This is a genomic window from Kribbella sp. NPDC054772 (assembly GCF_053611945.1).
In genome coordinates this window covers 208,090-253,508 of sequence record NZ_JBSHBJ010000007.1, presented here as the reverse complement: position 1 = coordinate 253,508, position 45,419 = coordinate 208,090, and the positions used below count along the sequence as shown (strand labels likewise).

At 68.5% G+C, this 45,419-nt stretch carries 44 protein-coding genes and 1 tRNA gene; 18 read left to right on the top strand and 27 right to left on the bottom strand.

Going from position 1 to position 45,419, the window contains the following annotated elements:
• Positions 1 to 134: 134 nt before the first annotated feature.
• From ACWGID_RS15030 to proS, 3 genes are all read left to right on the top strand, one after another.
• Complete coding sequence (locus tag ACWGID_RS15030; protein ID WP_452197041.1) at positions 135 to 797, top strand: pentapeptide repeat-containing protein; 663 nt, start codon at positions 135 to 137, stop codon at positions 795 to 797.
• Positions 798 to 864: 67 nt separating this feature from the next.
• On the top strand, positions 865 to 3,081 hold the full coding sequence (locus ACWGID_RS15025) for an NADP-dependent isocitrate dehydrogenase (protein WP_452197040.1): 2,217 nt from the start codon (positions 865 to 867) through the stop codon (positions 3,079 to 3,081).
• Between the two features lie 93 nt (positions 3,082 to 3,174).
• On the top strand, positions 3,175 to 4,587 hold the full coding sequence (gene proS / locus ACWGID_RS15020) for a proline--tRNA ligase (RefSeq protein ID WP_452197039.1): 1,413 nt from the start codon (positions 3,175 to 3,177) through the stop codon (positions 4,585 to 4,587).
• Positions 4,588 to 4,600: 13 nt separating this feature from the next.
• Here the strand turns inward: proS and ACWGID_RS15015 are convergent, their stop codons facing one another.
• Together ACWGID_RS15015 and ACWGID_RS15010 are read right to left on the bottom strand one after the other, a co-directional pair.
• On the bottom strand, positions 4,601 to 5,584 hold the full coding sequence (locus tag ACWGID_RS15015) for a helix-turn-helix transcriptional regulator (RefSeq protein ID WP_452197038.1): 984 nt from the start codon (positions 5,582 to 5,584) through the stop codon (positions 4,601 to 4,603).
• Between the two features lie 378 nt (positions 5,585 to 5,962).
• Positions 5,963 to 7,399: a GuaB1 family IMP dehydrogenase-related protein gene (locus tag ACWGID_RS15010; protein WP_452197037.1), complete on the bottom strand. Its 1,437-nt coding sequence runs from the start codon at positions 7,397 to 7,399 to the stop codon at positions 5,963 to 5,965.
• A gap of 149 nt (positions 7,400 to 7,548) precedes the next feature.
• Between ACWGID_RS15010 and ACWGID_RS15005 the strand changes: the two genes are divergently transcribed.
• Positions 7,549 to 8,196: a hypothetical protein gene (locus ACWGID_RS15005; RefSeq protein ID WP_452197036.1), complete on the top strand. Its 648-nt coding sequence runs from the start codon at positions 7,549 to 7,551 to the stop codon at positions 8,194 to 8,196.
• A gap of 3 nt (positions 8,197 to 8,199) precedes the next feature.
• The gene (locus ACWGID_RS15000) at positions 8,200 to 9,246 is read left to right on the top strand and encodes a hypothetical protein (protein WP_452197035.1); all 1,047 of its coding nucleotides are present in this window, start codon (positions 8,200 to 8,202) and stop codon (positions 9,244 to 9,246) included.
• A 1-nt stretch (position 9,247) separates the two neighbouring features.
• Here ACWGID_RS15000 and ACWGID_RS14995 read toward each other — a convergent pair whose 3' ends face one another.
• From ACWGID_RS14995 to ACWGID_RS14970, 6 genes are all read right to left on the bottom strand, one after another.
• Entirely contained in the window at positions 9,248 to 11,557 is a 2,310-nt protein-coding gene (locus ACWGID_RS14995; RefSeq protein ID WP_452197034.1) for a hypothetical protein, read from the bottom strand.
• Positions 11,554 to 13,878 (bottom strand): hypothetical protein, encoded by a 2,325-nt coding sequence (locus ACWGID_RS14990; protein WP_452197033.1) that lies wholly within the window; start codon positions 13,876 to 13,878, stop codon positions 11,554 to 11,556. Before ACWGID_RS14990 ends, ACWGID_RS14995 begins: the two co-directional genes overlap by 4 nt.
• Positions 13,878 to 14,759 carry a carbohydrate ABC transporter permease gene (locus ACWGID_RS14985; protein ID WP_452197032.1) on the bottom strand — a complete coding sequence of 294 codons (882 nt, stop codon included), beginning with the start codon at positions 14,757 to 14,759 and terminating at the stop codon, positions 13,878 to 13,880. Before ACWGID_RS14985 ends, ACWGID_RS14990 begins: the two co-directional genes overlap by 1 nt.
• On the bottom strand, positions 14,756 to 15,694 hold the full coding sequence (locus ACWGID_RS14980; protein ID WP_452197031.1) for a carbohydrate ABC transporter permease: 939 nt from the start codon (positions 15,692 to 15,694) through the stop codon (positions 14,756 to 14,758). Before ACWGID_RS14980 ends, ACWGID_RS14985 begins: the two co-directional genes overlap by 4 nt.
• Positions 15,691 to 17,085 (bottom strand): ABC transporter substrate-binding protein, encoded by a 1,395-nt coding sequence (locus tag ACWGID_RS14975; RefSeq protein WP_452197030.1) that lies wholly within the window; start codon positions 17,083 to 17,085, stop codon positions 15,691 to 15,693. The genes ACWGID_RS14980 and ACWGID_RS14975 overlap by 4 nt, the downstream gene beginning before the upstream one ends.
• Positions 17,086 to 17,151: 66 nt before the next feature.
• The gene (locus ACWGID_RS14970) at positions 17,152 to 18,126 is read right to left on the bottom strand and encodes a LacI family DNA-binding transcriptional regulator (protein ID WP_452197029.1); all 975 of its coding nucleotides are present in this window, start codon (positions 18,124 to 18,126) and stop codon (positions 17,152 to 17,154) included.
• A gap of 147 nt (positions 18,127 to 18,273) precedes the next feature.
• On the opposite strand from ACWGID_RS14970, the gene ACWGID_RS14965 reads away from it, so the two are divergent.
• The 4 genes from ACWGID_RS14965 to ACWGID_RS14950 all read left to right on the top strand — a co-directional run bounded on the left by ACWGID_RS14965 (position 18,274) and on the right by ACWGID_RS14950 (position 21,639).
• Positions 18,274 to 19,413 carry a mandelate racemase/muconate lactonizing enzyme family protein gene (locus ACWGID_RS14965; protein ID WP_452197028.1) on the top strand — a complete coding sequence of 380 codons (1,140 nt, stop codon included), beginning with the start codon at positions 18,274 to 18,276 and terminating at the stop codon, positions 19,411 to 19,413.
• A 112-nt stretch (positions 19,414 to 19,525) separates the two neighbouring features.
• Positions 19,526 to 20,098: a hypothetical protein gene (locus ACWGID_RS14960; protein ID WP_452197027.1), complete on the top strand. Its 573-nt coding sequence runs from the start codon at positions 19,526 to 19,528 to the stop codon at positions 20,096 to 20,098.
• Complete coding sequence (locus ACWGID_RS14955) at positions 20,092 to 21,084, top strand: hypothetical protein (RefSeq protein ID WP_452197026.1); 993 nt, start codon at positions 20,092 to 20,094, stop codon at positions 21,082 to 21,084. The genes ACWGID_RS14960 and ACWGID_RS14955 overlap by 7 nt, the downstream gene beginning before the upstream one ends.
• Before the next feature lie 63 nt (positions 21,085 to 21,147).
• A complete protein-coding gene (locus ACWGID_RS14950) occupies positions 21,148 to 21,639 on the top strand; it encodes a hypothetical protein (RefSeq protein WP_452197025.1) in 492 nt (163 codons plus the stop codon).
• A gap of 617 nt (positions 21,640 to 22,256) precedes the next feature.
• Here ACWGID_RS14950 and ACWGID_RS14945 read toward each other — a convergent pair.
• The 6 genes from ACWGID_RS14945 to ACWGID_RS14920 all read right to left on the bottom strand — a co-directional run bounded on the left by ACWGID_RS14945 (position 22,257) and on the right by ACWGID_RS14920 (position 28,790).
• Positions 22,257 to 23,021 (bottom strand): hypothetical protein, encoded by a 765-nt coding sequence (locus tag ACWGID_RS14945; protein WP_452197024.1) that lies wholly within the window; start codon positions 23,019 to 23,021, stop codon positions 22,257 to 22,259.
• Positions 23,018 to 23,437 carry a hypothetical protein gene (locus ACWGID_RS14940; protein WP_452197023.1) on the bottom strand — a complete coding sequence of 140 codons (420 nt, stop codon included), beginning with the start codon at positions 23,435 to 23,437 and terminating at the stop codon, positions 23,018 to 23,020. The genes ACWGID_RS14945 and ACWGID_RS14940 overlap by 4 nt, the downstream gene beginning before the upstream one ends.
• A 32-nt stretch (positions 23,438 to 23,469) precedes the next feature.
• On the bottom strand, positions 23,470 to 24,987 hold the full coding sequence (locus ACWGID_RS14935) for a B12-binding domain-containing radical SAM protein (protein ID WP_452197022.1): 1,518 nt from the start codon (positions 24,985 to 24,987) through the stop codon (positions 23,470 to 23,472).
• Positions 24,988 to 25,161: 174 nt separating this feature from the next.
• Positions 25,162 to 27,372, bottom strand: a complete 2,211-nt coding sequence (gene katG / locus ACWGID_RS14930) for a catalase/peroxidase HPI (protein ID WP_452197021.1) — start codon at positions 27,370 to 27,372, stop codon at positions 25,162 to 25,164.
• Positions 27,373 to 27,410: 38 nt separating this feature from the next.
• On the bottom strand, positions 27,411 to 27,827 hold the full coding sequence (locus ACWGID_RS14925; protein WP_452197020.1) for a Fur family transcriptional regulator: 417 nt from the start codon (positions 27,825 to 27,827) through the stop codon (positions 27,411 to 27,413).
• 81 nt (positions 27,828 to 27,908) lie between these two features.
• Entirely contained in the window at positions 27,909 to 28,790 is an 882-nt protein-coding gene (locus tag ACWGID_RS14920; protein ID WP_452197019.1) for an SDR family oxidoreductase, read from the bottom strand.
• Positions 28,791 to 28,875: 85 nt separating this feature from the next.
• Here ACWGID_RS14920 and ACWGID_RS14915 point away from each other — a divergent pair, with 85 nt between their 5' ends.
• On the top strand, positions 28,876 to 29,451 hold the full coding sequence (locus ACWGID_RS14915) for a TetR/AcrR family transcriptional regulator (RefSeq protein WP_452197018.1): 576 nt from the start codon (positions 28,876 to 28,878) through the stop codon (positions 29,449 to 29,451).
• 176 nt (positions 29,452 to 29,627) lie between these two features.
• Here ACWGID_RS14915 and ACWGID_RS14910 read toward each other — a convergent pair.
• The 8 genes from ACWGID_RS14910 to ACWGID_RS14875 all read right to left on the bottom strand — a co-directional run bounded on the left by ACWGID_RS14910 (position 29,628) and on the right by ACWGID_RS14875 (position 35,486).
• A tRNA-Ala gene (locus ACWGID_RS14910) sits at positions 29,628 to 29,700 on the bottom strand.
• A 72-nt stretch (positions 29,701 to 29,772) separates the two neighbouring features.
• Complete coding sequence (sepX, locus tag ACWGID_RS14905; RefSeq protein WP_452197017.1) at positions 29,773 to 30,567, bottom strand: divisome protein SepX/GlpR; 795 nt, start codon at positions 30,565 to 30,567, stop codon at positions 29,773 to 29,775.
• Positions 30,568 to 30,664: 97 nt separating this feature from the next.
• Positions 30,665 to 31,282: a GNAT family N-acetyltransferase gene (locus ACWGID_RS14900; protein ID WP_452197016.1), complete on the bottom strand. Its 618-nt coding sequence runs from the start codon at positions 31,280 to 31,282 to the stop codon at positions 30,665 to 30,667.
• Complete coding sequence (locus tag ACWGID_RS14895) at positions 31,282 to 31,770, bottom strand: MogA/MoaB family molybdenum cofactor biosynthesis protein (RefSeq protein ID WP_452197015.1); 489 nt, start codon at positions 31,768 to 31,770, stop codon at positions 31,282 to 31,284. Before ACWGID_RS14895 ends, ACWGID_RS14900 begins: the two co-directional genes overlap by 1 nt.
• Positions 31,767 to 32,249 carry a cyclic pyranopterin monophosphate synthase MoaC gene (moaC, locus tag ACWGID_RS14890; protein ID WP_452197014.1) on the bottom strand — a complete coding sequence of 161 codons (483 nt, stop codon included), beginning with the start codon at positions 32,247 to 32,249 and terminating at the stop codon, positions 31,767 to 31,769. Before moaC ends, ACWGID_RS14895 begins: the two co-directional genes overlap by 4 nt.
• Before the next feature lie 34 nt (positions 32,250 to 32,283).
• Entirely contained in the window at positions 32,284 to 33,504 is a 1,221-nt protein-coding gene (gene glp, locus ACWGID_RS14885) for a molybdotransferase-like divisome protein Glp (protein WP_452197013.1), read from the bottom strand.
• Between the two features lie 99 nt (positions 33,505 to 33,603).
• Positions 33,604 to 34,083: an N-acetyltransferase family protein gene (locus ACWGID_RS14880; RefSeq protein ID WP_452197012.1), complete on the bottom strand. Its 480-nt coding sequence runs from the start codon at positions 34,081 to 34,083 to the stop codon at positions 33,604 to 33,606.
• A gap of 17 nt (positions 34,084 to 34,100) precedes the next feature.
• A complete protein-coding gene (locus ACWGID_RS14875) occupies positions 34,101 to 35,486 on the bottom strand; it encodes a UTP--glucose-1-phosphate uridylyltransferase (protein ID WP_452197011.1) in 1,386 nt (461 codons plus the stop codon).
• A 65-nt stretch (positions 35,487 to 35,551) separates the two neighbouring features.
• Between ACWGID_RS14875 and ACWGID_RS14870 the strand changes: the two genes are divergently transcribed.
• The 3 genes from ACWGID_RS14870 to ACWGID_RS14860 are packed head-to-tail and all read left to right on the top strand — an operon-like array spanning position 35,552 to position 38,071.
• Positions 35,552 to 36,112 carry a 5-formyltetrahydrofolate cyclo-ligase gene (locus ACWGID_RS14870; protein ID WP_452197010.1) on the top strand — a complete coding sequence of 187 codons (561 nt, stop codon included), beginning with the start codon at positions 35,552 to 35,554 and terminating at the stop codon, positions 36,110 to 36,112.
• The gene (locus tag ACWGID_RS14865) at positions 36,105 to 37,013 is read left to right on the top strand and encodes a phosphotransferase (protein ID WP_452197009.1); all 909 of its coding nucleotides are present in this window, start codon (positions 36,105 to 36,107) and stop codon (positions 37,011 to 37,013) included. Before ACWGID_RS14870 ends, ACWGID_RS14865 begins: the two co-directional genes overlap by 8 nt.
• Complete coding sequence (locus ACWGID_RS14860) at positions 37,013 to 38,071, top strand: serine hydrolase domain-containing protein (RefSeq protein WP_452197008.1); 1,059 nt, start codon at positions 37,013 to 37,015, stop codon at positions 38,069 to 38,071. The genes ACWGID_RS14865 and ACWGID_RS14860 overlap by 1 nt, the downstream gene beginning before the upstream one ends.
• Position 38,072: 1 nt before the next feature.
• On the opposite strand, the gene ACWGID_RS14855 is transcribed toward ACWGID_RS14860, so the two are convergent.
• Positions 38,073 to 40,613 (bottom strand): penicillin acylase family protein, encoded by a 2,541-nt coding sequence (locus ACWGID_RS14855; RefSeq protein WP_452197007.1) that lies wholly within the window; start codon positions 40,611 to 40,613, stop codon positions 38,073 to 38,075.
• A gap of 78 nt (positions 40,614 to 40,691) precedes the next feature.
• Between ACWGID_RS14855 and ACWGID_RS14850 the strand changes: the two genes are divergently transcribed.
• The 4 genes from ACWGID_RS14850 (at position 40,692) to mscL (ending at position 42,815) form a co-directional block, all read left to right on the top strand.
• The gene (locus ACWGID_RS14850; protein WP_452197006.1) at positions 40,692 to 41,168 is read left to right on the top strand and encodes a DUF1203 domain-containing protein; all 477 of its coding nucleotides are present in this window, start codon (positions 40,692 to 40,694) and stop codon (positions 41,166 to 41,168) included.
• A gap of 77 nt (positions 41,169 to 41,245) precedes the next feature.
• A complete protein-coding gene (locus ACWGID_RS14845; RefSeq protein ID WP_452197005.1) occupies positions 41,246 to 41,617 on the top strand; it encodes an FmdB family zinc ribbon protein in 372 nt (123 codons plus the stop codon).
• A 60-nt stretch (positions 41,618 to 41,677) separates the two neighbouring features.
• Complete coding sequence (locus tag ACWGID_RS14840; protein ID WP_452197004.1) at positions 41,678 to 42,295, top strand: SAF domain-containing protein; 618 nt, start codon at positions 41,678 to 41,680, stop codon at positions 42,293 to 42,295.
• A gap of 121 nt (positions 42,296 to 42,416) precedes the next feature.
• Positions 42,417 to 42,815, top strand: a complete 399-nt coding sequence (mscL, locus tag ACWGID_RS14835; protein ID WP_452197003.1) for a large conductance mechanosensitive channel protein MscL — start codon at positions 42,417 to 42,419, stop codon at positions 42,813 to 42,815.
• A gap of 33 nt (positions 42,816 to 42,848) precedes the next feature.
• On the opposite strand, the gene ACWGID_RS14830 is transcribed toward mscL, so the two are convergent.
• The 4 genes from ACWGID_RS14830 to ACWGID_RS14815 are packed head-to-tail and all read right to left on the bottom strand — an operon-like array spanning position 42,849 to position 44,471.
• Positions 42,849 to 43,355 (bottom strand): GNAT family N-acetyltransferase, encoded by a 507-nt coding sequence (locus ACWGID_RS14830; RefSeq protein ID WP_452197002.1) that lies wholly within the window; start codon positions 43,353 to 43,355, stop codon positions 42,849 to 42,851.
• A gap of 10 nt (positions 43,356 to 43,365) precedes the next feature.
• Entirely contained in the window at positions 43,366 to 43,602 is a 237-nt protein-coding gene (locus ACWGID_RS14825; protein WP_452197001.1) for a hypothetical protein, read from the bottom strand.
• Positions 43,603 to 43,623: 21 nt separating this feature from the next.
• Entirely contained in the window at positions 43,624 to 43,767 is a 144-nt protein-coding gene (locus tag ACWGID_RS14820; protein ID WP_452197000.1) for a hypothetical protein, read from the bottom strand.
• Positions 43,764 to 44,471, bottom strand: a complete 708-nt coding sequence (locus ACWGID_RS14815; protein ID WP_452196999.1) for a hypothetical protein — start codon at positions 44,469 to 44,471, stop codon at positions 43,764 to 43,766. The genes ACWGID_RS14820 and ACWGID_RS14815 overlap by 4 nt, the downstream gene beginning before the upstream one ends.
• A gap of 208 nt (positions 44,472 to 44,679) precedes the next feature.
• Here ACWGID_RS14815 and ACWGID_RS14810 point away from each other — a divergent pair, with 208 nt between their 5' ends.
• A complete protein-coding gene (locus tag ACWGID_RS14810; protein ID WP_452196998.1) occupies positions 44,680 to 45,276 on the top strand; it encodes a hypothetical protein in 597 nt (198 codons plus the stop codon).
• Positions 45,277 to 45,419: the final 143 nt, after the last annotated feature.

The window sequence follows — 45,419 nt, the reverse complement described above, 5'->3', positions numbered from 1 at the left end:
CCGCTTTTGCGGCCCACCCCCAACAACACCAACCCCCACACCCCCCCCCCCCCCGCGCGGGTGTGCGGCGGCCCCGCTTTTGGTTTGCCTGGCCGATCCGCCTTCTGTCCACGTCGCCCGCTACGGTCGGTGGCGTGAAGATCGCCGTACCGCGCCTGCGGGCCCAGCTCGAGACCGCTCTCCCGGACGAGATCGAGGACGAGGAGCGGTTGCTCGACCTCGGGCTCGACGACGTGGACCTGAGCGATCTGGAGGCCGAGCACGTCGAGGTGAGCGGGTGCCGGCTGACCCGCTGCAAGCTGGCCGGGTCCGACCTGGAGAAGCTGATCGTGGTCGACACCGAGCTGGCCCAGTGCGATATCGCGAACGCTCGCTGGTCGGACGCGGCGCTCACCCGGGTCGCGATCACGGCGTCCCGGATGATCGGGTTCGCCGGATCCGGGGCGACGTTCCAGCACGTGACGGTCCGCGACACCGTGCTCGACTTCGGCTCGTTCCGGTTCGCGAAGTTCCACAAGGTCGAGCTCACCGACTGCCGGTTGCAGAACGCCGACTTCGTCTCCGCCGATCTGACCGGGGCGGTGTTCCGGCGCTGCGACCTGTCCGGAGTCGAGTTCTCCCAGGTCAAGGCCACCAAGGCGGTGTTCGTGGACTGCACCTGGGACGGCGCGAAGGGACTGGCCTCGCTGGCCGGCGCGACCGTCGCGGCGGCCTCCCCGATCGACACGCTGGCCTTCACCAGCGCGGTCACCGTCGCGACCGGGATCACGCTCGCGCACCCGGACGATCTCGCCTGACGAGCGCTGGGCGTGAGCCTGCCCACGCCGAAGCCGGCCCGGCCGGATCGCCCATTAGGGTGGGGCTGTGACTGACTCGACGATCATCTACACGCACACCGACGAGGCTCCGGCGCTCGCCACGTACTCGTTCCTGCCTGTCATCCAGGCGTACGCCGGTCAGGCCGGTGTCGGCGTGGAGACCCGGGACATCTCACTGGCCGGCCGGATCCTCGCGGTCTTCCCGGAATACCTCAAGGACGACCAGCGGATCGCGGACGCGCTGACCGAGCTCGGTGAGCTGGCCAAGACGCCCGCGGCCAACATCATCAAGCTGCCGAACGTCTCGGCCTCGATCCCGCAGCTGAAGGCCGCGGTCGCCGAGCTGCAGTCCCAGGGCTACGCGCTGCCGGAGTACCCGGACGAGCCGAAGATCGACGAGGAGCGGGAGATCCAGGCCCGCTACGACAAGGTCAAGGGCTCCGCGGTGAACCCGGTGTTGCGCGAGGGCAACTCGGACCGCCGCGCCCCCGCCTCGGTGAAGAACTACGCGAAGACCCACCCGCACCGGATGGGCGCCTGGACCGCCGAGTCCAAGACCAACGTCGCGACGATGGACAACGACGACTTCCGCGCCACCGAGAAGTCCACCGTGATCGCCGCCGACGACTCGCTGCGGATCGAGCTGGCCGGCGACGACGGCAGCACCACGGTGCTGCGCGAGTCCGTCCCGGTGCTCGCCGGTGAGGTCGTCGACGCCTCCGTGCTGCACGTGGCCGCGCTCCGCGAGTTCCTCACCGCGCAGGTCGCGCGGGCGAAGGCCGAGGACGTGCTGTTCTCGATCCACCTCAAGGCCACCATGATGAAGGTCTCCGACCCGATCGTCTTCGGCCACGTCGTCCGGGCGTTCTTCCCGGAGACCTTCGCGCGGTACGGCGACGTCCTCGCCAAGGCCGGCCTGACCCCGAACGACGGTCTCGGCGGCATCCTGAACGGGATCGCCGCGCTGCCCGAGGGCGCCGAGATCAAGGCCTCCTTCGACGCCGAGCTGGCGGCCGGCCCGAAGCTCGCGATGGTCGACTCGGACAAGGGCATCACCAACCTGCACGTCCCGTCGGACGTGATCGTCGACGCGTCGATGCCGGCCATGATCCGTTCGTCGGGGCACATGTGGGGCCCGGACGGCGCGGAGGCCGACACCCTCGCCGTACTGCCGGACCACAGCTACTCCGGGATCTACCAGGCCGTTCTCGACGACTGCCGCGCCAACGGTGCGTTCGACCCGTCGACGATGGGCTCGGTGCCGAACGTCGGCCTGATGGCGCAGAAGGCCGAGGAGTACGGCTCGCACGACAAGACCTTCGAGATCCAGACCACCGGCTCGGTGCGACTGGTGAACCAGGCCGGCGACGTCGTCCTCGAGCAAGCGGTCTCGGCCGGTGACATCTTCCGGGCCTGCCAGACCAAGGACGCCCCGATCCAGGACTGGGTCAAGCTGGCCGTCAACCGGGCCCGCGCCACCGGCGACCCGGCGGTTTTCTGGCTGGACGAGACCCGCGCGCACGACGCGCAGATCATCGCGAAGGTCCAGGAGTACCTGTTCCACCACGACACCGAGGGTCTGGACATCCGGATCCTGGCGCCGGTGGACGCGATCACGTTCTCGCTGGAGCGGATCCGCCGCGGCGAGGACACCATCTCGGTGACCGGCAACGTGCTGCGTGACTACCTGACCGACCTGTTCCCGATCCTCGAGCTCGGGACCAGCGCGAAGATGCTGTCGATCGTGCCGCTGATGGCCGGTGGCGGTCTGTTCGAGACCGGCGCGGGTGGGTCGGCGCCGAAGCACGTGCAGCAGCTGGTCAAGGAGAACTACCTGCGCTGGGACAGCCTGGGTGAGTTCTTCGCGCTGGCCGCGAGCTTCGAGCACCTGGCGCAGGCGACCGGCAACGCGCGGGCGCAGATCCTCGCCGACACGCTCGACCGGGCGACCGCGACGTTCCTGAACGAGGACAAGTCGCCGACCCGGCGCGTCGGCGGGATCGACAACCGCGGCAGCCACTTCTACCTGTCGCTGTACTGGGCGCAGGAGCTGGCCAAGCAGACCGACGACGCCGAGCTCGCGAAGGCCTTCGCCCCGCTCGCCGAGACCCTGGCGAGCAACGAGCAGACCATCGTCGACGAACTCCTCGCCGTCCAGGGCAACCCCGCCGACCTCGGCGGCTACTACCAGCCCGACCCCGCCAAGGCCGCAGCCATCATGCGCCCCTCCAAAACCTGGAACAACGCCTTGGCCTCGCTGTAGAACGTAGTACCCAACGCCCGGTGGTCCTCGTGACCACCGGGCGTTCTTTTATTCAGAAGCACATCGTGGAACCGGCTCCTACACTCGGGGAGCATGAAGACGACCCGTTCCCCGCTCGCCGATCAGGCGACGGACTTTCCCCGTTGGTACCAGGATGTGATTGCCAAAGCCGAGCTCGCCGACAACGGGCCGGTCCGGGGGACGATGGTCGTACGACCGTACGGGTACGGGATCTGGGAACTGTTGCAGGAGGCAATGAACCGCCGGATCAAGGCGACCGGCGCGGCGAACGCCTACTTCCCGTTGCTGATCCCCGAGAGCTACCTGCAGCGCGAGGCCGAGCACGTCGAGGGGTTCAGCCCCGAGCTGGCCGTGGTGACGCATGCCGGCGGCAAGCAACTCGAGGAACCCGCTGTGATCCGGCCGACGTCGGAGACGATGATCGGCGAGTACATGGCGAAATGGGTCCAGAGCTACCGCGACCTCCCGCTGCTGCTGAACCAGTGGGCCAACGCCGTCCGCTGGGAGCTCCGGCCGCGACTGTTCCTGCGCACCACCGAGTTCCTCTGGCAGGAGGGTCACACCGCGCACGCCTCCGAAGCGGACGCCCGCGCCTACGCGACGAAGATCCTGTACGATGCCTATCGCGAGGTCATGGTCGACGTACTCGCGATCCCGGTCGTCGTCGGCCGCAAGACGCGGCGTGAGCGGTTCGCCGGCGCCATCAATACGATGACGCTGGAGGCGATGACCGGCGACGGCAAGGCCCTGCAGATGGGCACGTCCCACGAGCTCGGTCAGAACTTCGCGCGCGCGTTCGACATCGGGTACCTGTCGCGGGACGGGCAGCGCGAGCTCGCCTGGACCACGTCGTGGGGCAGCACGACCCGGATGGTCGGCGGCCTGATCATGGTGCACGGCGACCAGGCCGGTCTCCGGGTCCCGCCCACGGTCGCGCCGGTCCAAGTCGTCGTACTCGCGATCAAGGAGGAGACCGTCGCGGCGGCCCGACGGATCGCGGCAGATCTGGAGTCTGCCGGACTGCGGGTAACGGTCGACGACCGTACCGATCAGCCGTTCGGTCGGCGCGCGGTGAACTGGGAGCTGAAAGGCGTCCCGGTCCGGATCGAGCTCGGTCCGCGTGATCTGGCCGACGACAGCGCAACCGTCGTACGCCGGCTGCGGGGCTCGGCCAAGTCCGCGGTGCGGCTGGCAGAGCTGACGTCGACCGTCACGGCGGCAATCGAGGACGACCAGGCGCACCTGCTGGCCGAGGCAGCCGCTCGCCAAGCTTCCCGGATCACCGCGGTGGCGACAGTCGAGGAGGCCGTGGAAGCGGCGGCCGCGGGCTGGGCGAGCCTGCCGTACGACGCCGTCGGCGAGGCGGGCGAGGATCGCCTGGCCGAGGCCGGCATGACCGTCCGTTGCCTGCAGCGCCAGGACGGTTCATTGCCCATTGGAGACAATGAACCCCACCTGACCGCGTACGTGGCCCGCTCCTACTGAACGTCGTACAGGGTCAGCGGGCCAGGTAGCGGCGGACGTCGTCGGCGGCTTGGGCTCGGTTGCGGAGGCCGTATTTGCGGAGGATCGCGCTCAGGTGGGTCTTGACCGTGTTCAGGCTGACGCCGAGTTCCGCGGCGAGCTGGTCGTTGTCGAGGCCGTCGGCGAGCAGTACGGCGACCCCCTGCTGCGCCTTGGTGAGACTGCTGAACCGGCGCTCCGGCCCCTCGTCGGTCTCCATCAGCATCTCGATCAGCTCGGACTGGATGTGCTCGGTGGCGTTCATGATCCGTTCCAGATGCGTGTGGACGCCCGCGCTCACGTCGGGCTCCTGCAACGCCTCGGCCGCGATCTCCCGGATCGACGCCACCCGGTGCGTCAGGTACTCCATCACGTGGTCCGACGTCAGCAGGTTCGGCCCGATGTCCCCGGCCGGCAGCCGGCGCAGCGCCTGCCGGTCCTCGCCCTCACGGGTCAGGACGCGCTCCACCACCTCGCACAACCACTCGAACGCCCGGATCGCGTTGTCGTCGTACGCCTTGGGTGTGTAGCTCTGCATCGACAGCAGCCCGAACAGCTGGTCGGGCCCGTCCTTCGCCGCCCGGAAGATCGGCACCGTCACCGCGTCCTCGGACCGCCGTCCGACCGGCCCCACCGGTACGCCGGCATGCAGCGCGGACCCGTTGTCGTAGGCAAACCGGTACGTCTGCCGGTGCTTCACCAGCCAGGCGGTCTGACCGTTCGGACCGAAGATATGGGTGTCCGGAGTGACGTAGTGGCCGTCGTCGTACCCGTACGGGTAGCGGACCCGGCTGGCGCCCTGCAGGAACCCGACGAAGAACGCGTCGACGGGCGCGACCTTCCCGGCCACCACCCGGACATAGTCGTACAGGCCGTAGTGGTCGGATCGGAAGAGCGCCTCGATCTTGTGGTACGCCTCGCGCAGGATGATCGCGGTCTCCGCGTCAACCCGTAGCGGGGCACCCTTGTCTGCGTCCACGCCCCGGCTCCCCATACCCGTGCAGCATCGATCCCTCGACTATGCCGCCGTACCCGGCGACTTGCCAAGCAGATCGGTGGACTGCCCGGATCAAGGCAGCAGTCGCGGGCGGTGGAACGAGCTCCCGAGTCGCCCTCCCAAGCCTCGGCCGAACTCTTCAACACCGCCCACGACCACGAGTAGGGCACCGGTAACAGTGAGACCCCCGCGTCGATCGGTCCCGTGCCCCCACGAGATCTCCGACCCCCCGACGGATCGCCCGATGCCCTCCCTCCCCCTTGTCACAACACCGTGCCACCGAAGGCGACCGGTGACCATCGCCCGGCGCATGAACTTGGGGAGTCGCGAACCTCACCCGGCGGGTGAGACAGGCGACGGCTACCAACTGGTGTTGAGCGGCTTGCCCTCGGAGTACCCGGCGGCGGTCTGGAGCCCGACGACGGCACGGTCGTGGTACTCGGCGAGGGTCGCGGCCCCGACGTACGTGCAGGAGCTGCGGATGCCGGAGACGATCGAGTCCAGCAGGTCTTCCACGCTCGGGCGCTCCGGGTCGAGGTACATCCGGGCGGTCGAGATGCCCTCCTCGAAGATGCTCTTCCGGGCCCGCTGGAACGGCGAGTCCTCGGCGGTCCGGGACCGGACCGCGCGGGCCGAGGCCATCCCGAAGCTCTCCTTGTAGATCCGCCCCTGGCTGTCCCGGTGCGGGTCGCCGGGTGACTCGTACGTCCCGGCGAACCAGGACCCGATCATCACGCTCGACGCACCCGCGGCGAGGGCCAGCGCGACGTCACGAGGATGCCGTACGCCGCCGTCCGCCCAGACGTGTTTGCCGAGCTCCCGCGCCCGGGTCGCGCACTCGAGGACCGCGGAGAACTGTGGCCGGCCGACTGCGGTCTGCATCCGGGTCGTACACATCGCGCCGGGACCGACGCCGACCTTCACGATGTCTGCGCCCGCGTTCACCAGATCGGTGACGCCCTCGGCGGTGACGACGTTGCCAGCCACGATCGGCACCTTCGGGCCGAGGGCGCGAACACGTTCGACCACCTCCAGCATCCGCTCCTGGTGACCATGCGCGGTGTCGATGACCAGTACGTCGACGCCGACGTCGAGCAGCGCCTTGGCCTTCTGCTCGGCGTCACCGTTGATCCCGATCGCGGCGGCCACGCGCAGCTTGCCGTTCGCGTCCAGGGCGGGGTCGTAGAGCGTGGCGCGGAGGGCGCGCTGGCGGGTGAGGATGCCGACGATCTGCCCGCCCGCGTCCACCACGGGCGCGAGCCGGTGCCGGCCTTCGTGGAGCTGGTTGAACGCGGCCTCGGGGTCGATCCCTTCGGGCACCGTCAGCAACTCGCGCGACATGATCGCGTCCAGCTGGGTGAACCGGTCGGCACCCGCACAGTCCGCCTCGGTCACCACCCCGACCGGCCGGCCGTGGTCGACAACGACGACCGCGCCGTGGTTCCGCTTCGGCAGCAGGTTGAGCGCCTCCCCCACCGTCCCGGTCGGCGGCAGCGTCAGCGCGGTGTCGTGCACAGGGTCCCGTTGCTTGATCCAGGCAACCACCTCGGCCACCACGTCCACCGGGATGTCCTGCGGAATCACCGCCAGCCCACCACACCGGGCGATCGTCTCGGCCATCCGCCGCCCCGACACGGCGGTCATGTTCGCCGCCACCACCGGAATCGAGGCCCCGGTCCCGTCACTCGTCGACAGATCGACGTCCAGCCGCGACGTCACCCGGGACCGATTCGGCACCAGGAACACATCACTGAACGTCAGGTCCCCGTCCGGCTCCCGATCCTGATGAAACCGCATAGCAGACCCCTTCCGCCCGAGTACAAACCTGACCAGCCTGCCAGACCCACCAGACCCGAACAAGGCCGGTGACAGCTGGCCCGAGTAGGTATGGCAGCAAGCTGCAGACACGCGAACTGACAGTCCCCATGCCAGTACAGTCAGTTCGCATGGATGAGGCTGACGATGCGATCCAGGTGGCGCGGACGACTGTGGCGATAGCTGTCAGGCGCCTGCGTGGGTACGGCTACGGATTCGGCAGCCGGCCCGTTCGGTCCGAGTCAGAGCAATTTGCAGCCGACCGGTTCGAGCTCGAGGTCGTCATGCGGCAAGTCGAGGCCGAGGTTCAGCCGATCCTGGAGCAGTTGGCCGGTCTGGCTGCTCAGGATCCGGAGGACTCATCTGATCTGCGTGTCGCCCTCGGCGCAATCCTGCAGGCGCGCGAGACCGCGCGCCTCCCGTTCACCCGGGATGTCCGGAGCGAGTCCACCGAGTTGCTCGGACTTGCCCACGAGTACCTCGACGCCTATGTTCGGCAACGCGTCGAGCGGCCTGACCGACCCGCGAACGACACCACGGCCGAGGCGCAGGATCTTTCGGATCGGATCGGGGCCCGTCCACCAGGTCCTTGGTTCTTGGAAACCGACAAGCTCAGCGCGCGTGGCAGTGCCTTCGCCGAGTCCGTCGCCGCGCAGCAGCGCGATGGGGAGGTACCGGCCGGGCGCGCCGACGAGATCCCCGGCCCGTACGACAACCTGCGTGAACCGTGGTTTCGCGCGGCACTGCGCCGAGTACGCCGTTCTGCGCGAAACGGCTAGCCGATGACCGGCATCCTCCAGGGCGCCCTCAGCAGCGGACGGGCGTTGCTGGTCGGGTGGATCCTACCCAGCCTGATCAACGTGCTGATCTTCGGATTCGTGGCCGCGCCGGCGCTGGTCGGATTCGGCACGACCGGCACCGACGCCGCCCGGGCAGCGATTGCCGGACTGGTCACCACCACCGTGTTGGGCCTCGTCCTGGCCGCGGTACAGACTCCGCTGTACCGCGTCCTGGAGGGCTATCTCGGCTGGCCCAAACGGCTGTCCCAAGCTGGGCTCCGACGGCAGCTAACCACCAAGCACCTACTGCGGAACCGCGTTGACGCCGCGGTGCTAGCTCGACAGGAACGAGCGGGCCAACTGACCGGCGACGCACCCAAACTGGCCGCCTTCCGCGCGCACCCGGTCGTCGGCCGGTACGCCGACGAGGATGTCCGGCGGGGCTCGGTCTGGCTCGGTGTGCTCAGGGAGCGGCTGCATCGCTATCCCCTGGACGATCGGCAGGTCGCCCCGACCCGACTGGGCAACGCGATCCGGCGCTTCGAGGAGTACGGGCACAACCGGTACCGCCTCGATTCCCAGGTGCTCTGGCACGAGCTCAACGCCGCCGTCCCGGAGGCGGCACGCAAGCAGACCGACGACGCCCGGATGACTGTCGACTTCTTCATCTGCCTGCTCTACGGCCACCTGCTCGTGGTCGTCGCGCTGGTCGTGACCCTCGCGGTCGGCGTCGCCGCGCGCCCCTGGGTGACTGGCGCGACGGTTCTTGGTCTCCTGCTGCTGACCACGATCTGGTACCGCCTCGCCATCGAGGCCACCGACGAATGGGCCGGCGCGGTCCGTGCCATGGTGAACCTGGGTCGACGGCCCCTGGCGGAGGCGCTCGGGCTCAGGATCCCCTACGGCATCGAGGAGGAACGCGCCATGTGGCTGTTGGTCAGTGACCTCGTTACCTCCGACTTCTACCCCGGGCTGTCGGCCCTGGACACCTACCGTGCCGCTCCTGAAGGACCGACGGCACCTGTCGACAGCCCGGTGGCGGAGAGCTGATTCACGCGAGCCGGAGCTGCTGTTCGGGACGCGCAGACAGGCCGCGGTACAGCCGAGGGGAGCCGTCGAGCGTGAGCTTGATCCGCGATCCGGTCAGCGTGCGGTGCCGACCGATGCAGTCGATCTCGACCAGGTCGCCACCGGGTACGACGACGTTCGTCTTGGTCGGCCAGTCGTCCTCCCAGACCTCGGGGTGCGGGTAGTACGGCTTGCCCTCCTCGTGCTTCACGTTCAGCAGGTATCCGTCCTTGCGGCTCCAGAGCATCGACAGCGGACCCTCGGGCGTCATGAACAGCAGCCCCTGCAGGTGCTTGTCGAGCTTCGAGAAGTCCAGCCAGCGCACGAACTCCGCCTCCTCCAGCACCCGGGTCCCGGTCGCGAACGCGAGCAGCGACGGCTTCGCCGAGAGGTCCCGGTTCATCAGGCCGAAGTGGTACTCCGGGTTCGCCGGGTCGGCCTCCTGCGGGTGATAGATCGTGGTGTCGTGCAACTGGTACCAGTTCACGCCGTCCACACCTTCGGCCTTCGCCAGCGCCATCGTCAGCAGGACGTTCTCGGCCGCCTGACGCATGGTGTCGTTCCACCACTGGTTCGGCCGCGTGCAGGCGTAGGCCTCGGTCAGCCACAGTTCCTTGTGGCCGTACTCGCGGATCCGGCGCTTGGCCTCGCGAACGCCGCCGAGGAAGTTCCAGTACGACCCGTTCGAGCCGGTCACCCATTCGTCCGGCGTCGGCGCGTAGTCCGGCGTGAAGTTGCCGCGGCCGGGGTGGAACGCGAACACGTCGATCAGGTCCCAGCCGCCGTGCGCGTGGAAACTGTCGACCCAGTTGACGTCCATCCCGCCGAGACCGTTGTTCATCACCTTCACGTCGGACCCGACCTCAGCGAGCCGGTCGACCACAGGCTTCAAACCGTCGCGGATGTACTTGTCGGCGTACAGGCCGGACATCCACGGCTGGTTGCGTTCGTTGTCGACCTCGAAGTACCGCGCGCGGGCGTCGACGACGACGTCGACCAACTCGGCCGCCCACGCCTTGGCCTGTTCGGGCGTCGAGTCGAAGACGACGTCACCGTGCTGGATGTTCGGCATGATGCCCATCGCCTCGAGCTCGGCGGGCGGGATCCCGGGTGCGCCGGTGTACGCGATCCGCACCGAGGCGACGCCGATCTTCTGCAGCAGCGTGGCGACATCGGCCTTGCTCGGCTTCAGCAACCACGGGTAGTTCGCGATACCGAACATCCCACCGCCGCGGTACGCGTACGACGGCAGTACGGCGAGCGTGGTCCGCGCAAAGGCCTCCACCCCACCGGTCGACGCCTTCACCTCCACGAACGCCACGCCCTGCTGCTTCAGCGCCGGTACGACGACCCGCTGGTCGGTGCTCTGGCCCGGCCCCAGCGTCAGTACGGTCGATCCGCTTGCGAGCGTCGTACCGTCGAAGTCACGGGCGAACCAGCTCAGCGTCACTGGCGCGCTGACCGTGCTGCCGGCCACGACCTGCACGTTGAGCGGCATCGGCCGGCCGGTCTCGTACCAGAGGTTGAACGGCTGATCGGTCCAGATGTCGACGCCGACCGGACGCCCGACGGCAGCCGCGTTCGCGGCGACCTCGCGCAGGTTGCCGAGCACGAGATCCGCCTCGTGCCGCAGGACCCCGAGCGCGTCGTACGTGCCGACGATGTGCATCCAGGACGCGGTCGTCCAGTCCGGGCGGCTGGAGGCGAGCCGGAAGTATGCCCGGGTATCCGCCCAGGTCTCGGTGTAGACCATGCCGTCGTTGGTCTCGTACGGCACGCCACCGCCCGCGTCGCGGTTCCACCGGGTGACCGCGGTCGGGTACTCGGCGGCGGTCGGGTTCACGGCGGTCCGGCTGAACTGCGAGTTCAGGTACATCTGGTTCGAACTGGTCGCGTCCCAGCGCATGTGCAGCCGCCGCGCGGTGACGTCGAAGGTCCCGGTCACCGTGATGGTCTTCGCGGCCGCGCCCATCGTGTAGTCCACGCGGATCGCCTGCCGCCCGTCGGGCAGCGTCACCAGCGACGGCTTGCCGCCGAACGATCGCTGCCCGCCGAGCACGGTGTCCTTGACCTGGAAGTGCCCGATCCGGATCCGCTCGGTCCCGTCGCCGACCACGATGGTGCCGTCGGTCTCGGCCGTGACCGTGATGCCGTCCGCGCTGAGCGTGTACGCCGTCGCGGCCCGCGCGCTGCCCGTCGGGAGGATTCCGCCGGCCACTCCGGCGGCGACCATCGATCCGGCCACGAACGTTCGCCGGGTCGGCCTGGACTGGATGGATTCTTGTTCTGTCATGGCGTTCCTCCGGTGGTCAGGGGCAGGGCTAGACCGATGAAGATGCGCGGCGAGCCGTCCAGGGTGACGGTGACCTGCGCGTTGACTGCTTGGTGTGTGGCGACGTCCATGCCGAGGCAGTTCAGCTCGCGGACGCTGGTGCTCGAGGCCGGGGTCGGGACGGTGACGTTCGTCTTGGTGGGCCACAGGTCCTCCCACGGTTCGGGAGTGCGGTAGTACGCGGTGCTGCTCGCGATCCGCCGGTTCGGGTCGTCGTTCAGGACGTAGCCGTCCTTGCGGGACCACAGCAGGTTGACCTTGCCGGTCGGTGTCGAGAAGACCAGACCGAACAGGTCCGGATCACCGAGGTCGGCCCAACCGAGCCAAGTCGATTGGTCGAGCCAACGAGCGGCGGTCGCGAACGCCAGCAGTGAGGGCTTCGCGCCGAGGTCACGGTGCAGCAGGCCGTGGTGGTATTCGACGCTGTCCGGGTCGGCCTCCATCGGCTGCTGCTGGATCGAGTCGTTCAGGGTGTACCACGTGACGCCCCGGACTCCGTGCACCTTGGCCAGGGCCAGCTGCAGCAGGACGTTCTCCGCGGCGTTGCGATAGGTGTCGGTCCACCAGCGGTTCGGCAGCGTTCCGGCGTACGCCTCGGTGAGCCAGAGTTCCTTGTTGCCGGCGGCATCGGCTTGGGCGCGGGCCTTCTTCAGGGTGCCGAGGAAGTTCCAGCGGGTCTCGTTCGACCACGGCTCGGATGGTTCGTAGTCGGCGGTGTAGTTGCCGCGGCCCGGGTGGTACGCGAGTACGTCGACGTGATTCCACCCGCCGGCGGCGCCGAAGTCCTGGATCCACTGCTCGGGATATCCGGCCAGCCCGCAGGTCATCACCTTGAACGTCGCGCCCTTGCTGGTCATTGCTGTCCGCAACGGTTGCAGGACGTCGGCGACGTACTGCGCCGGCGTTTTGTCGGCCGCGGTGAGGTTCAGTTCGTTGGCGCACTCGTAGTAGCGGGCGCCGGAGTACATCGCGCGACCGACCATGTCGTCGGCCCACGCGGCAGACGTCGTACCGCCCCAGGGGAGGTCCCGTGCGAGTTGCAGGTTGTGCAGGAATCCGTCTTGGTCCAGTGCGTCCACGGTCGGCCCGGGCGAGGCGACGTACCCGTTGTAGGCGCGGTAGGCGGTGCGGATCCATTTCATGCCGACGAGTTGCAGCAGCCCGAGTACGTCGCTGCTCGACGGCTCCTCCAGGTAGGCGAAGTTCCCCATCCCGAACGTGCTCTGCTCGGTGTCGCCGTAGGTGTACGTCGACAGCACGGACAGCGTCGTCCGGGCGAACGCGGCCTCCGTCGTGCCGTCGTACACGACCGCCTCGACGAAGCGGATGTCGCGGGCGCCGAGGGTGACCGCGAAGTTCGCGTTCCAGACGCCGCGGGCGCCGACCGAGCCGCTCGTCGTACCGGAGGTCGTCCCGCCGTTCCAGTCTCGCGCTACCCAGTCGACGCGCACCGTTCGACTGGTCAGGGCCGCGTTGACGACCTGGAGGTTGACGGTCCGGGATCCGCCGGTGTTCCACAGGTTGAACGGTTGGTCGGTCCACAGGTCGATGCCGAGGTCGCCGTCGCGGGCGATCACGCCGGCCGAGTGCGGCCGCATCACACCGAGGACGATCGTGCTCTCGACGAAGCCGGCCGCGTCACCGACCGCATGCAGGTAACCACCGGTGCTGAAGGCAACAGTGCTCTGCGGGACGCGGATGACCGCACGGGCGTCCGACCAGGTGTAGGAGTAGCAGACACCGTTGGTCGTCTCGAACGGTACGCCGCCGCGCAGCGCACCCGTGGAGGGATCGCGGTCGCGGTTCCACAACGCCACCGGGTCGTAGTGCTCGGTCGCCGTACCCGTGACGACGCGGGCGATGCGGAAACTGTCGGTGCGCAGGTTCGTCACACTGCTGACATCCCAACGGATACGGGCCTTCCGCAACCCGACGGTGAACGTGCCGACGACCTGACCGATCGGTGCCGTGTAGGTGATGACGAACTGGGTCGCGCTCGTGGACTCGATCGACGTGATGCCGGTGGTCCGCTGGACGATCTTGTCCGTGCCGGACATGTACGCGTACTCGAAGGTGGTCAAATCGAAACGCTGCACCCCACCGCCGTCGAGCACCTTCACGTGCCCCGGCACACCGCCCGCGTCAGCGACGGCGACCAGGACGATCGTCGGACTCGTCGCCGAGTCGGCGATCTGTACGTCGGCCGCGTACGCCGGACTCGTCGTCGTACCGATGACGGTCGCGGCGACGGCGCCACCGAGGACGGTTCGTCTGCGAATCATCAGCCCTTCACCCCCGTGAAGCCGAGGCCGGCCACGACGTACCGCTGCAGGACGAGGAAGACGAGCACCGGCGGCGCGAGCGCCATCGCCATCGCGGCGATCAGCTCGTCCAGCGGCGCGGAGTCGACCAGGTTGGCCAGCGCGACGCTGATCGGCTGCAGCTTCGGGTCGGAGATCACGACGAGCGGCCAGATGAACTCCTTCCAGGAGTGCATGATCGCCAGCAGGCTGATCACCGCGATCACCGGCCGGCTCATCGGCAGCACGATCTTGGTCAGGAGTTGCCAGGTGCTCGCGCCGTCGACCTTCGCGGCGTCGTACAGCTCTTGTGGGAGGGCTTCGAAGAACCGGGTCGCCAGCAGCACGTTGAAGGCGTTCGCGCCGGCCGGCAGCCAGATCGCCCAGTATGTATCGAGCAGGTTCAGGTGCAGCAGCGGGACGTCCAGGACGGTGAGGAACAGGCTGACCAGCGACACGGTGTACGGCACGAACATGGTCGCGAGAATGGCGCCGTACACGTAGCGGCCGATCCGCGGGCGGATCACCGCGAACGCGAACCCGGCGGTCATCGCCACCACCAACTGCACGGCCCAGGAACCGATCACGACCTGGACGGTGTTGGCCAGGTAATGACCGACGCCGAGCTCGGTGAAGGCGCGGGCGAAGTTGTCCAGCTCCGCCTCGGCCGGCCACAGCCGGAGCGGATGCGTGATCATCTCGGTGGGCGGCGACACCGCACCCTTCACGGTCCAGAACAGCGGTCCCACCCCGATGGCCACCAGGCCCAGCAGGGTGAGCACCTGGATGGCCCGCAGCGCGAACGCCGTACCCGGTCGGCGCAGGTCGTTGCTCGACGTGAACGTCGTCATCGGCTCGCTCACTTGGTGCTCCAGCTTCTGGTCAGGCGGAGGTAGACCGCGGACAGCACAGCGAGAACGATCGCGAGCAGCACCGACAACGCGGCGGCCTGCCCGTACCGGCCGTCCTGGAACGCGTACCGGAAGATCAGCAGCAGGACGGTGAGCGTGGCGTCGTCCGGACCGCCCTGGGTGAAGATGTACGGCTCGGTGAACACCTGGATCGTGCCGATCAGCTGCAACAGCAGGAGCAGCCCGATCACCGGTCGCAGCTGCGGCAGCAGCACGTGCCAGATCCGTCGCCAGATCCCGGCGCCGTCACTCTCGGCCGCTTCGTAGAGCTCCGTCGGTACGCCGGTCATCGCGGCGAGGTAGATGAGTGCGGCACCGCCCATTCCCGCCCACGTTGCCTCGAGCACCAGACTCAGCATCGCCGTCTGCGGCGACTGCAACCACGGGTACGGGCCGAGGCCGACGAGACCGAGCAGCTGGTTGAACAGGCCGGATCCCGGGTCGTAGAACCACTTCCACAACAGGATCGCGACGACGGGCGGTACGACGACCGGCAGGTACACGACGACGCGGTAGAGGCCGGCGAAACGACGTACCGTCGACATCACCGCCGCGAGGACGATCGGGGCAGGAAAGCCGATGACGAGGCCGAGTCCGACGAACAGCAAGGTGTTCGTCAGCGCCTTGCCGACCAGCGGATCGGACAGGACCGTCTGGAAGTTCTCCAGCCCTACCCAGACCGCGGGGTCGACCAGATTGGTTTCCTGGAAGGAGATCAGCAGGCCGCGCAGGATCGGCCACCACGAGAACAGGCCGAACACCAGCAGCGCGGGCGCGAGGAAGACCAGGCCGAGCAGCTCCCGGCGCAGTCCCGCCCGGCGCCGGGACGCCGCCGCCACCGTGGGTTTGGTGGGGGCAGCCTCCCGGCGCTCCAGCAGAGTGGTCACTTCTGCTCCGCGGCGAGCATCTTGTCCGCGTCGGCCTGCGCCTTGGTGAGCAACGCGTCCACGTTGGCGTCGCGCTTGGTGAGGACGGACTGCACCACTGTGTCGAGGATCGTGTAGAGCTTCTGCGCGGCGACCGGCGGCTCGGGCTTGAGCGCGAGCTTCGGCGTACCGTCCAGCCAGGGCTTGAAGTGTTCGAGCTCGACGTTCACCGACGGCTTGATCGCCGCGTTGATCTTGTCCTGCTGCGCCGTGCTGAACATCGGCAGCGTCGGTACGCCGACCGCGGCCTTCGGATCCTTCGCGAGTTCCTTCGCCCGCTCGGCGGCGATCGCCGGGTCGTACTGCGGCTCGGCCTGCGCGAACAGCAGCCACTTCACCGCGGCGTCGACCTTCTCCTTCGGCACCGACGCGGGCACCATGAACACCTCGGCACCACCGAGCGTCGCGTTCCCGCCGGCCTGCGGCAGCGACGTGACGCCGTAGTCGGCAGTGTCCTTCATCCCGAACTTGGTCTTGGCCAGCTTGTACGTGCCCGGCGTACCCATGAACATGCCGACCTGGCCGGCCGCGAACTGCTTGACCACGTCGTCCTGGTCCATCAGCTGGTTCTGGCCCATCGAGTTGTCCGTCCAGCGCATCGCCTTCAGCAACTCGAGCGACGCCTTGGTCGGCTGGTCGTTGACCGTGGCAACGAACTTGCCGTCCCGCTCGGTCTGCATCGGGCCGCCGTGGGTGTAGGCGAGCATGGTCAGCTGCCAGCCGCCGGTGTTGCCCTTGGACTCGTGCACGAACCCGGCCTTGCCGGTCTTCGCCGCGATCACCTTCGCGGCCGCGCGGACCTCGTCCCACGTCGCCGGCGGCTTGTCCGGGTCCAGACCCGCCTGGGTGAAGAGCTTCCGGTTGTACACCAGGCCCTGCGCGAACGGCGCCTGCGGAATCCCGTACACCTGTCCCGCGCTGTCGCTCAACGGCTGCAGCACCTGCGGGTTGAACTCCTGGTAGTGACTCCACTGCTTCAGCTGATCGGTGATCGGCTGGACGTGCTTGCGGGCGATCAGACCCTGCGGCTCGGTCAGCGGGACCTGGATGACGTCCTCGATCGTCTTACCGGCCAGCTTGGCGGAGAACGTCAGCGGGTCCCACCGGTTCTCGGTGCCCTCGATCGTGATCCCGGGGTTCTTCGCCTGGAAGTCCTGCACGAGCCGCTTGAACTGCGCCAGCGCGGCCGCGTCAGTCGGCGCGGGCATCCCTTGCACCCGCAGTACGACGTCCTGCCCGTCCTGCCCGCTTGTGGTCTCGTTCTTAGCTGGGGTCATGCCCGCGCAGCCGGTCAGAACGAGACCGGTCGCCGCCGCCACCAGGGCAGCACGAACACGCAACGGTGTAGCCATCTGAATGTCTCCATGAAGGATCGGTACGGCGAGGAACCTCGCCGTACTACCGGGTCGTGCGGTGGGTCAGGCGCCGAGCGGCGCGGGACCGGTTGAAGCTCGGGGGATCAGCCGGGAGCCGACCTCGACGGACCGTGGTCCCGAGCCGGTGATCGTCTCGACGATCAGATCGGTGGCATGGGTGGCCACCGTCTGCGGCGAGATCCGGATCGTGGTGAGGGCAGGGATCGACAGACCGGCCAGCAAGGTGTCGTCGATGCCGATCACGCTGACCTGGCCGGGCACGTCCACCCCGGCGCCGGCCAACCGGTGCAGGACACCGATCGCCACCAGGTCGTTGTGCGCCAGGATGGCGGTCGCGCCGTTCGCGATCGCCAGCGTGGCCGCGTGCAGGCCGGTCTCGAAGCGTGGTTCGTAGGGGCCGAGCTCGACGACCGAGAGCCCCTGCGCGTCGAAGGATTCTCTTATCGTCTTACCCCGCAGGTGTTCCGGCCGCGAGCAGTTCACGAACACACAGCTCGTGTGACCGAGCGCGCGCAGGTGCTCGGCGGCCTGGCTGATCCCCGACGCCAGCGAGATCTGCAGCTCCGGGATGCCCGGGACGTGCCGGTTCACCAGCACCAGCGGGATCTCGGCGGCCAGCTCGAGCAGCCGGCCGTCCGACAAGGTCGATGCCCAGAGCACCAGACCGTCGACCTTCTTCACGATCGCGTCGATCGTCTCCAGCTCGTCGGCCTCGCGCTCGTCGCAGTCCGCGACCAGCAGCGTGTACCCGTGGTTGCGGGCCCGGGCCTGCATCGCCTTGACGATCGGCGGGAAGAACGGGTTCGCGATGTCCGGGACGACCAGGCCGAGTGACTCGGTCCGGCCGCTGCGCAGCGTCCGGGCCGCCGGGTCCGGCCGGTACCCGAGCTGCCGGGCGGCGTCGGTCACCTTCTGCCGGGTCGCCTCTTGCACCTGGTCCGGCGCGGTGAAGACCCGGGACACCGTCGACGGGGAGACACCCGCCAGCTGCGCGACTTCCCTGACCGTGGCGGCCATCCGGATCTCCTTGTCCTCGCCGAGCGTTGAAACATGTTTGCAATCGTTCCTGGTTGTGTCAACAGTTCGGTTCCCACCCTCTGGCACACCGTGCCGTTCTTGACTTATCGTCCAATGACAACGTTCCTGAAACAGAGCAGAGGCCACATGAAGATCACCGGCTGGGAAGTACTCACCCTCCCCGACCGCGGCGACGCGATGATGCTCGTCGCGGTCGACACCGACGAGGGCATCCACGGCATCGGCGAGGTCGGGCTCCGCTCCCGCCAACGGGCCGCCGCCGGCGCCCTCGAACACCTCGGCGCACTGATCGTCGGCGAGGACCCGCTGCGCACCGAGCACCTGTGGCAGCTGATGTTCCGCTCCGGCTTCTACCCCGCCGACCGTGTCATCGCGTCCGCGATCGCTGCGATCGACGTCGCACTGTGGGACATCCGCGGCAAGGCGTACGGCGTACCGGTGCACCAACTGCTCGGCGGTGCGGTGCGTGATCACGTGCCCTGCTACGTGCACGTCGGTGACGGGATGGCCGATCGCCCGCGCTTCCTCGACCGCTGCCGGGCGCTGGTGTCCGACGGGTGGCGGCATCTGCGCTTCTCCGTCCCGCACGACGCCGACGTGCTCGACGAACGACGTACCCTGCGGGAATCGATCCGGCTGTTCCACGAGGTCCGCGATGTCGTCGGCGACGAGATCGAGCTCATCCTCGACGTCCACACCCGCCTCGACCCACCCGAAGCGGTCACCCTCTGCCGCGAGATCGAGTCCGCCCGCCCGTACTTCGTCGAGGACGCACTCCGCGCCGAGCACCCCGACTCGTACCGCATGCTGCGCGCGCGAACCGGCGTACCGCTGGCGGCCGGGGAACAGTTCGCGTCGAAGTGGGAGTTCGCGCCGCTCCTCGAGAACGAACTGATCGACTACGCCCGCGTCGACATCGCCATCGCCGGCGGCCTCACCGAGGCCCGCAAGATCACGGCCGCCTGCGAAACCCACCACATCAAACTCGCCACCCACAACCCCCTCGGCCCGGTGACCGCGGCATCATCCCTGCACCTCAACCTCGCCACCCCGACTGCCGTCATCCAGGAACACCAGGCCGCCCCCGACCCCGAACTGGCGTCCTTCTTCACCCACCTCCCCACCATCACCCCCGGCCGAGTCCACCCCACCACCCTCCCCGGCCTAGGCATAGACATCGACCGCCCCCGAGCCCGAGCCCACACCGCCAACCCCCGCCCCCTCCCCACCCTCCACCGCCCCGACAACTCCTACACCAACTGGTAACACCACCAGCGGTACGGCGTTGCAGGAAACTGCAACGCCTGTGGATAACGCACCGGCCGAACACCCTCCGTATGCGACGCTTACACCACCCGCATCGTTGAACGGAGCCCCCATGCCGCGCCGACCGGCCCTCGGACCCACCACCGCAGCCCTCTGCGCCCTCCTAGCGCTAACGGCCTGCCAAGGCTCCCCAGAGGCCGGCCAACCCAACACGGCACCCGCGTCCTCGCCGTCACCGTCATCGGCGACTCCGACCAACTCCCCCGAGGCGCAAGCCGCGGCGGCACAGGCCGGGTACCGCGCCTACATCGCGGCCAAGGTCGCGACGGCCGCCAGCGGTGGAACCAACGTCGCCGGACTCTCGAAGGTTGCGACCGGCGTGATGCTCAAGACCGAGCTGAACCAGGCGGCGACGTACAAGGGCCGGCGGTGGCACGCGGTCGGGAACATCGAGGTGATCTGGACCAAGCCGCTCAAACTCGGCACTGCCGGCTCCGGTGGGCAGATCGCTGAAATCACCGTCCAGGCCTGCGTTGACGCGTCCAAGGTGACCGCGGTCGATGCCCAAGGCAAGAGCGTGAAAGCAGCTGGTGCACCCACCCGCTGGATCGACGAGATGCACATGCGCTTCGAGCAGAGCGCTTGGAAAGCATCCGAAGGAATGAATCAGGCTTCCAAATGCTGACCACGCTCGCAGCCACCGCGCTGCTCGTCGCGGTGCTGGCAGCCCCGACAGGCGTCACAACCGACCCACCGCCCTGCCGGAAGGACGTGATCTCCGGTCAGTGCGAGCTACAGGCCAGCGATGACGGACATGACCCGACGGAGGCGGTGACGACGAAGCCTGGGAGCAAGAAGCCTGGTGGGTCTGACTGTGTGTACGAAGGGCAGGTCGTGCCGTGCCGAACGGCTGACGGGTTCTTCGACGCGGCGTCACATTGCTACCTGACCCCAACCGAATCCGCGGTCACGATGCAGGGCAGCGACTGGCCGCCGGGCACGAAGTTCTACCGGTGCTGGGTGATTCTCGGCGTCGTCGACGGCAAGCCGGAGGGCATCGAGCGGTTCGAGCCCGTAATCCGGCCACCGGGCGAGAAGCGGACTATTGATCCGCGGGTGGCTGCTCAGCAGGTGGTGAAGACGATGACCTTTGTGGCGCCGCAGCTTGGGTTGTCGCCGTATGTGCAGAGTGCGAATCAGGTCGGTGTCGTGAACGTTCCGATCTGGATGTGGGCCACCGATCCGGGGCCGACCACCACCGGTCCGCAGACGAAGACCGCGGCGCTCGGCGGGGTCTCGATCACCGCGACCGGCACCGTCGATCACATCGAATGGTCCATGGGCGGCGGCAACACGGTCACCTGCAAGGGCGCCGGTACGCCGTTCACCAAGGCGATGGCAGCCGGCAAGTCCCTCAAGGACATGCCCACGTCGCCGACCTGCGGCTCCAGGTACACCAAGACCTCGCACTGCGAGAAGGCAGGCAACTACCCCGTCACCGCGACGGCGTACTGGAACGTCCACTGGACCGGCGGCGGCATGCAAGGCGACATCCCCCTCAACTTCAGCCGCTCACTCCCCCTCCAGGTCACCGACCTCCGCCCGGTCCTCGTCGACCCGAACGGCGGCTCGGCGACCACGTCGATCCCACCGCGGAACTGCGGCGGCTGACGCCGCGGCCGGGGCTGTGGATGACGACCGCAGCTCGTGGACGGAAAGGACTAGATTCGGCGCATGACGAACTGGCCATCGGTCGACGAGGTCCGGGCTGATCTTGCCGGCGTGCTCGCGAGGTTCCGCAGCGGGCAGACGCGTGCGTTCAGCTTCGGGAACGGCGTACCTGAGGCAGTTGTCCTGCCGTACGACGAGTTCGAGGACCTTGATGGCGCGGAGACGTTCACCGGTTTGAACGACGTACTCACGCCGGCCGAGCTCGCCGAGCGGTTGCCTGCTCTGGTCGCGACCGGTTCCGGGTTGCCCGTGGCGTGGGGCGACGGGGGCGAGGCGCAGGCGGTGGTGATGTCGACGACGCAGTACCGCGACCTCCGAGGCGACGACCACCCGCCACCGGGCGTCATCGACGACCCCACCGTCCGCACGTACAACACTGAGCCACTCCCCACCAGCCGTCCCCTCGACCTCGACGACTGGGCAGCCCGGATGGGCCCAGAAACCCAAGAACTACTGGAAGAACTCCGCCGCGAGCAAGAACCCCGGCGGGCCTGAGGCAGCCCTTCGGCGCGAGGTACTGCGGACGATGATCGACCTCGCCAGCGGGAAGACCGACGGTCACCACGCGCTGACCTGCGCGCCCGGCGAAGGAGACCTGCGGGACTGCGTGACGGCGTACCTTCGATCGGATCCGCAACGTCCCGCGGACTACCGGCTCGTGTTCCGCGAGATCGGCCCCGCGACACCGAACGGACCGGCGCGCCGTGAGCTGCTGGCCATCAAGCCTCGTCGTGGGTCGAACAACATCTATGCGCAGGTCTGTGCTCGTCTGCACCGCCATCCGAATGATCGCCAGCCAGGGCTCAACCGGTATGACGACTGGACGCGGCGAGGAGTCGGTGCCACGAACCGCCAAGCTGAGCTGGACGCCAAGCGTGCGATCGCTCACGCGTGGGACGGGCAACGACCGCTCCGGTCCTCGCGACCGCTCGCCGTCGGCGGATCGCCGAGAGCCCCGGCCTCATCTCCGCAACCCTCTCTCAGTACGTCGGTGGAGAGTCGCACCCAGGTTGACGATCGCCCTGGGATGCGGCGTGGTCGGCCCGGGCCAACTGGCTGGCCTGAGCGCGGTCGGTGAACGCAGTTTCGTCGAGGTTGCCTGGGGCAACTGGTTAGTGGGTCCAGTGGTGGTAGAGGTAGGACTCCAGGGTTGCGATGGTGGTGTAGAAGGCGTGGGTGCGGCGGGCTACTCGGGGGTCCAGCCAGTTCCAGTTGGCGAGGTGGCCGTACGCCGCGACGGTGTCGGCGAGGGTGAAGAGGGCTAGGGATGTTGCGATTCGTCGCGCTCGGGCTCGGCCTGGTGTGTGGAGGGCGGTTGAGAGTAGGCCTCGGCTGGCGATGTGGGAGGTCATGGCGACGGATCGTTCGATGAGGACGAACTGGTCGACGACTAGAGAGTGCTGGCGGACCGTGCGCCATTGGTTGAGGGTCTCTGGATCGGCTGGGTGTGCGATGCCTAGGGCCAGGACGTAGAGGGCTTCGATACCGCCCACGCCCGCGCCGAATGCCACGACCTGGCCGGGGGCTGAGGGGCGGCGTACGGCGAAGGCTAGGGCGGTGCAGCCGAGTTCGGCGGCCGCTGAGATCGCCCCGCGTTGGGCGGCATGCGCGAGCATCGAGCGCCGCCCCGCGCTCGGAGCGGCACTCGGCATCCCGGCATCGGCCCGCTCCTCGCTAGGCACAGCTCCCGTGATCGCCGGGACGGCTCGCTTGATGATCGAGGCCAAGGCCCAGCTGGCTGCTCCGGCGAGGGGCCAGGTGAGGGAGACGTGGCGCGACCTGGCGACGGCGATGGGTGCGGCGGCCAGGGCGACGATTCCCAGCGTGCCGATCGCGCCGGATGTGGTCTCCGAGATCTTGTTCGAGGGACCGGTCACTCCTCGTCTGCCGGGGCGGCTCGGAAGCGCTCCTCCTCGGCCGGCACCACCTCGATCTCTGGAAGGTCGGACTCCTCCACGAGGACGACGGTGTTGACGACGACCGACACCGCCGGCTGCGTCCCCTTCGTGACCACTCGGACGGCCGGCTTCGTGCCCTTGGTGATGATGCTGACCAGCGGCTTCGTCAACGGGAACGCGAGCTGCTCGTCCCCTAGCGCCTCGGGTTGCTCGAACCGCAGGCTCGACCGGATGGCCTCTTCCTGCTGGACGTCGAGCTCGTAGCCGGCTTCGTTGAGCGCCCGCACCGGGTCACTGTCCATCGCCTCCGCGAAGGACGGCTCGGTGAGCACTCGTTCCAGCAGCAGCGCAAACTGCTGCTCGCTCTCTGATACCGGGATGTACCTGTCCGGCATGGCTCCTCCCTACAGCTTCACGGCACCGGCCATCACAGCGGCAGGTGTCGTAGTGGCCGGCGCGCGACGTCCGCGCGCCGTTCCTTTCCGGTGTTCCGGTCCCGCGCGTACGCCACGGTGCGCAGATTCGGCAGCGCGTGGCTCGAGCCCCTGACCAGGTCCTCCGGGAAGTACAGACTGATCGGCTCCGGATGCCCGTACTCGATCATCACGCGATCGGGGTTCCGGGCCCGGGACAGGTACATCAACGCGCGTACCTGCCGGCTGATGTCCCAGATCTCCTCCGGCGTCAACTGGACCCCGCTGCGGAACAGGTACAGGTTGCGGAAGAACCCGAACTCGTCGTACATCACTTCGCTGACGTCCAGGCGGTCACGCTGCTCCTGCCACAGCCGCGAGCCCGGGATCTGGCAGTACCACTGGAGCAGCAGCCGGACGCCGTACGTCGCGTAGAGTTTCGCGGCGAACGCGATGGTCCGGCGTACTTCGGTCACGGTTTCCCAGGGCAGGCCGAGAATGAAGGAGAAATCGGCACGGTCCGCGATTCCGAACTCGACGAGTTTCTGCGCCGCGCGTTCCAGAATGTCGGTGGTCGTCCCTTTCCCGATCTTCTTCAGACCTTCGTCGTACCCACATTCCGCGCCGACCAGGAACTGCCCGGTGAACTCGGCGATCGACTCGACGTACCCGGGGAACAACAGGTCCGTGGCCCGCGAGTCGTACACCAGGCTCGGTGTCATCCCGCGGCGCCGGATCGACTCGGCGATGCGGATCGCGCGGCGCGGATTCATCGAGAACTCGTCATCGATGATGTGCACGAATCCGGTGTTGGTCCGGCCGGTGTACTGCGACAACGCCTCGAGGCGATCGACGAAGGCCTCGGGTTCGAAACTGCGATAGCTGCGGCGGTACGACGTACTGCAGAACGAGCAGTCGAACGCGCAACCCCGCGACGACTCGATCGACAGCCCCTGGAAGACGCCCGGCTGCAACTGGTCGTAGTCCGGCAGCGGAGCCGCGGCGAGATCGTCCGGGGTGAGCTGCCGGGCGACCGGGTTCCGCACCAGTTCGCCGGACTCCGACATCCAGCTCAGATTCGCGACGCCGGCCACATCACCGTTGTCCTGTACGGCGTTCGCGAGCTCGACGATCGCCCGTTCGCCCTCACCGCGGACGACGTACTGCACCGGGAACGTCCGCAACAGGTACGCGTCGAACATCGTCGGGTGAATACCGCCCAGCACGATCGGCACGTCCGGCCGCGCGGCGCGGATCTGCACGATCACCGACAGCGCGGTCGGCCAGGACATCGACGTCGCCCCGATCCCGACGAGCCCGGCCTCGGCCACCTGCGGCAGGTACGCGTCGATCCGGTCCGATCCGTCCGCGATCAGGTCGACCAGTGTCGCGTCGTGCCCGTTGGCGTTGAGCACCGCCTGCAGCAGGTACATCCCGTAGGCGGGACATTCCCGTACCGCATCCATCGCAATCGGCTTCGGATCGCCGGCGAAATCGTCCATGATCGGCGGCGAAATCAACACAACCTTCATCGCGCCCCCATTTCCCACCCGGCGACGAAGAATCAACTAATTGATTGAGATGTGCGCTCCTGGTAAATACAAAGCACATTCCAGCGTGCGCTTCCGGTCATCACGTGTCAAGCACGCCGGAACGCGGACCGGCTCCCCCGCGACACGGGGGAGCCGGTTTCGTGCGTTATCGGATCAGCGCAGGTCGAAGCGGTCGAGCTCCATGACCTTGTGCCAGGCGGCGACGAAGTCGGTGACGAACTTCTGCCGCGCGTCGTCACTGGCGTAAACCTCGGCGACGGCGCGAAGCTCGGAGTTCGAGCCGAACACGAGGTCGGCGCGGGTTCCGGTCCACTTGGTCTGGCCGTCGACGGTGGCCTCGAACGTCTCCTGGCTGTCGTCGGCCGCGTGCCACTCGGTGCCGAGGTCGAGCAAGTTGACGAAGTAGTCGTTCGTCAGCGTGCCGGGGTTGTCCGTCAGCACGCCGTACTTCGACCCGTCGTAGTTCGCACCGAGAACTCGCAGGCCGCCGACGAGGACCGTCAGCTCAGGCGCGCTCAGGGTGAGCAGGTTCGCCCGGTCGAGCAGCAGGTACTCGGCCGGGAGACGGTTGCCCTTGCCGTTGTAGTTACGGAACCCGTCGGCGACCGGCTCGAGCGCGGCGAACGAGTCCGCGTCGGTCTGCTCGGCCGACGCGTCCACCCGACCAGGCGTGAACGGTACGACGACGTCGTACCCGGCGTTCTTCGCGGCGATCTCCACACCGACGCCGCCGGCGAGGACGATCAGGTCGGCCAGCGAGACCGACTTCCCGAACGACTGCTGGACGCCCTCGAGCGTGCGCAGCACCTGCGCGAGCTCGTCGGGGTTGTTGACCTCCCAGCCGCTCTGCGGCTGCAGGCGGATCCGCGCACCGTTGGCGCCACCACGCTTGTCGCTACCGCGGAACGTCGACGCCGACGCCCACGCGGTCGAGACCAGCTGCGCGACCGTCAGGCCGGACGCCGCGATGGCCGCCTTGAGCGCGGTCACGTCGGCGTCGCTGAGCGGCTCGTGCTCGACGGCCGGCAGCGGGTCCTGCCAGATCAGCACCTCGCTCGGGACCTCTGCGCCGAGGTACCGGACGATCGGGCCCATGTCGCGGTGGGTCAGCTTGTACCAGGCGCGCGCGAACGCGTCGGCGAACTCTTCCGGGTTCTCGTGGAAGCGGCGCGAGATCGGCTCGTAGATCGGGTCGAACCGCAGCGACAGGTCGGTGGTGAGCATCGTCGGCAGCTTCTTAGCGCCGTCGTACGCGTCCGGGATGATCGCCTCGGCGTCCTTGGCGACCCACTGGTTCGCGCCGGCCGGGCTCTGGCTGAGCTCCCACTCGTAGCCGAACAGGATGTCGAAGAAGTCGTTCGACCATTGCGTCGGCTTCGTGGTCCAGGTGACCTCGAGGCCGCTGGTGATCGCGTCCTTGCCCTTGCCGGTGTTGAAGGTGCTCTTCCAGCCGAGGCCCTGCTGCTCGATCCCCGCGCCCTCGGGCTCCGCGCCGACGTTCTCGGCCGGGCCGGCACCGTGGGTCTTGCCGAACGTGTGGCCGCCGGCGATCAGCGCGACGGTCTCCTCGTCGTTCATCGCCATCCGGCCGAAGGTCTCGCGGATGTCGCGGGCGGCAGCGATCGGGTCCGGGTTCCCGTTCGGGCCTTCCGGGTTCACGTAGATCAGACCCATCTGGACCGCACCGAGCGGACGCTCCAGGTCGCGGTCACCGGAGTACCGCTCGTCGCCGAGCCAGGTGGTCTCCGGGCCCCAGTACACGTCGGTCTCCGGCTCCCAGACGTCCTCGCGGCCGCCGGCGAAGCCGAAGGTCTTGAAGCCCATGGTCTCCAGCGCGACATTGCCGGTGAGGATCAGCAGGTCGGCCCAGGAGATCTTCTGGCCGTACTTCTTCTTGACCGGCCAGAGCAGCCGGCGGGCCTTGTCCAGGTTGCCGTTGTCCGGCCAGCTGTTCAGCGGCGCGAACCGCTGCTGCCCGGCGCCGGCGCCACCGCGGCCGTCGTGGATCCGGTACGTGCCGGCGCTGTGCCAGGCCATCCGGATCATCAGCGGGCCGTAGTTCCCGAAGTCGGCCGGCCACCAGTCCTGCGACGTGGTCAGCACCTCGGCGATGTCGGCCTTCACGGCCGCCAGGTCGAGCGTCTTGAACGCCGCGGCGTAGTCGAACTCCTCCCCGAGCGGGTTCGACACCGGCTGGTTCTTGGCCAGGATCTTCAGGTTCAGCTGGTTCGGCCACCAGCCACGGTTGGCGTTCCCGCTGGTCGGGTGCACGCCCTGACCGTGGTTCACCGGGCAGCCACCGGTCTCGGCGCCGCGGCTGTCCGCGGAGGCCTCGCCGGGCAGGGGCTCATGGTTCTCGGACATCGAATTCCTTCCAGAACTGGACGTTTGTCAATCGAAGATCAGGTACGGCGTGAGCAGTCGGCGCACAGCCCCCAGTAGATGACCTCGGCCTCGTCGATGACGAACCCGTGGTCTTCGGACGCGGTCAGGCAGGGCGCATGCCCGACCGCGCAGTCGACATCGGCGATGGCACCGCACGACCTGCAGACCGCGTGGTGGTGGTTGTCCCCCACCCGCGACTCGTACCGTGCGACCGACCCCAACGGCTGGATCCGCCGCACCAGCCGCGCTGTCGTCAAAGTGTGCAGCGAGTCGTACACCGCCTGGTGCGAGACCTCCGGCAATTCGTTGCGCACGGCACCGATAATCGAGTCCGTGTCCGCATGCGGGTGATCGTGGACCGCGGCCAGCACCGCCACCCGCGGCCGGGTCACCCGCAACGAAGCCCCACGCAACAGATCCTGGAGCTCATCCACCGTCGGCACGTTCCGCAGTCTTCCGCCTTTTCTGGAATGAGTCAAGATTAGGCTCAGATTGAGACAGGCGTGTCGCGCCCGTCAGGGCTTGATGTTCTCCAGATCTTCCAGCAGGCCGGGATGTTGCGGCGTCCAGCCGAGCACCTGCCGCGTGTGCGCGCTGGAGGACGGCTGATCGGTCGCGAAGATCGGCCCCAGCGGCCCGAAGGTCTCCGGCGCCACGGACTCGACCGGGAGACCCAGCCGCCGCCCGATGACCGCCGCGATATCCCGTACGGCGTCCCCCTCGTCGGCGACCGCATGCCACGCGGTCCCGGCCGGCGCGTTCTCCAGAACCAACCGGAAGAGCACGGCCGCATCGAGCGCATGCACAGCAGGCCACCGCTGCGAGCCGTCGCCCGGATAGCCGGACACACCGCTCTGCCGCGCGATCTGGGTCAGTAAGCCGGCGAACCCGCCGTCGCCTTGGTTGTGGACCGTGCGCGGCATCCGTACGGCGGCACTCCGGACACCACGCGACGCCAGGTCGAGCGTTGCCATCACCGCGCGACTGCGACCACCAACCGGGCCATCGGTCGGCAGCGGGTCGGCCTCCGTCGACGGTCGGCCAGGCACAGCCGGCGTACCCGAAACCGTGACCAACGGACGGTCGCTGCCCGTCAGCTCCTCCCCCAGGGCCGCGAGCGCGGCTCCCTCCTCGGCAATGCCCGCGGCGAGTGCTTCGGGGCTACTGAAGTCGTTGCTGAAGGCAAGATGAATCACCCCGTCAGCCTTGGCCGCGCCGGCGCGGACCGCGTCCAGATCGGCGAGCCCGCCGCGAACGGTCGTGGCACCGACAGCCCGGAGGGCAGCCTCAGACGCGTCGGAGCGCGCGAGGCCGAGGACGGCATGACCGTTCCCGAGCAGTTCACGGACGACCGCGGACCCGATCAGACCAGTGCCCCCGGTCACGAAAACCTGCATGAGATGCTCCTCAGAAGTGATGGGACTCTTGTCTCATCACCGTAGCACCCGATGGGACAAGAGTCCCATCACCTAGACTGACCGCATGGCTCGTTGGGAACCCGGTGCGCGCGACCGACTGGTCCTGGCCGCGGTCGACCTGTTCGCCGACCAGGGGTACGACGCCACCACGGTCACGCAGATCGCCGAACGCGCCGGCGTCACCAAGAGCACCTTCTTCCGCCACTTCCCCGACAAGCGCGAACTCCTCGTAGCCGGCCAAGACACCCTCAGCCGCCTACTGTCCGAAGGCATCGCCGCCGCCCCCGAGAACGCCACACCCCTAGAGGCAGTCGCCGCCGGCCTAGAGCGCGCCTCGAACGCCATGGGCCCCATGAACCGCGAGCTCGCCCCACGCCTGAAAGCAGCCATCGCCGCCAGCGCGGAACTCCAGGAACGCGACGCCCTGAAAAGCGTCGGCCTAGCGACAGCCATGACAGCCGCCCTCCGAGCCCGCGGCGTACCCGATCCCCTCGCCCACCTAGCCGCCGAACTCGGCCTCCTAGCCTTCAAACAGGGCTACGCCGACTGGGCCGAGCTAGAACACGACGAGGGCGGACTAGCTCCTCATACCTTGGCTGCTCTGGAGGGTCTCCGCGCCGCAACCGCATCCCTCACCTGAGCAAACAGCCGCCGACTCCCAACCGCGGCGCCCAACCCCGGAGCCGAGCGAAGCGAAGGCGCAAGGGGGTGCGGGTGGCGGAGCCCCCGCACGCGGCAAGCGAAGCGCAGCCGCACGAAATGACGAAGGCGACCCGGTCCGCGCTTTCCGCGGACACGAGTCGCCCATCGACTTCGTGGAGCTGAGGGGATTCGAACCCCTGGCCTCTTCGTTGCGAACGAAGCGCGCTACCAACTGCGCCACAGCCCCGAGTCGGTCGCTCGGTTTCCCTTGCGACCGCGAAACTCTAACACGCCGAGCCCCGCAGACTAAAACCGGATATCAGTCGCCGACGGCGCGTTTCACCTCGGGCTCTTCGAAGGGCTTCGGCGCGACGGTTTCGGCGACGGCGGGCTTGTCCGCAGGGTCGCTGATGCGGGCGCTGGAGAAGACCGCGTCGTCGGTCAGGGAGATGGTCCGGACCGTCCGGTCGGGGGCCTTTTCCTTGAGCACGTAGGTCGGCAGCGTGACCGGCACCGGGTCCCACAGGCCTTCGGACGCGGGCTTGTCCTCCTGCACCGGAGCAGGGGCCAGCGCAGGCTCGGCGGGGAGCTTGACCTCGATGGTCATCTCGTCGTCGGCCGACGGCGCGGGCTTGCCGGCCGGGCCGCGGTCGTGCCGCGCCTGGGCACGGGCTCGCCGTTCGGCGGCGGCCGTGGCGCGCTCGTGGGCCTGTCGCCGCAACTGCACACGAGTGAGTACGACGAACCCGAGGATCAACGCCCCGGGTACGGCGACTGTCCACCACGGCAGCATCGCGAGACCGGCGAGCGCCACGACGGACAGCAGGGACAGCGTCAGGATCGACAGCACCCGCCGACGGCGCATGGCGGCCACCCGGCGGGCACGGTTGGGGATGTACTTCGTGGGTGGCGAGGGGTCGTCCGCGGCGACAGCACTGGGCGGACGTACGACGTACCGCGTCCGCGACGGGTCGCGGGACAGTACGCGCGCCTCGTCCGATGACGGCACCACCGGACGCCGCCGCGCTTCGTCGCCTCGCTTCAGCCACATCGGGACGAGGTAGGCGGCCCAGGCGGCGACGATCGCCACGTAGATCAGCCCTGTCGTCCCCATGCGATGACGCTAAAGCGCGGCGGGGGCCAGATGAGGTACGTGAGACGGTGTGTCGCAAGAAGACTCGTGTGACTGATGTGAATAGCACGCACCGTAGTCAGGTGAGTCGAGAAACGAGACCGGCTCCGACCTCTTCGACGTTGAGCGCGAAGATGCGGTGGTCGCGCCAGTCGCCGTCGATGTGCAGGAACCGCGGCCGCTCGCCCTCGTACCGGAAGCCGAGCTTCTCGACGACCCGCAGACTTGCCTTGTTCTCGGGGCGAATCGCGACTTCGATCCGGTGCAGACCGAGGGTGAACCAGCAGTGGTCGGCGGCCATCGCGACCGCTGTCGGGACGATGCCGCGACCGGCGTACTGCTCGTCGACCCAGTAGCCGAGGTTGGCCCAGCGGGCCGAGCCGTAGGTGATGCCGGACACGGTGAGCTGTCCGACGAGGGGCCATCTGGCGCGCGGCCCTGCGCCGGCCGCACCGCCGTACGTGATGACGAAGGGCAGCATCCGTCCGTACCGCGCTTGGCGGTTCCAGTCGCGTGCCATGGCGCGGAAGGTGCGCGCACCGTCTTCGGCACCGGGTGGCTGGGTCGCGTCCCACGGCCGCAGCCAGCTGACGTTGCGTTGGCGCGCTGCAGCCCATTCGCTGCCGTCGCCGGCACGCAGCGGTCGTAGGCCGACCTGCCCGTGCTGCAGCTCCACCGGCCAGCGCACGATCGCCATCAGTCGACGTCCGTCCGCACGTGGTCGCCACCGTGGACTTGCTCGACCGCATGTCTCAACAGTGGCTCCAGTACGGCGAGACCGTCTTTCACACCGCCCCGCGATCCGGGCAGGTTGACGATGACCGTAGTACCGGCGATTCCGGCCAGTCCACGCGACAGTGAGGCCGTTGGTACGCCGTTGGCCACGCCGTACGCCCGGATGGCTTCAGCGATCCCCGGCACCGCTTTCGTCAGCACAGCGGCGGTCTGCTCCGGCGTCTCGTCAGTGGGCGAGATCCCCGTGCCACCTGTCGTCAGAACCACGTCGTACGACGCCTCGACCGCGGACCGCAGCGCGGCCCCCACTGGCGCACCGTCCGGGACCACCTCCGGCCCGGACACCTCAAAACCCCAGTCCGCCAGCCGGGACGCGATCAGCGGACCTGTGGTGTCGGAGTACACCCCAGCGGCTGCCCTGTTGGACACGCTGACGACGAGCGCCCTCACGGCCGCTCCCAGTGCCCGGTCTTGCCGCCTTCTTTCAGCTCGACCTGTACGTCGGTCAGCGTGGCCGCCGGGTCCAGCGCCTTCACCATGTCGATCACGGCGAGCCCTGCGACCGCCACCGCGGTCAGCGCCTCCATTTCGACACCGGTCCGGTCCGTCGTCTTCACCTGGGCCCGGATGAGTACGGCGTCGTCGGCAACCTCCAGGTCGACCTTCGCACCGGTGATCGCGATCGGATGGCACAGCGGCACCAGGTCCGGCGTCCGCTTCGCGCCCATGATCCCGGCGATCCGCGCGACGCCGAGCGCGTCACCTTTCGGTACGCCGTCGCCGCGCAGGGCGGCCACCACCTCGGCGGACACCAGAACCTTGCCGCTGGCAACCGCCCGGCGGACGGTGGCGTCCTTGGCGGACACGTCCACCATCCGCGCGGCCCCGGTCTCGTCGACGTGGGTCAACCCCGCAGGGGGCTCGGTCATCCGGTCTCCTCGTCCGAGGGCGTCCCTGGAACCATCAGGCACCCTCCAACAGCATCAGCTCGACCTGATCGCCGGCCCGGACCGCTGTCACGTCCTCGGGCACCACGATCAGTGCGTTCGCCCGGCTCAGCCCACCGAGCAGGTGGGAGCCGTGCCCGCCGACTGTACTGGCCATCCAGCCCTCGTCGCCGCCGCTGGCCGCAGCGCGGACGAACTGCCGCCGCCCGGCCGGCGAGTTGAACCCGTCCAGCGTCACGCCGGGGACCAGGGCCCGCCGGTACGGCATCTGCCCCATCATCTTGCGCAGCGCGGGCCGCACGAACACCTCGAACGAGATGTACGCCGACACCGGGTTACCGGGCAGCGTGAAGATCGGCACCGAGTCCTCACCGATCACACCGAACCCCTGCGGCTTGCCCGGCTGCATCGAGACCTGCGGGAAGTCCACTGTGCCCAATTTGGAGAGCTCTTCCTTCACCACGTCGTACGCGCCCATGCTGACGCCACCTGTGGTGATGACCAGGTCAGCACGCACCAACTGGTCGGACAGGGTGTCCATGATCCGTTTGGGGTCGTCGTCGACGATTCCGACCCGGTACACCACCGCGCCGGCGTCCCGCGCACAGGCGGCCAGCGTGTAGCTGTTCGAGTCGTAGATCTGTCCCTCGCCCAGTCGGCTCCCCGGCTCGCGCAGCTCGGCGCCGGTCGAGATCACCACGACGCGCGGCCGCGGGCGGGCCTTCACCCGCGCCCGACCGACAGCAGCCAGTACGGCGATCTGCCGCGGCCCCAGCACGGTGTCACTGTCCAGCACCTTCGTACCGGCGGTGACGTCCTCGCCGGCGTGCCGCACCGAGCCACCGACCGGCGGCTGCTGGGTGATGCGCACGTTGACCGTCCCGCCGTCGGTCCACTCGACCGGTACGACGCTGTCCGCGCCCCTGGGCATCGGTGCGCCCGTCATGATCCGCACACAGGTCCCCGGGGTCACCACGATCGGTTCGCTGCGCCCGGCCCGGAACTCGCCGACCACGGGCAGCGCGATCGGGTTCTCGTCCGAGGCGCCGGCCAGGTCGCCCGCCTGGACGGCGTACCCGTCCATGGCCGAGTTGTCGAACCCCGGCAGGCTGACCCCCGACACGATGTCCTCGCAGAGCACCTGCCCCACCGCGTCCATCAACGGCTGGTCGAACGCGGGCAACGCGGTCACCCGGCCGAGTACGACCTCCAGATGCTCATCCACACTCCGTCTCACGAGCCCGACCCTAATCCGTACCGAAGGACGGGAGGTAGTTGGCGCGGCCGACGGACCGCAGGCTCACCGCGGCTCGCCACGGCCCGCGGTGCGGCACCACTACCCGTTGATCGGTACGCCTTCGGGGTGGCGGCCCCACACCATCCGGACGTCGGGCGTGCGTTCCTCGTTCGCCACTCCGTCGGTACGGCGGACCTCGCGGAAGCCGTGCGCCCGGTAGAAGGACTGGGCGCGGGTGTTCATCTGGAAGGTCCACAGCGCGAGGCCGCCGGGGCGCAGGTCCTTGGCGAGGTCCACGAGGGTGGAGCCGACGCCGTGACCGGCCGCCTCCGGGTCGACGTACAGCTGGTCGAGGTCGTCGCCGTCCAGGGTGAGGACCGCGACGATCCGGCCGTCGTCCAGGGCCACCCAGGTCTGGGCGTCCGGCAGCAGCACGTCCGCGAACCACGTCGCCACCTGCGCGGCGGTGTGGATCGCCGGCGGCAGCTGCGCCCCCGCGGCGTGCCGGGAGCGCCACCAGACCGCGGCCGCCTCGTCCGTGTCGTACGGCTCCAGCGGCCTGATCAACAGCTCGTCCACAGTCCCCCCAGTGCGTGTCAGCTCAGTACGGTGCCGTCCGGGATGTCCCGGCGCTCGCCGTCCGGCGCGGTCACCTCGACATCACCGAGCACCACCACGTCCTTGCCGAAGGCAACGTCGCCGCGGACCGCGAGCCGGTCGGCCCGGACCAGCGACGGCGGGCCGGCGGCGAACCGGGCGTCGAAGTCGGCGAGGATCTTGAAGTACTCCGGGTCCAGGTCGACGTACGGCTCGTCGCCCTCGTGGGTCGTGGTCAGGTCGCCCGCCTCGTCCAGTTCGTAGACGTCGGAGCGGAGTACCAGCAAGTCGTTCGTGGTCTTCACCGGCTTGAACCGGCTGCGGTCGACGATCACCGCCTGCGAGCCCTCGAAGGTCTCGATCGCGGTACCCATCCCGGTCTCCAGCTGGATCACCTTCGGCGACGAGGGGTCGGCCGGGTCGACGGTCTTGCGGTTCACCATGATCGGCAGCCCGAGCACCCCGTCGTGCCCGGACATCAGCTCGTCGAGCCGGTCCAGGTCGATCCACAGGTTGTTGGTGTTGAACATCTTGTGCCGGGTGATGTCCTGGAAGTACTGCGTCTCGTCGTCCGCGACCTGGGCGCTGTCGCGCAGGATCAGCCGGCCGTCGGACTTCCGCACCGCGACGTGCCCGCCCTTGCGGTCCGAGCGCGTCCGCCGGCAGACCTCCATCCCGAACGGTACGTCGTGTTCGGCCATCCACGCCGCGATCCGGGGGTCCGGTGTCGCGCCGAGGTTGTCCGCGTTCGAGATGAACGCGTGCCGGAAGCCGTGCTCGCGGAGCGCGTCGAGGGTGCCGGAGGCAACCAGTGCGGTGAACAGGTCACCGTGTCCGGGCGGGCACCAGGCGAGCTCCGGGTCCGGCTCCCACTCGGCCGGGGTCAGGTCGTCGGCGAGCAGTTTCGGTTCCATGTTCTGCAGGAAGTCGAGCGGCAGGCCGTCGATCGCGAGGCCGTCGTACTCGCCGAGGATCTGCAGCGACTCGGTCTTGGTGCGGAACGAGTTCATCAGCACCAGCGGCAGCGGTACGTCGTACGCGCGCCGGGTGCTGAGGATCTGCCGGGCGATGATGTCGAGGAAACTCAGCCCGTCCTTGACCGGCAGCGCGGACTTCGGGCCGGTGACGCCCATCGACGTGCCGAGGCCGCCGTTGAGCTTGATCACCACGGTCTCGGCCAGCGCGGCCCGGAGCGCGTCCGGGTCGGTGTCCAGGTGGTCCAGGTGGGGCAGATCGCCCACTGGCTCGATGTCGGCCTCGGGGATCTTCCCGTGCTGGCCGGACTCGAGCAGCCGGTAGTAGTGCGTGAAGACGCGGATCGCGACGTCGGCAGCACCGGCGGCACGCATCTTCTCCTGCGCTTGTCTGAGACCCACCTCACCCATGCACCAACCCTAGGCGACAGGACGTAATCCCAGTGTTGCCCGCGTCACGCTCCTACGATCAGAGCGTGTTTGAAACCAAGGCCGTGGCGCGGCAGCACTTCCTGGAGGCGCGGGGGCAGCGGGCCCACGCGGACGGACTGCTGGCGAGCGCCCAACAGGTGTTGCCGGACGTGTACCGGGTCGCTGTGTACGTCTCGATGGGTCCGGAGCCGCAGACCGGTGCGCTGATCGACTGGCTGCTCGCGACACACCATGAGGTGCTGCTGCCGATCCTGTACGCCGACAACGACCTCGGCTGGGGCGTTGCGCCCGGTGCGGCCGACCTGGTGCCCGGCCGGCTCGGACTGTCCGAGCCGCCGATCGATCTGGGCTCCGACGCGATCGCTACCGCCGAGCTCGTGATCTGCCCGGCCGTGGCCGTCTCCCGCGACGGAGTCCGCCTGGGCCGCGGCGGCGGCTCCTACGACCGCGCCCTCGCCCGCACCAGGTCCGGTACGCCGATCTGGGCCGCCGTGTACGACACCGAGATCGTCGACGCGCTCCCGTCCGACGCGCACGACCAGCCGGTCGACGCCGCGTTGACGCCAAATCGTTTGATCCCGCTGCGAAGATCGGGAGATGACTGAGACCGCGGTCCAAGCCGCAGCCACAGCCGCTCACAACCTCGGCCTGACGGTCACCGACCCGACAGTGCTCTACACCGCGTTCTCGACGGTGGTGCACCTGAAACCGACCTCAGTGGTCGCCCGGGTGCCGATGAACCTCCCGGACGGTCTCAAGGAGCCGGAGCCCGCAGTCCGCAGGCAACAGCGCGAGCTGGACGTCGTCGCCTGGTTGGCCGAGCAGGGCTTCCCCGTGGTGCCGCCGAGCCCACTGGTGCCTCGCGAGCCGGTCACTCAGGACGGGCTGTCCATGACGTTCTGGACGTACGTCGAGGTTGACCAGGCCGCCGAGCCCGACTACTACGGCGCGACCACTCGTGTACCAGAGCTGCACGCGCGACTCGCCGACTACCCGGGTGAACTGCCCTGGATGACCCCGCTGCGTCTGATCGGACCGGGTCTCGCCACAGTCGAGGCAGTACCCGACCTGCTCGAGCAGGAGGACGTCGAGCGGGCACGCGCCGAGTGGAAGGTGCTGGAGCCGGTTCTGACCAGCCGCAGCGCCTTCGAGGCGGCGTTCCCCTCAGCGACCATTCAGCCGCTGCACGGCGACGCGCCGTCGTGGAACCTGATCACCACGGTCGACGGCCCGCTGTGGGCCGACTTCGAGGACGTCGGCCTCGGACCGATCGAATGGGACCTCGCCGGCTTCGGCCCCGACCTCTGCAAGGCGTACGACGAGGGCGCGCAGGCCCGCGGTCTCCCGACGCTGGACCCGCAGATCCAGCAGGTGATGGACCTGGTCCGCGCACTGCAGGTCCTCGTGTGCACCCCACTGGTCCCACAGATGCCCGCACTGGCCGACGGGATCCGCATGTTCGCCACCCAGTGGCGCGCGATGCCGTTCGCTGGTGGACTGAGCTGATGCTGCGCGAGTACGTCGACAACGGTGCGATGCCCGGACTCATCAGTCTGGTGAGCCGTGGTGACGAGACGCGGATCGAGGTGCTCGGCAGAACGGAGTACGACGGTCCGGAGCTGCAGCGGGACAGTCTGTTCCGGATCTCGTCGCTCACCAAGCCGATCGTTGCCGCAGCGACCATGCTCCTGGTCGACGACCTGCGGCTGTCCATGGACGCCCCGGTGGCCGACGTACTGCCCGAGCTCGCGCATCCCGTCGTACTGCGGGATCCGGACGGGCCGATCGACGACACCGTCCCGGCGGAGCGGCCGATCACGGTGCGGGATCTCCTCACGTTCCGGCTCGGGCTGGGCGAGTCGGACAACCCGGCGCTGCGGCAGCGGGAGGCCGAGCTGGAGCTGCACACGTTCGGGCCGCCGGTACCGCGGACTCCGCTGGAGCCTGACGAGTGGATCAAGCGCCTCGCGACGCTGCCGCTGCAGTACCAACCGGGTCAGCGGTGGCTGTACTCGACCGGCTCGCACATCCTCGGCGTACTCCTCCCACGGGTCACCGGGCGGCCGCTGGAGGAGTTCCTCCGCGAGCGGATCTTCGAGCCACTGGGGATGCACGACACCGGGTTCACCGCGGTGGATCCCGCCCGCCTCACCACGGCGTACGTCGGGGACGACGTACTGGACCCGGCCGCGGAGAGCCAGTGGCTGACTCCGCCGTCGTTCCCGGACGCGAGTGGTGGGTTGATCTCGACGATCGACGACTATCACGTGTTCACGCGGATGCTGCTGAGCGGCGATCTGCTGTCCCCGGCGGCCGTCGCGGAGATGACGAGCGACCAGCTGACACCGGCGCAGCGTACGGCGGCCGCCGACTTCCTCGGCCCGGACACCGGATGGGGCTACGGGATGTCCGTCGGCGGCGGCCGGTACGGCTGGGCGGGCGGACTCGGCTCGCTCTGGTCCACCACACCCGCGGACGGGACGATCTCGATCCTGCTGACCCCGCGGGCGCTCTGGACCTGGCCCGAAGAACTCTTCGCCGAGGCCAGCACGCCCGCGTGGTGACCTAGTTGCCGGGCTTGGTGAAGGTGAGCGAGTGCTTGCGGGTCGCCTCGACCGCACCCTTGGTGTAGGCCCACGGCAGGGTCTCGCCCTTGACCCACAGGTCGGTCTGGTCGGTGTAGTTCGGCGAGAACGCGTGCCCGGACACACCGGTCAGGTTCACCCAGCGGGACTGGTCGAAGTCGGACAGGTCGACCACCATCCGCATCGACGGGGTCGAGGTCACCTGGTACCCCTCGGAGGCGTCCCACGAGGTCGCGTCGACGATCGACGTACCGCCGCCGAGCTCGTACGGGCCGCGGTTGAAGATCTTCTCGACCACCCCGACGCCGGAGGTGCCCAGCGTCTGGTTGGTCAGCGTGAGCTTGTGCAGCCGGCCCCACTGCCAGTTGGACGGCTCGCGCGCCATCTTCTGGGTGATCTCGGTCCGGGCGTTGATCAGCGCCTCACGCAGGATGTCGTCGCGGCTCTCCCGCTGCGGTGTGCGGATGTCGTCCCACCAGCCGCTGTTGCGCTGGCCGATCAGGTTGTGGATCACCTCGAACCAGCGCGAGCCGCCGTCCGGCCAGGTGCCCTCGGGGAGCTGGTCGTGGAACGTCAGCGAGAGCAGGTTGCGCCAGACCACGTTGAAGTACGCGGCGGCCGCGGAGTCCGGCGGCTGGGTGAAGTCCCAGTTCCGCAGGGTGTCCTGGCCCTGCTTGTCGAACGCGTCGTCGATACTGATCCGCAGCAGGTACGGCACCACCATCTCGGCGGCCTTGTTCTTGGTGTCCAGCTGGATCGACGCCATCGCGTTCGCGTCCAGCTTCCCGGCGTCCTTGATCCGGTCCAGGATCTGCTGCGAGCGGTAGCCGTAGTCCCACGAGTTCGTCAGGTAGTACGTGTACGTGTTCGGCACCACGGCCTGGTTCGCGGTGACGATGATCCCGCTCGGTGGGTCGAACTCGTTCGGCAACGCGTCGAACGGGATGTAGCCCTTCCAGGAGTACTTCGGGTCCCACCCGGGCACCGGCCAGTCGCCACGGCCGGTCGTGCGGATCGGGATCAGTCCGGGCGACTGGTACCCGATGTGGCCTTCGGTGTCGGCGTACACCAGGTTCTGCGAAGGCACCTGGAACTGCGCGGCGGCGGCCCGGAACTGGGTCCAGTTCTGGGCGGTGTTGATCGCGAACAGCGCGTCCGCGGTGCGCCCCGGGTTCAGCGCGGTCCACTGCAGCGCCACGCCGTACGCCTTCGGGTACTTCGCCTGCGACGCGGACTGCTCGCCGACCTTCTTCTCGTCCTCGCCGACGTCGGAGATCAGCGGACCGTGCCGGGTCTCGCGGACAGTGATCTTCACCGGATCGTCCTGACCGGCGATCTTGAACGTCTCCTCGCGCGTGGTCATCGCGCGCCACTTGTTGTTGTAGAGGACGTTGTTGCCGTCGATCCGCTCCAGGTACAGGTCCTGGACGTCGGGGTCGAGGTTGGTGAAGCCCCAGGAGATCGCGTTGTTGTGCCCGATCACCACACCGGGCAGACCGGAGAAGCTGAAGCCGGAGACGTCGAACGGACAGGTCTTGCTGACGTTGTTGCAGTGCAGGCCGACCTGCGTCCAGATGCCCGGCATGGTCGCGCCCAGGTGCGGGTCGTTGGCCAGCAGCGGTTTGCCGGTGGTGGTGTGGTCACCGGAGACGACCCACGAGTTCGACCCGACGCCGTCACCCTGTCCGAGCAGTTGCGGCAGCCCCTTGGCGACCTTCTGCACCGAGTCCAGCGACTTGAGCAGGTCCTGGGTGAGCATGCCCCGGCGGACCTCGGTGCTGACCGGTGCGGTGGTGAACTTGCCGTTCTTGCCGATCGAGCCCGACTCCATGATCGGCTGGTTCCGCTCGTACGGGTACTGCGGGTAGAGGCTCTCGACGTTGCGGGCCGGGAACGCGGACAGCAGCTTGGTCCGGGTGATCTCCTCGTCCAGGTTGCCGCCGAGGTCCCACGCCATCGCCTTCAGCCAGGACAGCGAGTCCGCCGCGGTCCAAGGCTCCGGGGTGTAGTTCTTCGGGCCGCCGGGCTGGAGCGACAGGATGCCGTACTCGAGACTGAGACCGGAGCCGCTGTGCTTCGACAGGTACGCGTTGACGCCGCGGGCGTAGTCGTCCAGGTACTCCCGGGTGCTCGGGCTGAGCAGCGGCAGCTCCTGCTCCGCGACCCGCCGCCAGCCGAGGGTCCGGACGAACTTGTCGGTCTCCAGCGCCGTCTTGCCGAACAGCTCGGTCAGCCGGCCGGAGGTGACGTGCCGCCGGAAGTCCATCTCGAAGAACCGGTCCTGCGCGTGCACATACCCCTGCGCGGCGAACAGGTCGGCCGGGGAGTCGGCGTAGATCTGCGGGATGCCGTTGGCGTCCCGGACCACGCTGACATCGGCGTCCAGCCCGTTCAGATCGATCGTCCCGTCGTACGTCGGGAACGAGTGGCGGACGACGAAGATGACGGTTCCCGCGATCACCACGAGGAGCGTGATGAGGGCGATTCCGCTGTAGATGAGAGCTCGAAGCAGGCGACGCACGGACCAACCGTAGAGAATCCCCCCGCCCACCCCAAATGGAGTCCCTCACAACTTTGCGTTGCTTTGCGTTCCCTCGACATGAACGCAGAGTTGAGGTATGAAGCCGTCCCCCTTTCCGCGCTGGACCGGATCCGCTGCAACGGCTACGACGACTTCGGAAACGTCGTCGTACCGCTGGTTTCCGGAGGCGGTGAGCCACTGCGCTGCTGCCTCACGGTCGCGGACGCCGGCGAAAGCATCGCACTGGTCGCGCACCGCCCGATGACCGTCGGCGGACCGTATGCCGAGGTCGGGCCGGTATTCGTCCACTTGTCCACCTGCTCGGCGCCGGCCGCGGACAGCTTCCCGATCGACTACCGGGACCGGCGGGCGGTACTGCGTCCGTACAGCGCGGACGGTCAGATGCTGGACGGTGTCGTCGCGGATCCCGGGACGAGTGAGATCGAGCTCAAACGACTGTTCGAGGACCCGGTCGTGGACAGTGTTCAGGTGCGGAACGTGGTCGCCGGTTGCTGGAACTTCACAGTGCGCCGAACAGTGCGCCGACAGGCCTGAGTTGGAATACTTCGGGCCGCTGGCGCATTATTAGCAGTCGGGTAGTAGGAGTGCCAGCGGCTTGAAGGGAACCGACCGTGCCGACGTACCAGTACCAGTGCACCGACTGTGGCGAAGCGCTCGAGGTGCGCCAGAGCTTCACGGACGACGCACTGACCGTGTGCCCCAACTGCCAGGGCAACCTGCGCAAGGTCTTCAACGCCGTCGGCGTCGTGTTCAAGGGTTCCGGCTTCTACCGGACCGACAGCCGGTCCTCCGGCAAGAGCTCGGTGCCGGCGAAGTCCGAGTCCTCTTCGGGCTCGTCCGGCTCGTCGTCGAACGGGTCGGGCTCGTCCGGCAGCTCGTCCTCCGGTGGATCGTCGTCCGGTTCTTCGTCGTCGGGGTCCTCCTCGTCGGGCTCGTCCGGATCGTCCTCGAGTGGCTCGTCCTCGGGCACCAGCGCCGCCTGAACCACCGCGCCTGTGGATAACTGACGGGAGGGTGTCGGCGAAACTCGTACCTTCTCCGGCATGACAATCCCTTCCGCACTTCGTGACCTTGTTCGCGCCGCCCGGTGGCACCGTCGGCTCCTCGCCGGCGTCGCCGCCGCGGCCGCCGTGTACTTCGGACTTCTCGCCCTCTCCCCCGCACCGCCTCCGACGGTCGCTGTGCTGGCCGCTGCCCGCGACCTCACCGGCGGCGCCGTGCCGACGCACGACGACCTCCGCACGGTGGACCTGCCGCCCGGCGTCGTGCCGACTGGCGCGCTCAAACCCGGCGCCGATCTCAGCGCCCGGGTGCTGAGCGGCCCGGTCAGAGCCGGCGAACCACTCACCGACGCCAGATTCCTGGCGCCACCCGCCGTGCCACGCGGTTCTCTCGCTTACCCGTTCCGCATCGACGACGCCGACATCAGCGCGCTCCTGCGCGTCGGCGACAAGCTCAACGTGTACGCCGCGACGAGCACGACCGCGGGCGCCGCAGACCTGCTCGCCAAGGCTGTCCCCGTGGTTGCCCTGCCGACTCCGGGCTCGGGCAGCTCCGGCGCGCTGATCGTGGTCGCGACCAGCCCCGAGATCGCCGGCAGACTGGCCCAGGCCGGTGCGAGCGCCCGACTCACCGTGGCGCTGACGAACGACACCAGTTGATCACTCTGCGGACTGGTCAGGGCACGAAGCGTTCCCTGACCGGCGCGGTACCTCGCTCTCGCGGGTCTGCGGCCCTAACTTGTCCGGGTACATCCCACCCGCTTCGTGGAGGCACCCTCACATGCTCAAGGGCTTCAAAGAATTCATCATGCGCGGCAACGTCGTCGACCTCGCGGTCGCCGTCGTCATCGGCGCCGCGTTCGGGAAGATCGTCACCGCGCTGGTGGAAGGTCTGATCAACCCGCTGGTCGCTGCGATCTTCGGCAAGGCGGACATCTCCAAGGTCTGGAGCTTCGAGATCAACGGCGCGAAGTTCTCGATCGGCCTGATCCTGGACGCCGCGCTGAACTTCCTGTTCGTCGCGGCAGCGGTGTACTTCTTCATCGTGATGCCGCTGAACAAGCTGGCCGAGCGCCGTAAGCGCGGCCAGGAGCCGGAGCCGGAGACCACGCCGCTGACCACGGACCAGGAACTGCTGGCCGAGATCCGCGACCTGCTGCGCTCCGCCCAGACTCGCTAGTAAGACCTGCCATCGGCAGGTGGACGCACAACCTCAGCCCCTGAGCTCGCCGGCGTCCACCTGCTCACCGGCGTACCGCATCCAGCGGTACGGGACCGGTTGTCCGTCGTTCCACTCCTCCATCAACGCGGCGGGGACGTCGACGAATCCGCTGCCGTGATAGGCCCGGATCGCCGGCGCATTCTCCGGCCGGACCCGGACGAACACCTCCGAGTACCCGGCGTCGAGCGCGGGCCCGAGCAGCGCTCGGACCAGCTCACCGCCGAACCCGCGACCCCGGACCTTCGGGTCCACGATGATCCGGGCGAGCTCGACCTCGTCCTCCTCGTCGTCCAGCCACACCTCGCCGTACCCGACCGGCCGTTCACCGTCGAACAGCAGATAGGAGTGGATGTCCTCCTCGACCGTCCGCCAGCTCGTCCGCAGGTCCACCGGGAAGGGATACTCCACCCGCCCGGACAGCAACGCCACTTCCCTCTCGTTCCGCGCCCAGCTCGCGACCTGGACGCCGTACCCGTCGGAAAACCCCCGAAGCTCCACGCACTCCCCCTCAGTTGACGAACTCCACGATCGTTCGCACCAGCTGATCCAGGGACGGCGGGAAGGCGGGCGTCGGCGGTTCCGGACACCCGGCCAGTTCACGACTCCCCCGGATCGACCGCAGCAGCGCGTCGACCGTCTTCCGCTGATGCGACGGATTCTCCGGCACCGACGGCAGGACCGCCACTCGAAAGCGCGTCAGCGCCACCCCACGCACTGGCTCGGCGGGCCGATCAGGTGTCAGCACGTCCAGGCCGTGCGGCCGGGCTCATCCGTGGTGCGGGGGGACCTCGCGCAGGATGCGATCGTCGTCGTCGTTGTTGCCGAAGTCGTTGTCACCCCAGGTCCGCGGGTCATCGTCACGGGTCTGGTCCGGAAGCAGCGGCTCGTCGTCTTCGTACGGGCTCGTCATAGGTCCAGATTACCGAGTCGCCGAGGCTCGCCGGGACCGATTTCGCCGTCGACCACCTCACCCTGGATCTGGTCGGCGGAACTGCCTCCGAGTTGCGAACCGACGGCTTCCTGGATCAGCGGCGCGATCCCCGGTTCACCCTGCCACCGGTTGTTCCCGAGCACGGACCAGGAGGTCAGCACCGACAAGGTCGGAATCGCCAGCCCGGACAGCCGCAGCGGTACGGCGTTCTGGAACGCGAAGGTGATCGTCCAGTTCGCCGGATCGGGGTAGAACTCCTGGACGGCGCTGTAGTAGAAGCTCATCCAGCCCTTCGTGGGCAGGTGGCAGAGCAGCCGGTAGTTGGTCGCCACGACCGGGAGTTCCTGGACGTCGCGCCAAGACTGCTGCATGTCCCGCTTGGCCGCGGCCTTCCGGCTCGCGTTCACCGCGGCGTTGGCGGCCATCAGCCCGAGCACCAGCGCCGGCTTGCCGATCACGAAGCCGCCGCTGGCCGTGTAGCGGCCGTTGCCGCCGTACAGCCTGGCGTACTGCGCGGTGGTCTGGATGTACGCCGCCTCGCCCGGGTCGAGGACGAGCCCGTACATGGTCAGCTCCTGCGGCGCGTTGCCGGACAGCAGCCAGCGTGCCCAGTCGACACCGAGCTGCCACTCCTCGCGCTCCCGCGCCGCGGCCGCCGCGGCGGCGTTCTTCTTCCGGCCCACGACACAGCATCGTAGACAGCGGCAAGCCGACGCGGCGCGCCCGGCGGCGCGTTCGGCGACCAGTACGCCGACGTTACAGCTGTGCCTCGGTTGCCGCACGATCCCGCGACGTGACCGGAAAGACGCGCTGCCGTGATGTTCTGGCACGCGCGGCGTGACCCCGTTCCACCATGATGGTGCACCTTGCCAACCCGGAAGGAACCGAGTCGTGAGTGCACTACGGACACGGGGCCTGATCGGTGCGACGCTCGTCGTGGCTGTACTCGGATTTGCCGCCGCCTGCGGCTCCGAGAACGCCTCGTCCCCGCCCGCCGCCCAGCCCACGGATACACCGACCACCCCCAGCCCGTCAGCCACCCCCAGCGGCACTCCCAGCACGGACTGCCCCGAGACCATCACCGCAGTCCGCACGGCCGCCGACAAGGTGGTCTGGGGCCAGGGTGTCGCCGCATCGACGTTCCAGCCGGTCAGCGTGACCATCTGCCAGTACGACCCGCAGGCGGCCGGGCAGGACTACGCGACCGTCAACAGCAAACGCAACGGCACGCAGGCCACCGCACTGTTCGCCTTGGTGAACGCGGCGAAACCCGTCGCGAAGAAGCCGAACATGTGCACCAAGGAACTCGGTCCCACCTACGTCCTGCGCTTCACCGACAACGACCGCGGCGTGCTGTCGTTCACCGCTGAGGCGTTCGGCTGCCACCGGCTGGTGGCGACCTCGCTGGAAGGCCAGGGCAAGCCCGGCACCCTGCCGGCCCCTCGCCAGGTGAGCGCCGAGCTGATCAAGTCTCTCGGCCTCCGCTGACCCCCGCGCCGGACGCGCACCCCGAAGCCGTCCGGAGCGGGCCACCCGCGCCGTGCGTGTGGGGGGGGGTGGGGCGGGTGCCGCCCTCGGGGTGTGGGCGGCGAGCGCCGCCGCCGAGAGCGGCGGCGCCCCCCCGCCAGCCA

Excerpts from the sequence above, each read along its gene's own strand:
- proS (WP_452197039.1), top strand. The coding sequence starts at position 3,175 with ATGAAGACGACCCGTTCCCCGCTCGCCGATCAGGCGACGGACTTTCCC.
- ACWGID_RS15010 (WP_452197037.1), bottom strand. The coding sequence starts at position 7,399 with ATGCGGTTTCATCAGGATCGGGAGCCGGACGGGGACCTGACGTTCAGT.
- ACWGID_RS15005 (WP_452197036.1), top strand. The coding sequence starts at position 7,549 with ATGGATGAGGCTGACGATGCGATCCAGGTGGCGCGGACGACTGTGGCG.
- ACWGID_RS15000 (WP_452197035.1), top strand. The coding sequence starts at position 8,200 with ATGACCGGCATCCTCCAGGGCGCCCTCAGCAGCGGACGGGCGTTGCTG.
- ACWGID_RS14995 (WP_452197034.1), bottom strand. The coding sequence starts at position 11,557 with ATGACAGAACAAGAATCCATCCAGTCCAGGCCGACCCGGCGAACGTTC.
- ACWGID_RS14990 (WP_452197033.1), bottom strand. The coding sequence starts at position 13,878 with ATGATTCGCAGACGAACCGTCCTCGGTGGCGCCGTCGCCGCGACCGTC.
- ACWGID_RS14975 (WP_452197030.1), bottom strand. The coding sequence starts at position 17,085 with ATGGCTACACCGTTGCGTGTTCGTGCTGCCCTGGTGGCGGCGGCGACC.
- ACWGID_RS14970 (WP_452197029.1), bottom strand. The coding sequence starts at position 18,126 with ATGGCCGCCACGGTCAGGGAAGTCGCGCAGCTGGCGGGTGTCTCCCCG.
- ACWGID_RS14965 (WP_452197028.1), top strand. The coding sequence starts at position 18,274 with ATGAAGATCACCGGCTGGGAAGTACTCACCCTCCCCGACCGCGGCGAC.
- ACWGID_RS14960 (WP_452197027.1), top strand. The coding sequence starts at position 19,526 with ATGCCGCGCCGACCGGCCCTCGGACCCACCACCGCAGCCCTCTGCGCC.
- ACWGID_RS14955 (WP_452197026.1), top strand. The coding sequence starts at position 20,092 with ATGCTGACCACGCTCGCAGCCACCGCGCTGCTCGTCGCGGTGCTGGCA.
- ACWGID_RS14950 (WP_452197025.1), top strand. The coding sequence starts at position 21,148 with ATGACGAACTGGCCATCGGTCGACGAGGTCCGGGCTGATCTTGCCGGC.
- ACWGID_RS14940 (WP_452197023.1), bottom strand. The coding sequence starts at position 23,437 with ATGCCGGACAGGTACATCCCGGTATCAGAGAGCGAGCAGCAGTTTGCG.
- ACWGID_RS14935 (WP_452197022.1), bottom strand. The coding sequence starts at position 24,987 with ATGAAGGTTGTGTTGATTTCGCCGCCGATCATGGACGATTTCGCCGGC.
- katG (WP_452197021.1), bottom strand. The coding sequence starts at position 27,372 with ATGTCCGAGAACCATGAGCCCCTGCCCGGCGAGGCCTCCGCGGACAGC.
- ACWGID_RS14920 (WP_452197019.1), bottom strand. The coding sequence starts at position 28,790 with ATGCAGGTTTTCGTGACCGGGGGCACTGGTCTGATCGGGTCCGCGGTC.
- ACWGID_RS14915 (WP_452197018.1), top strand. The coding sequence starts at position 28,876 with ATGGCTCGTTGGGAACCCGGTGCGCGCGACCGACTGGTCCTGGCCGCG.
- sepX (WP_452197017.1), bottom strand. The coding sequence starts at position 30,567 with ATGGGGACGACAGGGCTGATCTACGTGGCGATCGTCGCCGCCTGGGCC.
- ACWGID_RS14900 (WP_452197016.1), bottom strand. The coding sequence starts at position 31,282 with ATGGCGATCGTGCGCTGGCCGGTGGAGCTGCAGCACGGGCAGGTCGGC.
- moaC (WP_452197014.1), bottom strand. The coding sequence starts at position 32,249 with ATGACCGAGCCCCCTGCGGGGTTGACCCACGTCGACGAGACCGGGGCC.
- ACWGID_RS14875 (WP_452197011.1), bottom strand. The coding sequence starts at position 35,486 with ATGGGTGAGGTGGGTCTCAGACAAGCGCAGGAGAAGATGCGTGCCGCC.
- ACWGID_RS14865 (WP_452197009.1), top strand. The coding sequence starts at position 36,105 with ATGACTGAGACCGCGGTCCAAGCCGCAGCCACAGCCGCTCACAACCTC.
- ACWGID_RS14860 (WP_452197008.1), top strand. The coding sequence starts at position 37,013 with ATGCTGCGCGAGTACGTCGACAACGGTGCGATGCCCGGACTCATCAGT.
- ACWGID_RS14850 (WP_452197006.1), top strand. The coding sequence starts at position 40,692 with ATGAACGCAGAGTTGAGGTATGAAGCCGTCCCCCTTTCCGCGCTGGAC.
- ACWGID_RS14840 (WP_452197004.1), top strand. The coding sequence starts at position 41,678 with ATGACAATCCCTTCCGCACTTCGTGACCTTGTTCGCGCCGCCCGGTGG.
- mscL (WP_452197003.1), top strand. The coding sequence starts at position 42,417 with ATGCTCAAGGGCTTCAAAGAATTCATCATGCGCGGCAACGTCGTCGAC.
- ACWGID_RS14820 (WP_452197000.1), bottom strand. The coding sequence starts at position 43,767 with ATGACGAGCCCGTACGAAGACGACGAGCCGCTGCTTCCGGACCAGACC.